The organism is Paenibacillus ginsengarvi, from assembly GCF_003626695.1.
In the GTDB taxonomy this organism is placed as follows: domain Bacteria; phylum Bacillota; class Bacilli; order Paenibacillales; family NBRC-103111; genus Paenibacillus_AB; species Paenibacillus_AB ginsengarvi.
Genome location: NZ_RBAH01000009.1, coordinates 115,343 through 172,512 on the forward strand (window position 1 = coordinate 115,343; position 57,170 = coordinate 172,512).

The following is a 57,170-nucleotide window of genomic DNA, read 5'->3' on the forward strand; positions in this document are numbered from 1 at the left end:
GGAATGCGTATTTTTCGGGGATCATGTACTTGACCGACAAAGAGCTGATGCCGATTCAGGTCGTGCTGCGGAATATGATCGTAACGCCAAGTGTCAGCTCGGAGCTGAACGTCAATGCGAGCGAGATCAACCAATTGCCGCCGGAAACGATCAAGATGGCGACGGTTGTAGTGGCGACGATGCCGATTCTGATCATTTATCCGTTTTTGCAAAAATATTTCGTCAAAGGGATGCTGCTCGGTTCCGTCAAAGGATAATCGGTGCTCCTGGCAGAGAAGAGGGGCGCTATGCCTCTCTTTTTGTTTGGAAAAGACCCGGTATGGGAAGGAACGATTCCCCTCGGGTCTTTTTTCTATTTAGAAAAAGTTTTTCTTGATGTGAAAGTAGGCCTGTGATACGATGATCGCGAAGTCACCATTCGGGGAGTGGACCAATGCCATGGAACAGTGGGATACACCAGCCGTCCTGATCGACCTGGACGTTCTGGATCGGAATTTGCGGGACACCGCGAACGCAGCGGCAAGAGCGGGCGTGAAGCTGAGACCGCATACGAAAACGCATAAAAGCGTCTGGATCGCGAAGGAGCAGCTCCGCTACGGGGCAACCGGGATTACGGTCGCCAAGCTAGGCGAAGCGGAAGTGATGGCCGATGCGGGAGTCAAGGATATTTTGATCGCGTTTCCGGTCATCGGGGAGCGCAAGCTGGAACGGCTAGGCCGTTTGATGGATAAGGCGAAGATTACGCTCAGCACGGACGATCTGGAGGTGGCACGCCAGCTGTCCGCCTTCGGCGTGAAGCAGGGACGCGACATGTTGCTGTACGTTGACGTCAATACCGGGCTGAACCGCTGCGGCAAAGAACCCGGGGAGCAAACGGCGGAGCTGGTGCGGCATATCAGCGACCTGCCGAACATTCGCGTAACCGGTCTTATGACGCATTCGGGACATACGTACGGCTTCAACGATAGCGAAGCGATTCGCGAGGCGGCCAAGCAGGAAGCCGAAAGCTTGCTGCTCACCAAGCGGAAAATCGAGGAGTCCGGCATCACGATCGAGGAAATCAGCGTAGGTTCTACGCCTACGTCGAAGTTTGTGGCAGACATTGCCGGTACCGGCGTCACGGAAATGCGTCCGGGCGCTTACGTATTCGGCGACGGAACCCAGTGGACGATGGGGTTGATCGGACAGCAGCAGCTGGCCATGACGGTAGTCGCTACCGTAGTAGGCAAGCCGCGTCCGGGCACGATCATTATCGATGCCGGATCGAAGACGCTCAGCAGCGACGTCAGCAAATATCATCCCGGCTACGGCATCTTGTTGGGCCATGAGGACGCTGTGATCGAACGGCTGAGCGAGGAACACGGCATCGTTACGGTTCCGGACAACGGCAAGTTCGAGATCGGCGAGCAGGTGCGAATCGTGCCGAATCATTGCTGTGTCGTAACGAATCTGCACGACCGCTTGAACGGGATCCGAGGCGGCTCTTTCGAGAAATGGCTGAATGTAGATACGCGGGGACTTGTTCGTTAACCATAAAACAATATTCGAGAGGATGAACCATCCATGTCCAAAGAAATTTTTGCGCCTAACGCGCCGCAATTTCCGCTTCCATTCTCCCATGCGCTTCGCGCCGGCGACTTCGTATACGTGTCGGGTCAGGTTGGCGTAAACCCGCAAACCCGCGAGGTGGTTGGCTCTACGATCGAGGAGCAGACGGCTCAGTGCATCCGCAACATCGAAACGATCCTGGAAGCGGCGGGCCTTACGCTCGATCACGTGATCAAGGCCAATGCGCATCTATCCAGTTCGGCCGATACGCCCGCTTACAATAAAGTATATGAAACGATGTTCAGCAAGCCGTATCCGACACGTACGACCGTTCAGAGCGGGATCGGCTCCTACTTGATCGAGATCGATGTAATTGCTTACGCGCCGACACGAAGAGGAGAAGGCTAATGAACCGGAGCTCCCTATCCCAGCGAATCGGACAATGGATCGAGGACAATAAGACGGCGTCCGCCGAGCTTGCTTCCCGGCTTGTCCGCATTCCCAGCGTCAATCATCCGCCGCATGGCAATGAATACGCTTACCAGCAATATTTTGCAGAATGCTTGCATAATCTGGGCGCCGAGGTGACCGTATACGAGCTGGACACTGTGCCCGGCCTACGGGAGCACCCCGCTTTCATGAGCAGCAGGCAATATGCGAACCGGCCGAATGTGCACGGATTGTTCCCGGGCAGCGGGGGCGGAAGATCGCTCGTATTCTCCGGTCATGCGGATACGGTGTATGAAGGGACCGAGCCTTGGCAGGACGGACCGTTCGAAGGAGCGATACGCGACGGCAGGCTGTACGGGCGTGGCTCGTACGATATGAAGGGCGGCATGGCCGCCGCGCTGGAAGCGGGAAGATGCTTGAATCAGCTCGGTATTCGGCTGAAAGGCAGTGTGTATATCGAAAGCGTCGTCGACGAAGAGCACGGCGGGGCGAATGGAACTCTCGCCGGCAGGCTGATGGGGGTTAATCCCGATATGGCTGTCATTCCCGAGCCGACGAATTTGGTGCCTTACCCGGCGCATCTTGGCGGGGGCATCTGGAAAGCCGAGTTTTCCGGCAAGAGCGGCATCGGCTTTAACGGCGAGGAGCTTATAAGCGCGCTGGATGCGACCGTCGCGTTCGCGATGCTGCTCCAGAAGTTCGCTGCGAAGCTGAACGAGCAGATTAAGCCGCATCCGCTGTGGAGCGAATCGAATCGCGCGCTGGAAGTCGTCGTGCTGTCCATTTTGTCCGGCGACACGAAGCGCGAGCTTCAGGAGAAGCTGCCGGCCGACGGCAAGCTCAACTTCTGGATCGAGGGTTATCCGGGCATGACGGACCGGCAGATTCTGGATATGCTGTGGGCCTATTACGAGAGCGAGCTGCCGAACTATCCGATTCTGGCCAAATGCCGTCCGCGCATTACGCCGCTGATCCGGTATTTGGATGGAAGCGAGATGAAGGCCGGCGAGCTGACGGATCAGTTTCTCGGGGCGGTCAAACGTTCGGGCACGACTGCGCTGGAGCGCGAACCGGCATCGTTGCAAGGATCGCCGTTTGCTTGCGACGGATTCATGTTTAACCTGCACAGTCCGACACCAGCGCTCATCCTCGGACCTTCCGGCTCGAACGCCCATGCGGCGGACGAATACATGGATCTGGACAGCTACTACAAGCTGATCCGCTGGTTTGCGGAATTGATGCTGGATTGGTGCGAAGCGGAAGGAGAATGATCGGAATGGAACATACGGAAGCGAACAAGCCGAAACGGATCGGCGTAATCGGCGTCATTCACGAGACGAATACGTTCGCGCCCGGGCTTACGGGGATCGATGCTTTTGGGGGAGATTGGGTAGCTGGGAAGGAAGCGTTCCTGAACCGGTATACTGGCACGAAAACATCGATGGGCGGCGTCATCGACGCGGCGGAAGAGCTCGGCATCGAGCTGAAGCCGGGCCTGTACACGCAAGCTACACCTAGCGGCATGGTAACCGATGAGGCGTTCCGTCAAATCGTGGACGGCTTGGCCCAATCGATCGCAGCGGATATCGACGGGCTTGTCGTCATCCTGCACGGCGCCATGGTCGCGGAATCGGTACCGGATGCCGAAGGCGAGATATTGAAGCGGGTTAGAGAGCGCGTTGGAAGCGAATTCCCGGTTGCCGTCACGCTTGACCTCCATGCCAATATTAGCCCCGAGATGGTGGAATTGTCCGACCTGATCGTAGCTTACGACACATATCCGCACGTCGACATTTACGAGCGGGCAGTCGAGGCGGTCCACCTGCTTCACGATGTGATGAACGGCCGGATCAAACCTGTGCAGAAATGGATTCATACGCGGATGCTCGTAGCGCCGCAAGCGATGCTGACCTCCTCGGGCGTCATGAAGGAAATGATGGATTTGGCGTTCGAACTGGAAAAGCAGCCCGGCATTCTCAACATTTCGGTAGCCGGAGGTTTTCCTTACAGCGACGTCGTGGATGCGGGGATGACGTTTGTCGTTACGGCCGACCGGGACATGGCACTGGCCGAACGATGCGGCGAACAGCTTCTTGCAGCCGCTTGGGAACGTAGGGAACGGTTCGTGGTGAAACAAGCGGGAGCTGCGGAAGCGGTAGAGCTGGCTGTGAGCTTCCCGGAAGGACCGGTTATTCTGATCGAAAGCTCCGACAACGTCGGAGGCGGCTCGCCTGCGGATGCGACGCATCTGCTCCCGCATTTGCTGGCGGCTTCGAAGAAAAGCCTGATCGTCATCCGCGATCCGGAAGCGGCGCGTGAGGCGGCTGCGCTTGGCGTCGGCGCGGTACTGAAATGCCGGGTAGGCGGTAAAAGTGACGACCTGCACGGCGAGCCGGTGCCGATCGAGGGCAAAATCCGCACGTTGTTTGACGGCAACTACCGTCACATCGGAGCGTATATGACCGGCCAATACGCCCGCATGGGGCAAACGGCGGTCGTCGAATGCGGGAACGTCACGATTATGATTACGGAAGAGCGAGTAGCGCCTTGGGACCCCGGACATGTCCGGTTTGTCGGGTTGCTTCCCGAGCAATTCCATATGATCGTCGTGAAGGCGGCCATTGCTTGGAGAACGGCGTTCGGCGACGTAGCGAAGCATACGATCGAGGTCGATACGCCGGGATGCTGCACAGCTAACCTGCATCGTTTCCGGTACACGGATCTGCAGCGGCCTATTTATCCGCTCGATTCGTTTTGAATCAGGTATACCTAGAGAGGGGAAGCGAAGGATGAGAACATACGAAAAATCACGGGCCAAACTTGCGGAAGCGAAACAAGTATTGGCCGGAGGAGTAGCCAGCACACTGCGGGGATCGATGAAGCCTACTCCGCTTTATGTGGAATCGGCGTCCGGCGTTATGGTCAAGGACGTGGACGGCAACGAATATATCGACTACCAGCTTGCCTACGGACCGCTTATTCTGGGTCATGCCCATCCCGGCTTTAACGAGAAGGTAAGCCGGGCGATGGCCAAAGGCATTACGTACGGGCTGCAGCACGACGGCGAAATCGAGCTGGCCCGCCGTCTGACCGAAGTGCTGCCCTGCGCCGACAAAGTCGTGCTTAGCGGCTCCGGCACGGAAGCGGTCATGCTGGCCCTACGGCTCGCCCGCGCTTATACGGGCAAACAAAAGGTTGTCCGCTTTCACGGCCATTACCACGGATGGTCCGACTCGATCTTCACTTCCTTCCCGAGTCCGGACATGATGCAGAAGGCTACGTCCGCGGCTGCAGATAGCGTTCCTCCCGGCACGAAGGGGCAAAGCGAACACAGTCTGGAAGATGTCATTCTGCTGCCTTGGAACGAGCCGGAGACGCTGGAGCGGACGCTTCGCGAGCACGCGGGCCATATCGCGGCCGTCATTTCCGAGCCGGTCATGTGCAACTCGGGCTGTATTCTGCCGCTGCCGGGTTATCTGGAGAAAATCCGCGAGCTGACGCGGGAACTGAACATCGTCTTCATTATGGATGAGGTAATCACCGGCTTCCGATTGAGCCCGGGAGGCGCTCATGGCCGCTTCGGCATTATGCCGGATCTCGTTACGGTCGGTAAAGCGCTCGGCGGAGGGATCGCAGTCAGCGCCGTAGGCGGACGCAAGGAGCTGTTCGCGCTGATCGATTCGGAACAGGTGAGCCATCTCGGGACGCTGAACGGGAACGGAGTGGCTACGTCTTCCGCGCTGGCGGTGCTTGAGCTGCTTACCGAGAACAATGCCGCCGTTTATGATAAAATGGAAAGCAATACGATCAAGCTCGTTATCGGGATTCGCGAATTGTTCTCGAAGCATGGCCTCCGCGGCGTCGTGAACCAGATCGGGCCGGTGTTCCACTTCATGTTTATCGACGAGGATGAGGTTACTCATTTCGATACATTCCAGAAGCGCAATTCGGCCCGGTACGCCAAATTCGCCGAGCTGATGCTGGAGGAGGGCGTTCTCGTCCGTCCGAACGGGCTGTGGTACGTTTCGACCGTTCACGAGACGGCTCATATCGAACAGACGCTGCAGGCGATCGACCGCGTGTTCGTCCGGCTCACGGAGGGTGGCTGATATGAGACTTCGGGATAAGGTTGCGCTTATTACCGGCGGCTCGCATGGCATCGGTCTGGCGGTAGCGATCCGGTTCGCGCAGGAAGGGGCCAAGGTCGCCCTGTGCGGACGCGGGAAGGCGGCGCTGGACGAGGCGATTCGGCAGATCGGCGACGCCGGAGGGACGGCGATCTCGTTCGAAACCGACGTCTCCGACAAGGCCCAGGTCGATGCGATGGTGGACGGTATCGTCAACAAATGGGGGCGGCTCGATATTGCGGTCAACAATGCCGGCATCTGCGAAGTGTCGTCGTTTCTGGACATTACCGAGGACCAGTGGGACCGTCATATGAATATTAACCTGAAAGGCGCCTTTCTCGTCAGTCAGCGGGCGGCACGCGAGATGGTGCGCCAAGGGGAAGGCGGCTCGATCATTCAGATGTCGAGCGTTAACGGCATTCAGGCCGAAGCCGATCAGGTTCACTACAATACGACGAAGGGCGGCATGATCAACCTCTCGATGTCGATGGCGCTGGAGCTTGCGCCGCACGGCATACGCGTCAATGCGCTGTGCCCCGGATTTATCGAAACGAGACTGACGAAGCCGCTGATCGAAAACGGGGCCGCAATCGCCGACTATTTGCGGACCGTCCCGATGAAGCGGGTCGGCCAGCCGGAAGAGATTGCCGCCGCCGCGCTGTTCCTCGCCTCGGACGAAGCGTCCTATGTGACGGGAACGTCAATGGTCGTGGACGGAGGGCAATTGATCAAGCTGAGCTGAAGCCGTGACCGGCTCCGTCAAGGGACGGCGCCGCCCGATATTTCGCGTATAAGAGTGCTCGGAGAGGAGTATCAGAATGAAAGAAACAGAAAAACAGGCGGCTACCGTAAAATCCGCCGACCGGGTGCTGGACATATTCGAATTGTTTGCCGAGCGGCAGGAGCCGATTAACTTGACGGAGCTTTCCCGGGAGCTGGACATGCCGGCGAGCAGCGCACACAAGCTGCTGCAAAATTTGCTTGCCCGCGGGTATCTGGAAGCCGATAAGATGGGCAAAACGTTCCGCCTCGGCTACAAGCTGTTCGAGATCGGCAGCAAATACGCGCAGCGGACCGATTTGGCGACGGAATTTCAGCTGTCCGCGCAAAAAATCGTCGACGAGCTGAACGAGTCGGTGTTTCTGACGATCCGCAACAACGACATGGCTTTATATATCGCGGAAAAGCAAAGCAGCCATCCGGTCCGGTTCGTCTCCCACCTCGGGATGCAGCTTCCGCTCCACGCAACGGCGATGGGTAAGGTGCTGCTGAGCGGGATGAGCGAAGCCGACATCACGAAGCTGTACCCGGATCGGCAGCTCGGCAAGCTGACCGACACGACGATTACCAACTACGAGGAACTGATGAGCCAGATCCGTCATATTCGCAGCGAAGGCATCGGCTACAGCATGGGGGAATCGGTGCACGGCATACGCTGTGTGGCGGCCCCCGTTTTCGGCGCGCAGCAGCAGATCGCCGCTTCGCTCGGCGTTTCGATGCCGGAGGCGAGATGGGAGCCGGAGCTGTGGGAGCGGGTCGGCCGGGCGGTCGTTCAAGGCGCCAAGGAAATGAGCATGAAGCTGTTTTACATGCCGTAAGCCCGCTTGTTTCCCGCTCCAATTCACGGAATCGTAACAATTGGCGAAAAATATCGTTTACATGCCGCTTTTTCTTCGCTACCATATAATTAATCCGGATCAAACCGAACAAGCCCTGGAGGCGAGCAGCGATGACGATCGATATGCATACTCACGTATGGGGCGGCCGTTACGAGACGCATACCCGCGAGCTGATCGCGAACTGCGAACGTTACGATATCGCCAAAATCATCGTGTCCGGTATAGCGGCGCAATACCCCGGCGAAGCGGAAATCGAGCAGCATAACCGGGATGTCGTCCGGTTTCGCCAGGAGCGTCCGGATTTGGTCGAAGGCTACGTATACGCGAATCCCCGCAACGCCGACGCTTCCCGCGTCGTGCGCTCCGGCATCGAAGATAACGGCATGATCGGCCTGAAGTTATGGATTGCCACCTATTGCGACGATCCGCTCGTATATCCGCTTGTCGAGTTATGCATCGAATACGACGTGCCGATCTTGTTGCATGCTTTCCATAAGGCCGTTCGTCAGCTTCCCGACGAAACGACGGGCGTACAAGTGGCGAATTTGGCCTCCCGCTACCCCGAAGCGAAGCTGATCATGGCTCATTTGGGCGGAAACGCCTATCACGGCCTAAAGGCGATTCGCGATTTCCCGAACGTCTGGACCGACTTTTCCGGTTCGTTGTTCGGCAGGGAAGATATCGATTATGCGGTTAGCCAGGTCGGCACCGATCGTATTCTGTTCGGCTCCGATATGCCGGGCTGCTCGTTTATTACGAATTTCGCCCAAGTCCAGGAAGCGGATTTGACCCCGCAGCAAAAGGAAGACATTTATCGAAATAACGCAATCCGGCTGTTCCGGCTGAAGCTGTAACCCCCCGACAAGCGGCGGGACAGGCAGCGAAACGGACAGTCTATTGCTATAACCGGGAGGAACAAGCGGTGAAACTCGTTACTATCCAGCAACAAGGCGAGAACTTCTTAGGCGTGAAAACCGATCGCGGCATTTTGAACGTTACGGCCGCCGCCCGTTCGGGCAAAGGAAGCTCGCTTCCGCAAACGATTCATGAAATGATCGAAGGAGGAGCCGCCGCCCGCACAGCGGTAGAGGCTTATGTCCGCGAAGCGGAAGCCGACTCCGCCGCATGGCTCGACGCCGCTTCGGTTACTTATGGCTCTTGCGTAACCGCGCCGCAAAAAATCATTTGCGTAGGGCTCAACTACCGCAAGCACGCGGAAGAAACAAATGCGAAAATTCCGGAATTCCCGATTTTGTTCAACAAATTCAACAATACGCTGAACGGACACGGGCATGACGTAGAGTTGCCGATCTCTTCTTCCGAGGTCGATTACGAGGCCGAGCTGGCTATCGTCATCGGACGCCGCACGAAGCATGTGAGCGAAGAGCAGGCGCTGGACAGCGTTTTCGGCTATTGCAACGCCGACGACTTGTCGGCCCGTGATCTTCAGCTTCGCACGAACCAGTGGATGCTCGGCAAAGTATGCGACGGCTTTACGCCGCTCGGCCCGGAACTCGTAACTGCGGATGAAATTCCGGACCCGAACAACCTGAAAATTTCTTGCACCGTGAACGGCGAAGTCCGCCAAAGCTCGAACACGTCGGATATGATCTTTAACTGCAAACAAATTATCAGCTACATTTCCCGCCACTTTACGCTGATGCCGGGAGACGTTATTTTGACCGGAACGCCGGAAGGCGTCGTGCTCGGCTATCCGCCGGAGAAGCGCGTTTACTTGCAGCCGGGCGATGTCGTCACGGTAGAAATCGAAAAGCTCGGCAGCATTACGAACAAAATGGTTGCCGAGACCGTTTAACAAGCGGTCTGTGGCAACAACGATATAAAAGCATCAACAAAGCGCCTTCTGCGGAAGGTGCTTTCTTTGCGTTACCGATACAGAAAGTTTAAGTTCACTAAAGCGTCATAGCTGCGAAGGATTACTTCGATAAAGTGAAAATGAGGCTTTCTGTACCAAGAAAAATTTCCGCTAAAACGCGGTCGCTCATCCTTGAAGTACGTCGATAGACGTTTTTCTTACATGTTTCAGGGCTCCCCGCAAAGTATTTGGAGTAATCGATTCCCCCGAAAGTGACGTGACGCTTCGCAGCTTAATCCTATTACTTTCGGGGGAGCCCCCCTGCTTCGAAGCCAGGGCTTCACTTTGTGGGGTTATTTTGCGTTACCCGGCATATATATGGTAGCGAACGACGAAACCGGAAGGAGACGATGTACCCGTGGTCTCTTTTTTAATGCTGATGCTGGGTTGTTTCGTATTTTTCGGCACCGTTTTTGTAACCGTTTACCGTTGGACGCAGAACGATACGTTTGCCTATGACATGGAGTTTATTTGGGATCGTTATCCGGTTACGCTCGAGCAGATGGAAGCGAGGCAAGTGAGGAGGTAGCGGGAGACGCCGCCTGCGAACGAACAAAAAAACAGGCTTGTCGGGCGAGTAACGCCGTCGGCCTGTTTCGCTTGTAACGATATGGTTGGCGCTTAACCGCTCACGCCAGGCATAGGCAGCACATAAAACAGGATGGCAATGAAGTGGCAGACGCTGCCGCCGATGACGAACGTATGCCAGATGGCATGGTGGTACGGAATTTTGCGCCATAAAAAAAACACGGTGCCGATCGTGTAGAACAAACCCCCGCCTACGAGCCACAGCAGGCCGTTCCACGGAAGCTGTTCGTACAAAGGCTTGATCGCAAATACGATGAGCCAGCCCATTACGATATAAAACAGGGTGGACAGCATGATGAACTTGCTCGCGAAGTAAGCTTTGAAGACGATACCCGCGATAGCCAGCCCCCACACGATGCCGAAAATGCTCCAGCCGACCGGACCGCGCAGCGTGACGAGCAGGAAAGGGGTATAAGTGCCGGCGATCAGCAAATAAATGGCGGAATAATCGAGAATTTCGAAAATATCCTTCACTTTGCCTTCGCGAAAGCTGTGAAGCAGGGTAGAGCATGTATAAAGCAGAACGAGCGTCGTGCCGAAAATACTGAAGCTGACGATATGCCATACATCGCCGTGCAGGCAGGCGAACACGACCAGGATGGCTAACGCCGCCGCGCTGAGAAGCGCGCCGACGCCGTGGCTGATCGCATTCGCGATCTCCTCGCGCACGGAATATCTCATGACGATCCCCCCATGGACTATGTAACCGGATGTTTCTATTGTAACGTGTCGCCGGGGAAACGGCAAATAAGCTTAAGGCTTCGCGCCTCAAGCTTATTTGTGCCGAACGTGCAAGCTTCAAGCGTCGATCTGCCGGGCAAATTCCTCGTCGGCTCCGCTTAGCAGCGGCGAAGGGATGCCAGCATACAGCACCCATAAATCATGGAGACTGCGTGTGCAGCCCACGTACAGAAGCTTGGCGTCATGCTCGTTCAGGCCGTAGTGGGCGTCATCCGCATCGATCAGCACTACAGCATCGAACTCTAGCCCTTTGGCCAGGTATACCGGAACGACGGACAAGCCGCCCTCGTATTTTTGCTGCCGGGCATCAATAAGCGTTGCGGATATGTCGTGATGGAGCAGGGCTGTGTGCAACTCCTTGCATTCCTTCTCGGTCCGCCCTATGACGGCGATCGTGGATGCGGGACCCGCTTCCAACTTGCGGACGACGCGGACAACGGTATCGACCTTCGCCGACATCTCGTGGCGAAGCAGCTTGACTTTATCGCCGCTGCGGAATACTGGCACAGCTTGCGTCGATTCCGGTACTCCATTGGTCAAAATGACGCCTGCGAAACGAATGATTTCCATCGTCGACCGGTAGCTGCGCTCCATCTTGAAATAAGCGCGCGCTTCTTCGGGAAATAGATGAAGAAACTCCTCCCACGAGCGGATGCCTTTGTATGCATGGATGCCTTGCGACAGGTCGCCCAGTATCGTAAACGAACCGTTTCGCACATGCTCGTTCAGCAGAGCGATCTGAAACGGGGAAAAGTCTTGCGCCTCGTCAATCACGATATGATCGAACGTATGGTCGCCGTGGATGCCGTACATCAGGTCGTGGATGAACAATAGCGGCGCCAAATCTTCGGGATACAGCTTCTTTTTGCCGAACGCCTTCACCGACTCCTCGGCAACCGCCGCCGGGACCGTTACCTCGGTAAGCCGCTTCACCGCTCCGCTATCACCGCCTGCAGACGGCGAAAACAAAGAGCGGTAAAAGTCGAACGGCGTTTCCGCCGGCCACAGCTTCCAGTAGGATTTTAGCTTTTGGGTCGCTTTTTTCTTGCGCTCCTTGCGTACGTTCGGGTCTCGCGTCTCGTTCAGCGCCATCTCGATCCAGCGCTTGATTCTCGCCTCGACCCGCTCCTTGCGCTTCATTACCGGATAATGGCGGTATTCGCCGAAAAACCAGTCGCGAATTTGACGGCCTGGGAGCTTTCCGCCCGGCCAAGGCTCGAAATCGTCGTCGGGAACGAAGCTTTGCTCGTATTGCTGCAGAGCTTCCTCAATCGCCCGCTTGAAGCGGACCGAGCCTTTGAACCGGCCGGGAGCTTCGTCGTGGATGACCGGCTTCTCCGCCCCGAAGGCGAACCAGCGCTCGCGCCGCTCCGTTTCGTCGGCGAGGGTCAGATTCGTATCCAGCAGCTCCAGCGCCCAGTCCTCGAACGTTGTTTGTCCGATATGGCCAACGCCGAGCTCGGGCAGCACGGACGAGATGTAGTCGAGGAACATCCGGTTCGGCGCGAAGATGATCATACGCTCCGCCCGGATCTGGTCGCGGTATTCGTACAGCAGGTACGCCAGACGATGCAGGGCAACGGTTGTTTTCCCGCTTCCGGCGACCCCCTGGATGACGAGCGCTGTATTTTTCACGGAGCGGATAATCTGGTCCTGCTCGGCCTGAATCGTCGAAACGATGTCGCGCAGTTTGTTGTCTTTGTTCTCGCCGAGCCGATACAGCAGGAATTCGTCCGTTACGACCGGGTTATCGCTCGCGCGATCGTACGTATCGACGACCCGCTGCAAAATTTGCTTGCGGATAACCAGATTTCGCTTCATATAAACGAGCCCTTCGATCAAGCCGTCAGGTGCCGTGTAGGAGGCAGGACCGTCGCCGCCTGTAAAAGAATAGAACAAACTGGCGACGGGAGCTCGCCAATCAATGACGAGCGGATCGCCCTTCTCGCTTTCTACGCCGAACTTACCGATGTACAGCTTGCGGGGCGACTCGTCGCGCTCCTCCTTGAAGTCGATCCTGCCGAAGTAGGGCTCATCGAGTGCGCCTGCAAAATGGCGGCGGGAATTTTCCCGTTTGGCTTCGAGCGCTTGCTCGGTGAAATCGTCTCCGGTATATTTCGGAACGGACTGCAGCGCTTTCAGCTTCCGGTCGATCCAAGCCGACGAACGCTCCAGCTTTTCCATTTCCTCTTGATAGGCACTTTGAATATCCAATTCAGTTACCTCCAGGGCTATTGATGAGTGAATGTCGAGAAAAACAGATATTCATACTACCATACCTGGGAACAAAAAGAAAATCCGACTTTGACTATAACGAAACAATCCATTCCTATTGATCCATCGATAATTTGCTATACAATGAATAATGCTTGCGTATATAACCGCGATTGGGAAAATCGCCGGAGCGAACGGGTGGAGGGTTACGAGTTGGGAAGACTTTTGTGGATGGGCTGTTTGTGTTATGTGCTCACCGGTTTTACGCTAGTCATTGTAGGCTCGGTACTGCCCGAGTTGCTTGCCTTTTACGGCAAAAGCTATAACGACGGAGGCCTTTTGGTCTTCATCCAATTTATCGGCTTATTGTGCGGCGTTCTTTGCATGCCCGTATTCACCAAGCTAGCTGGACGCAGGTGGACGGTCGTGCTTGGGCTGCTGTTTTTGTCAGTGGAAACCTGCTTCGTCGCGGCGCCGTCGTGGGGATGGACGACGCCTATTTTATTTGCAGCCGGGTTCGGCGCAGGGCTTGTTGAAGCAAGCATCGGTTCGCTCGTGCTGCTGGCGGCGGGGGACCGTCCGGCGGCGGCGATGAGTCGGCTGGAGATTACGTTTGGGATCGGGGCGCTGACGATGCCGTTTCTGGTCAGCTTTCTGATCAAGCGGGGGGCGTGGATCTATGCATTTCCGACACTCGGACTCGGTTCGCTGCTGCTCGCTGCCGTATGGATGTTTCTGCGGTTCGGACCGCTCAACCGTTCGCTGCGAAAAGGAGTGCTTTTTGAAGTGGAAGGAGGCGTTTCGGACTCCAGTGATGCGGAGAAGACGCAGACGATCCCATCATCCGGCGCCCGTTTATCGCGCACCTCGGTTTTTGTTTTGTGCGCCTTGTTTTTCTCCCTGTACGGAGGCAGCGAAGCTTCGCTGATCCATTTCCTGCCCTCGGTATACATCGAAGACCGGATGGCGACCGCTTCGGCCGCCTCACTGGTGGTCACCGTTTACTGGGTCGGCATGGTGATCGGCAGAGCGGTCACAGGCTTGCTGGCGGACCGGTTCGGTTATTATCCGTTCCTGCTTGTCTCCACGCTCGGCGCCGTTTTGTCTCTCGCGCTTACGGCGATGGGGGGCGGGTTATGGAGCGGCTTCGCGCTCGCCTTCTGCATCGGGCTGTTCATGTCGGGGATGTTTGCGATCGCGCTTATTTTTGCCAATCAGCAAATCCCGGGGCGAACCGATAAAACGACAAGCCTGCTCATGGCGGTAAACGGCCTTGGCGGCGCGCTGCTGCCTTACCTCGCGGGTTGGACGATGGAAACCTTTTCTGCGAACATGACTGTGTGGCTGCTGACTATCAGCATGGGTTGTATGCTGCTGTTTCTAGTCCTCGTGCACCAGCTCGGCTGGATTACGAGGTGGAGCCGGCGGGCAGCCGAAAAACGATGACAGCGAAGCTGGAAATGGAGAAATTCTCCACCGGATTACAGTGAAAATAATGGCAGACAAACTGCCATGCTCCGGTTACAATGGATAAGGAACAGCAAACCACCCGGGAGGGATTGATACCTATGAAAATCGGAGTAAGTACTTATAGCTTGGCTAGAGCGATCAATGCTGGAGAATTCGACGTGCTTGGCGCGATTCAGTGGATTGCGGACAACGGGGGCCAACACGTGGAAATCGTGCCGATCGGCTACTCGCTGGACGAAAATCCGGCACTCATCGACGCGATTGTGGAGAAAGCGGCGGAAGTCGGCATCGAGATTTCCAACTACGCGATCGGCGCCAAATTCATCGATCTGGACGAAGCCGGCTACCGCGCCGAAATCGAGCGCGTAAAAAAACATGTGGACGTGGCAAACCGCCTCGGCGTGAAGCGGATGCGTCATGACGTAGCTTCCCGTCCGATTCCGGAAACGGGAACGGCCCGGTTCGAAGCCGACTTTGATACGATCGTCAAAGCGAGCGTGGAAATCGCCGACTATGCGAATCAGTACGGCATCGTCACGAGCATCGAAAATCACGGCTTCCACGTACAGGCAACCGAGCGGGTACATCGCATTATCGAAGCGGTGAACCGTCCGAATTTCCGTCACACGATCGATATCGGCAACTTCCTGTGCGCGGACGAAAATTCGGTTTCCGCCGTTAAGAAAAGCATGCCGTACGCCTCGATGGTTCATTTGAAAGATTTCTACGTCCGTCCGTCGTACCGCAATCCGGGCGAAGGCTGGTTCCGCTCCACTAGCGGCAACTACTTGCGCGGCGCGGTTGTCGGTCAAGGCGACATCGATATGTATGAAGTGATCCGCATCGTTAAGGCAGCCGGCTATGAAGGTTATGTCTCGATCGAGTTCGAGGGCAAGGAAGAATGCAAGTGGGGGACGAAAGCGGCTCTTGACAACGCGATCCGTATCTGGAACGAAGTATAAGCCGTCCTAAACTCATAACCGATGAAGCAAACGAAAATACCCGACTTGAACAATACGCTGCTTAAAATATCCAGCATCTACACGTCCATGACGAAATCGGAGCAGAAGGTGGCCGACGTCGTCATGAAAGAGCCCGGAGCCGCGGTCTTTTACACGATAACCGATCTGTCGGAGAAGGCGGGCGTCGGTGAGACATCGGTCATCCGTTTTTGCCGCAAGCTCGGATTTAAAGGGTATCAGGAATTTAAGCTGTCCGTCGCGCAAAATTTGTCCACTCCTTCGCAGAGCATTCACGGCGACATTCAGGACGAAGACGAGTTGTCCGTAGTTGTGAAGAAGATAAGCGCGATCAATGCGCAAAATATCGAGAACACGACGACACTGCTGGAGGAGGACAGCCTGCGCAAAGCGATTGCGATGATTCGCGAAGCGGGAAAGCTGTATTTCTTCGGGGTAGGCTCGTCCGGGATTACGGCGCTTGACGCCAAATACCGGTTCATGCGGCTCGGTTTCGACTGCTCCGCCGAAAACGACGCGCATATTATCGCGATGAATGCGGCGCTGCTTGGCCGTCGCGATGTCGTTATCGGCATATCGACGTCGGGCAGCACGAAGGATCTCGTGGATGCGATGGAGATCGCCAAAGGCAGAGGCGCCCGCATCATCTGTCTAACGAGCCATGCCCGTTCGCCGATCACCCAGTTCGCCGATGTCGTGCTGCTCACCGCTTCCAAGGAAAGTCCGCTGCAAGGCGGCTCCTTTTCCTCCAAGCTGTCACAGATCCACGCGCTGGACGTTTTGTCGACCGCCGTGGCGCTCCATTCCAAGGAGCGTACGTATGAAGCTCTGGAGACGACGGCAAAGGCTGTGCTCGGCAAGCTGTATTAAGGTAGAAACAGAGAAAGGCGCATTCGCGGTGAAAACTGCGATGTGCCTTTTTTTGTATAAGAAAACCCCCAGTTCGACTGGCGGTTCAGGGAAGCGGAAGTGAAAGTTCCGCTATAGCTGAAGGAACGCCGCAGACGGAGCGATAACGGAAGCAAAAGTTCCGTTAAAGCCGCCGATAGCCTGAATGGGGCCGGGCAAATGAAGCCATAAAGGAAGTTCCGCTTCCTTTATGCAGGTTTAATAGGGGAGCGAAGCAGCAATAACAGAACTTATAGTTCCGCTGAGTCAGCGGAAACGGAAGCGAAAGTTCCGCTATCGCTGGCGGAACAGCGCTGCCCGGACGAAGAGGAAGTGAAACTGCTGCTAGAAAGGTTTCAGCGAAGCGATTTCAACTTTTTTCCTACGTTGAATGTGCCTTACGCATCGTCCGGCGAAACTCGCTGGCCGTCTGTCCATTCGTCTCGCGGAACGCCCGCGCGAACGTGCGGAACGAGTCGAACCCGGCCGCCGCCGCGATGTCGGTAACGGACATATTCGTATGCAGCAGCATCGTGATGGCGCTCTCCATCCGGAGTTGACGTACATATTCGTGAAAACGCTTGCCCGTGTGCTCCTTGAACGAACGGCTTATATGCGGCACGCTGTAATGAAATTTTTGCGCCAAATCCTCCAAGGTCAGCTTGTCGGAATAATGTAGATGCACGTATTGGAGCAGCGGCGACAACTTGATCGTTTCGTCCGGTCCGCATTCGCGGCTTGTCTTCCCGGTATCGCCTCCAGCGCGTATGAACAGCAGCATCGCCTCGCTCAGCTTGAGCCGGATCATATGGCGTCTTCCGGGGCTGTCGGGCAGCGCGTATTCCTCGTGAAGCTGTTCCAGCGTTTGCCTCATGCGCTCCGCAGCGGCGCCGCCAAATTGGACGAACGAGGGCGAGGTCGTGCCAATCCCGTAGACGAGGCGGGAAAACTCCGGGTCTTCGTGTTCCCCGAACAGCAGCTGCAGATCGAACATGCACCGGTATTTGCTCATCGTCCGCCCGCTATCGCTCTCCAGCATATGCATATGGTGAGGAAGGAGAAATGAAGCCGTGCCGGCCTCCACGCGATGAGTCACGCCGTTAATATGCTCCGTGCCGGTTCCTTCCACGAAAAACGATAGCTCCGCATAGTCGTGATGATGCAGAGGAGAAAGCGTAACCGTTCCGATGTTGATAAAAAACCGGTGCTGCCCGTCCGCCGCCGCCTGCAAACCGCCAATATGCTCCTGGTATTCCGGGAAATTCATTTTACTCATTTGAAAATTCCCCCATATGATAACCCCACAAAGTGGATCTTGTTCCGTTAACGCTTTACCGAACTTTTTATATCGTATAAAAAATGACACATCGTAAGAACGGTTCTGTCACATGCGCTCTTTCTTTATATTATATAGTTACATACGAGAAAGGGAAGCAGCCATAACATAATCCGCGTTCAGGGAGGGTTACGGCCATGAAAATGCTGGTCATGACCGATATGGAGGGCGTAGCGGGAATGATCAATCACGACGATTGGGTTGTTCCCGGCGGCATGTATTACGAGGAAGGCAAAAAGCTGCTGACGCTGGAAACGAATGCGGCGATCGAAGGTTTCGCGGCCGGAGGCGCTACGGAATTTCTTGTCGTGGACGGGCACGGCTACGGCGGCATCAATCATTTGCTGCTCGATTCGCGCGCCCGGTTTATGAGAGGACCGTATCACGGCAACTATTACTCGATGCTGGAGCCTTCCTTCGATGCGATTGCCTGGGTAGGCCAACATGCGAAAGCGGGCACTCCTTTTGCCCAAATGGCGCATACCGGCTGGTTCAACGTCATCGATTATACGATCAATGGCGTATCGGTCGGCGAATTCGGACAGCTGGCGATGTGCGGCGCCTTTCTCGGCATCCGCTCGATCTTCGGCGCGGGCGATGAAGCGTTCTGCGCGGAAGCGGCCGCTCTTGTTCCCGGCATCGAGACGGTAGCGGTCAAACGGGGCGTCATGCCGGGCAAGGGAGACGAGTTCAATACGGAGGGCTATAAAGCGCGCAATAACGGGGCGATCCATCTTCACCCGGATCAGGCAAGGGCGTACATTCGCGAAGGGGCGGAAAGGGCGGTTCGCCGGTTTATCGAGAACCGGGAACAGTTTGCGTTGCTGGAGATGAATTCCCCGTTTCGGCGCGAAGTGAAATACCGCAGCGACGGTGCGAAGGCTGCCTTCACAACTAGGGATGAGCACCCGGATAGCATTATTCGTTTGCTGGGCGGCAAGCCTTTAAATGAAATCTAATAATAGGGATAAAGGGGAGCGAATACGATGATCGGAACGGAAAAGCTCGGATTATTCGGAGGACCGAAAGCGGTAACAGGACCTCACGAGGATATGTTCAAATGGCCGATTATTACCGAAGAGGATGAAGCGGCCGCGGTTCAAGTGCTGCGCGACGGCGCGATGTCGGGAACGGACATTACCAAGAAATTCGAGAAGGAATTCGCCGAATGGCTCGGGATGGATTACGCGCTAGGGTTCAATAACGGCACTAGCTCGCTGCTCGGCGCTTTTTACGGCTGCGGTATCGGCGTAGGCGATGAGGTTATTTGTCCGAGCGTCACCTACTGGGCATCCGCGCTGCCGGCTTATTCGCTCGGAGCGTCCGTTGTGTTCGCCGAGATCGATCCGGTTACGCTGTGTCTCGATCCGAACGACATCGAACATCGGATTACGGAGCGGACGAAAGCGATCGTAGTCGTCCATTATTTGGGCCACCCGGCCGATATGGACCCGATTATGGAAGTTGCGAGAAAGCATAATTTGAAAGTCATCGAAGACGTATCCCATGCGCAAGGCGGCTACTATAAAGGGCACAGAGTCGGAACGATCGGCGATGTCGGCGCGATGTCGCTTATGGCAGGCAAATCGTTCGCCATCGGCGAAGGCGGCATCTTAGTCACGAATGATCAGGAAATTTACGAGCGGGCGATCGCGTTCGGACATTACGAGCGGAACAATCAAGACATCCAAACGCCGAGCCTTCAGCCGTTTATCGGTTTGCCGCTGGGCGGATACAAATTCCGGATGCATCAAGTCAGCTCGGCGGTCGGCCGCGTGCAATTGAAATATTACGACGAGAGAATCGCTGAAATCGATAAAGCGATGAATTATTTCTGGGATTCGCTGGAGGGCGTTCCGGGCCTCCGAGCGCATCGTCCTGCAAAGAATTCGGGCAGCACGATGGGCGGCTGGTATGCGACGCACGGCCACTACGTGCCGGAAGAGCTCGGCGGCTTATCGGTAACTCGTTTTTGCGAAGCCGTTCGCGCGGAAGGCGTCGGCATAGCTCCGGGCTGCAACCTGCCGCTTCATCTGCATCCGCTTCAGCATGACGCCGACGTATACGGTCATGGCAAGCCGACGATCATTGCCAATGCGTCCCGCGACCTGCGCCAGCCGAAAGGAGCCTTGCCGGTATCGGAAGGTATTGCCGCGCGCGTGTACTCGCTGCCGTGGTTCAAGCATTTCCGGCCGGAGCTGATCGATCAGTATGTCGAAGCATTTCGCAAAGTGGCGACGCAATACGAAGCGCTGCTGGCGGACGACAAGGGCAACCCGGAGAAGCTAGGCGGCTGGAACTTTTTCCGGCAAAAAGTGTAAGGTTTTGTGTTAAGCCGTTGTTCCGCTCCTTTCGCCTCAAGCGAAGGGAGCTTTTCTTTTTATGTATGAATTGACAAGTGCAGGTGCGACGTATTCCTATTGGTTAATGGTTATCCTATAAGCGAAGTCTTTCCCGACGGAAGGAGGAAGCAGAGGGGTATGGACGATACGAAAGCGTACTTGAACAAGCTTCACGAGACGCAGGCGAAGGACGAGAAAAACCGGAGAACGCACGGCAAGGGCGATCCGGACCGGAAGCTGCCCGGCAAGCAGAAGGAACGATAAGTTTCGGCTAGTCAAACGGTTGACTTTGTTCATACAGGAGGTGGCAGAAGATGCCCCATCATCGGCGCAAAGCGTTCAAGGAACAGCAAAATATGTCCAGCATGAAGGAAGAAGCGCGCACGCTGCACCCGGACAAGGCGAAAGCTTTTCCGCCCTCGGCGAACAATATCGGCAAGCAAAGCTGAGTTTTTTGGTTTGATATAAAACGAAACCCCGTTCGAAAATGAGCCGAATCGACGTCATTTGAATCGGGGTTTCGTTTTTTAACGAGTGGCTGGGGGCTATCCTTGATCGTGATGATCGGACAATTCCTTGAGCGAAGTAATTTTTCCGTGCGGGTGCGGCGTTTGCTTGCGGATTTTCCACGCGTTTTCTTTACGGCGCTTGGATGTTGTCATAGGATGTAACACCTCCATCTCGTATAGTTGGCTACCGGGCCTGTTTTTATGTACAATGAAGCTGTGTCTTCCAATATGGATGAAAGAGGGAATTTGCGTATATGGACATTACATATTTCGGTCATTCCTGCTTGTATGTGGAGAGCGAAGGCAAAAAGGTCATCATCGATCCGTTCTTGTCCGGCAATCCGGCGTCGGGCGTTTCTCCGAAAGACATCGAGGTCGACGCGGTGCTGCTGACGCACGCCCATGACGATCATTTCGGCGACAGCATCGAGATCGCGATGACGAACAATTGTCCGATCGTAGCCGTGTTTGAGCTGGCGATGCACTGTATCCGGCTCGGAGCCCGCGCTCATGCGATGAATATCGGGGGAGCGCATACGATGGAGGGCTTCCGCATCAAATTTACGAAGGCGTTTCACGGCTCTTCGCTCAGGGAAGGAGATCGCTATTTGTATGCCGGTCAGCCGGCGGGTATTTTGCTGACGTCCGGCGGTACTACGATCTATCATGCCGGAGATACTTCGCTATTCGGCGATATGAAACTGATCGGCGAGATGAACGATATCGCCCTGGCCGCGCTGCCGATCGGAGACAATTACACGATGGGACCGGAAGACGCCGTATACGCGGCCCAGTGGCTGCGAACGAAGCGGGTCATTCCGCTCCACTACGATACGTTTCCGGTAATTCGCCAGGACGCGAACCGTTTTGCCGCCATGCTGGGCGAGCGCGATATCGAATGTTATCCGCTGAAAAGCAAGGAAACGATTACGATTTGATTGCGCCGCATATCGGGAGCCGCCTTTTCACCAAAGGTGGTTTTCATTTTTTTTGATATAACCTGAGCTTTGAAAATCACGCAAATTTTGTGTCATTTTTCGTTTACAGAATGTGGAGAAGTAGTATAATGACATTGTTTGGCAGGCTTGGTTGTACATATCCGATAAAGGGAGTGGAAGTCCTTGAGTTCGAGCAACGTTCGAGTGGGCATTATCGGTCAAGGCCGGAGCGGCAGAGAAATTCACGCCGAAACGCTGAAAAAGATCGGCGACAAATTTACGATTGTAGCCGTCTCCGATGCGATGGAGGAAAGACGGGAGAAAGCGATCCGGGATTATGGCTGCGAAGCATACAGCGATTACCGCGACATGATGAAAAGAACCGATCTGGACCTGATCGTAAATGCGACGCCGAGTCATTTGCACGTTCCTGTTTCGCTGGAGCTGCTGGAAGCTGGCTTCCATGTGCTCTGCGAGAAGCCGCTTGCCCGCACGACGGAGGAAGTGGACCAGCTCGTCGCCGCCGCCAAAAAAGCAGGCAAAGTAATCGCCATTTTCCAGCAGTATCGTTATTTTCCGGTCATTCAGGAAATCAATAAAGTGCTCCAATCGGGCGTGCTCGGCCGAATCGTCCAAATCTCCATCTCAGCCAGTTCGTTCGCCCGGCGCTGGGATTGGCAAACGCTAAAAGCGAAAAATGGCGGCAGCCTGATGAACACGGGCGTTCACTTTGTCGATTTGTCGCTGCAATGGCTCGCCGCCGAGACGACTCCAAACGTCATGTGCCGCATGGATAGCGCAAACAGCTTCGGCGACGCGGAAGACTTTTGCAAGCTGCTCCTGAACAGTCCCGGCAAACCGCTCGTCGATATCGAGATTTCGAGCTGCAACGCTTATCCCGGGCCGACCTACCAGATTCAAGGGAAAAATGGCGGGCTGAAAGCAACGAATGCCGGAATCGAATGGAGATATTTCAAGCCGGAGGAAGCGCCGCACCGCGAGCTGATTACAGAACCGCTCAGCAACGCCGACGGCAAGCCGGTATACTGCAGGGAAGAGCTGACCTGGCATACGGGAAGCTGGAAATCGGGAGAAGGAGAAGCATACCCGGCTCCGGCAATCGCCTTTTACCATATGCTGCACGATACGCTGACCGAAGGGAAACCGCTTACGGTTACGCCGGATCATGTTCGTCAGCAGATCGAGATTTTGGAGGAAGCGTTCCGGCAAAATCCGCTGTTTGCTCCGGAGGAGCAGTCCGCTTCTAACTGATACGGTTCAAGAAAGCGCCTACACTTGGATGTGTGGGCGTTTTTTGCGCTTTACGCTTTAGACAGGTGCGTCCGTTAGCTTGACTTTACAACAACGACTCGATCACCGGCTCTAGTTCAATCGGTTCTGTTGTTGTTTCATATCTGCCGAACACTTGACCGCTCCGATCAATTAAAAATTTGGTGAAATTCCATTTGATCCCGTCGTCAGCGTACAGATCGGGGTCGTTTTGCAGCAGAAAGCTTTGCATGTTTTGACCTTCGGCAGTATCGGTATTCAATCCACGAAACGAAGCTTGCCCGGTCAAAAATAAAAATAACGGATGAGCGTTCGGGCCCTTAACCTCGATCTTCTCGAATAATGGGAACGTGAGTCCGAATTGGCTTAAACAGTACTCCCGCGCTTCCGACCCGCTCCCGGGCTCCTTTCCGTTAAACTGGTTGCATGGAAACGCAAGAACAGCAAATCCTCGTTCGGCATAACGTTCATAAAGCCGCTGAAGTCCGGCAAATTGCCGGGAATAACTGCATTTGCTGGCGCTGTTCACAATCAGGAGAACCTTTCCCCGGTACGCGGACCATTCGGCGGCTTCTCCGGTAATCGTATTCACTTGATAGTCATAAACAGACATAACTGATTCCCTCCCGATTTCACTTGTATAAACACGACAATAACAGATTTCGTCTTATTGGTATAATATATAATAACAATAAAATTTATAGGTAATCATGATAAAGAAGCGAGAGAAGAGACGCGGCGCGCTCCCCGGAATACCCGTTCATTCTTCCCCGTCCGGCAAATCGTGATATAATGGACCTGAAACGACTCATCCGCGAAACGGTCGCCTAACATCTGTTACCTCATTCGTCGCGGCAGAAGGAGCCAGGATACGGGAATGATTATCGTACGAAACTTGACGAAAACATGGGTCGACGGGCAAACGGTATTGTCCAAAGTAAGTTTCCAAGTCGACAAGGGCGAATTCGTCGTCCTGATTGGAGCGAGCGGGAGCGGCAAATCGACTTTGCTCGACTGTATGGCGCTTCAGCAGCCATGGACCGAAGGTCAGCTCATCATAGACGGATCCGAGCTCAGCTACAAAAAGTGGGGAGACCGGTTCAAGCTGCGCAGGGAATGGGCGTTTCTCGAGGAGAAGCCGGCGCTGCATCCGAAAAAAAATGCGCTCAAAAACGTGTTCAGCGGCCGTTTTTTTCAGCTCCCGCTATGGCGGAAGCTGACGGGAACGATCTCGACAAGCGAGCATATTTTGGCGATGGATTACCTGGAGCGGGTCGGGCTGCTGGACAAAGCGAAAATGCTGCCGGCGGAAAAGCTCAGCGGAGGCGAGCAGCAGCGTGTCGCCATCGCGAAAGCGCTCGCTTCCGGGGCCAAAGTCATCCTCGCCGACGAGCCTACGAAGGGGCTGGACCCCGAGTCGGCGGCGAAGGTGCTGCAAGATTTGCGGACGCTATGCAAGGAGCATGACATGATCGTCATCGCCGCCACGCAAAGTCTGGAAATCGCCGAACGCCATGCGTCGCGTATATGGGGGCTTGCCGAGGGCAAGCTGCTGCTGGATATTCCCGCGCGCAGACTGACCCAGAGCGAGAAAAATAAACTTTTTTAAGGAGCGACCTTCCACATGGATTTGCATTTGGCAGACAAAACGGTAATCGTGACGGCGGGAAGCAAAGGGCTGGGCAAGGCGAGCGCCGTGCAGTTCGCCCGGGAAGGCGCAAACGTCGTCATTGCGAGCCGCAATCAAGAGCACTTGGATGAAGCGAAGGCCGATATCCTGCGGCAGACGGGCCGCGAAGTGCGCGCGGTTGTGGCGGATGTGAACCGGAAGGACCATATAACCGAAATCGTTCGTACGGCTATCGACTGGACGGGGCGTCTCGATGTGCTCGTAACGAATGCGGGAGGCCCTCCGGGAGGCGGCTTCGATCAGTTCGACGATGCGGCTTGGGAAGCCGCTTTTCAGCAAAATTTGATGAGCGTCGTCCGCCTTATCCGCGAAGCGCTGCCGTTTATGCGGCAACAGGGCGGCGGCCGCATCGTGAATTTGACGTCGGTATCGGTGAAGCAGCCGATTCCGGACCTGATTTTATCGAACGTATTCCGCGCGGGGGTTTATGCCCTGACGAAAAGCTTGTCCGCCGAGCTGGGCAAAGACTCCATCCTTGTTAACACGGTAGGTCCGGGGCGCATCGAGACCGACCGGATCGTCGAACTGGACCGGATCGCGGCGGAGCGCAGAGGAGCGACGGAGGAGCAAATCCGCTCTCAGCATTTGAACCAAATTCCGCTGGGGCGTTACGGCACGCCCGAGGAGTTCGCCAAAACGATCGTATACCTCGGCTCGTTCGCCAATACATATGTAACCGGGCAGGCGGTTCTCGTCGACGGAGGCATGGTTCGCGCTTTATAATCGCATGATGCATCTTGCGAACGGCACCTATGGTAAGGAGGTGCCGTTATTCGGCATTACGAATGGCATAAGGAAAACAGAGGGGGGATTGCAGGAATGAATAATCTGATACAGACGCTTGCCGCCCGCAAGCCGCTTCCGTCGCTGAAGCCTGAGGCGGTATGGGACAAGGACCTCGACGCGGCGATAGCCAGCCGGTCCGGGGCGTGGACGGCTTCGCTGCAAGCGGGTAGCCGTGCGGATGGCCTGTCCTTTGTGGCCGGCCTATATTTATGCAATGAAAGCTTGGACGCTTCTCACACCTTATCGCAAAATATCGAAACACCGGCAGGCAGCTATTGGCACGGGATTATGCACCGGATGGAGGGCGACTACTGGAATTCGAAATATTGGATGCGGCGCGTGGGGCGGCATCCGATCTATCCGGCGCTGCGGCAAAAGGCTGTTCGGCTGTTGAACGAGCCGTCCGGTTTAGCTGCGATCCGGGACGGCCGGGTGCAATCGGCATTGGCGGATCTGGCCGCTTCCGCCGAGTGGGACCCGTCGCGGTTCGTCGACGCTGTGGAGATGATAGCAGACGGACAGGGGCAGGATGCGGCGGCTGAGGAGCTGCTGCAAAAGATTCAGTGGCATGAGATGTGTCTGCTGCTTGCTTACTGTTACCGCAGCGCTACCGGAGACGAGCTGCCTGCCGCTGACGCAGGAGCGGGCGCTTCTATTGAGGATTCGGAGGGAGGACAAGCATGATGCTGAATTGCGCCATTTTGGACGATTATCAGCAAGTGGCGATGCGTATGGCCGACTGGGCTCCGCTTCGGGACCGACTGGACATACGATCGTTTCAATGTCATTTTGAATCCGAGGACGAACTGGCAGCCGCCATCGGGGACTGCGAGATCGTCGTCATCATGCGCGAGCGGACGCCGTTTCGCGCTTCCCTGTTCGCCAAGCTGCCGAAGCTGAGGCTGCTCGTAACAACGGGAATGCGCAACCAGTCCGTCGATTTGGCCGCGGCCGGCGAGTACGGCGTTACCGTTTGCGGCACGAGCGGGGGAGGACGCGGTCCGGCGGAGCTGACCTGGGCGCTCATCCTGGGTTTGGCGCGGCATATCGTGCCGGAGAACGAGGCGCTGCGCCATAACGGTCCGTGGCAGAGCAGCATCGGCGGGGATCTGTACGGCAAACGGCTCGGTCTGCTCGGGCTGGGCCGGATCGGCAGCCAGGTCGCCAAGGTCGGGGAAGCTTTCGGTATGGAGGTGACCGCCTGGAGCCCGAACTTGACCGAACAAATGGCCGCCGAGTCGGGAGTTAAGCTTGCCGCCTCGAAGGAAGAGCTGCTGCGAACAAGCGATATCGTCTCCATCCACCTCGTGCTCGGCGAACGTTCGAGGGGGTTGCTCGGCGAACGGGAGCTGTGTCTGATGAAGCCTACCGCTTATTTGATCAATACGTCCCGGGCGCCGATCGTCGATCAGGCGGCACTGCTCGAGGCTCTGCGGGACGGCCGAATTGCGGGAGCCGGGCTCGATGTGTTCGAGACGGAGCCGCTGCCGGAGAACGATCCTTTCCGCACCTTGCCGAACGTGCTGGCGACGCCTCATATCGGCTACGTGACGCAAGCGAGCTACGAGGCGTTCTACCGCGATATCGTGGACGATATACGCGCCTACTTGGACGGAGAGCCCGTACGCGTATTGAATCTATAACGCTTAGGAACGGCATGTCCGCCCGAACCGTACAAGGAATCGTCACATATACAAGAGTAAGGCATACGACGGCCTGGATCTTAGGGAGGGTGTCTTACTCATGCTTTTCTTGGAACGGTTAACGGAAGCGCTGCTGAAGCTGCGGCAGCCGAGCCTACATGGCCTGCAGGAAGCGCTCGGTACACTGCAAGGTACGAAGGAGCTGATTGCTCCGTACGTTACGGAGCCGGAACATTTGCCGTACGGACGCAACGTCCTGTTTCGCTCCGCTTACGTGGAGGCGATCGTTGTGCATATTCCGGCTTACCGGAAAACGTTTATTCACGATCACGGCAGTTCGATCGGCTGCGCTCAAGTAATGGAAGGCTCTATCCTGAACTCAATTTACACGCTTAACGATCTAGGCGAGACGACATTCGCCTCGCAAGCGCTCGTCAAGGAGGGCCAGATTGTGCTCGCGCCAAACGGGCAAGTGCATCAAATGATCAACCCGGGGAACCGGAGGGCCGTTTCCCTTCACCTGTATACACCGCCTCTCGCGGGTACGAAATCGTTCCGCCGGGACGAGGAATACGTGCTCGATTATGTTATTTAAATGGGGCTCTGCGGACCGAAGATCGTCGCCTCAAGACCGGCGATCTTGGTTCGTTTCTGTCTATTTATGAAAAACATTTCGTAGAAATTTTCATAACGCCGGAACCCCAAGCGGGGAAAGTCATCGCCAAAAGTCAACCCCCTAAGATAGAAAAATAGGGACGTTCGTACATTGACACGCACAATATATTGATATAAATTATTAAATACAAACTACATATTGGTGTAACGGGTGCTTTTTCGTCTAGCGGACGTATAAGCTTAATAGGGAAGTCCGGTGCGAAACCGGCGCGGTCCCGCCACTGTAAGGGAGTAGATTTCGGTTCACAGGCCACTGGCTTCAGGCTGGGAAGGAAGGACCGTAGTCGCCGGATTCCCGAGCCAGGAGACCTGCCCGCTACTGACACGAACCCTACGGTCGATAGGTACGGTGTCCGTTACGTCGTCATGCTGCACACCTGTCTTTTACATGCATGCGTTCGGCGCATACGGCTCTGTCGCCGATGCGTTTTTTTCATGCGCGATTCGGCAGGGTGCGGACGGGATTATCGGAATTACAGGATCAACGGTTCATGACGGACGGCTCCGCAAGTGATAAACACTGGGTGCGCCCCGGGTTCGTAGAGAGGGGATGAATGACAAGATGATGATCGTTTACGATTCAAGGACCGGGAATGTGAAGAGGTTTGTAAGCAAGCTGAACATGCCGGCCGTTTCGGTCGATAACGAGATGATTATAGAGGAGCCTTTCGTGCTCGTTACTTATACGACGGGATTCGGCCAGGCTCCGGAGAATACGCTGTCGTTTCTGGAGCGGAACCATACGAGGCTTGTCGGAGTTTCCGCCAGCGGCAACCGCAATTGGGGACAAGGCTTCGCTCGCAGCGCGGACCGGATTGCTGAGATGTATCGTGTACCAATTATCAGCAAGTTCGAGCTGGCCGGAACGATGAAAGATGTTGAAAGCTTCGTACGAGGGGTGAATGCAGTTGCGGCATATTGAGCTGAACAACATGCTTATGCAGCGCGATGAGGAAGGATTTTTCCAACTGGACAAGGACCGGGAGGCGGTTGACGCCTTCATGGAGGAAGTGGAGCGGAAGTGTGCCAAATTCGCCAATACGGCCGAAAAAATCCGCTATATGATTGACAACGATTTCTACGAAAATGTACTGGAGTCGTATACGCTGGAGCAAGTGGAGTACATATACGGAATCGCTCACGGGTACGGTTTCGAGTTCCCGTCGTACATGGCCGCATCGAAATTTTATACGGATTACGCGGTCAAGAGCAACGACCGTTCTTTATACTTGGAGCATTTTCCGGATCGGGTCGCCATCGTGGCGCTCCATCTTGCGCAAGGCCATATGGACGCGGCTAAGGCGCTTACGGAATCGATGATGGAGCGCCGTCTGCAGCCTGCGACGCCGACCTTCCTGAATGCCGGGAAAAGCCGCAGAGGCGAGATGGTATCCTGCTTCCTACTCGAGCTTGACGATTCGCTGAACGCGATCAATTACGGCATCGGTACATGTATGCAGCTGTCCAAGATCGGCGGCGGCGTGGCGGTTAACTTGTCCAAGCTGCGCGGACGCGGCGAGGCGATCAAAGGCGTGGAAGGCGCGGCGAAGGGGATTATGCCAGTGCTGAAGCTGATGGAGGATGCCTTCTCGTACGCCGACCAGATGGGGCAGCGCAAAGGCTCGGGAGCGGGGTATTACAACATTTTCGGCTGGGATGTCATGGAGTTTCTCGACAGCAAAAAGATTAACGCCGACGAGAAAACACGGCTCAAGACGTTATCGATCGGCCTGATCGTGCCGAACCATTTCTATACGCTGGCTGAGCGAGGCGAGCCGCTGCACGTATTCGCTCCTTACTCCGTTTATCGCGCCTACGGCGTTCATCTGGACGATATGGACATGGACGACATGTACGACAAGCTGCTGGCCGACGACCGGGTGAAGAAGAAAATCGTGATGAGCGCTCGCGACATGCTCGTCAAAATCGCTACGATCCAGCTAGAGTCCGGCTATCCGTACATCATGAATCGGAGCAATGCCAACCACGGCCATGCGCTGAAAGATATCGGAACGATCAAAATGTCCAATCTGTGCACGGAAATATTCCAGTTGCAGGAAACGTCGGAAATCGGCGATTACGGCATGGCGGATACGATCCGGCGCGACATTAGCTGCAACCTCGCTTCGCTCAACATTGCGAATGTCATGGAGCGGCGCAAAATCCGCGAATCGGTGCACGAAGGAATGATCGCCTTGACGGCGGTCAGCGACATGACCCAGATTACGAACGCCCCGGGTGTTGCCAAAGCGAACCGCGAGCTGCACTCGGTCGGTCTCGGCGCGATGAATCTGCACGGTTATTTAGCCAAGAACTGCATCGCTTATGACAGCGATGAAGCGAAGGAATTTGCCCGCGCGTTTTTCATGGCAATGAACTATTATTCGCTGGAGAAAAGCATGGATATCGCCCGTTCCCGTGGCGCCAAGTTTAACGGTTTCGAGAAGAGCGAATATGCGAAGGGCACCTACTTCGAGCGGTATGAGCGGGAAGATTTCCGTCCCGTTTCTACTGTGGTCAAGGCGTTGTTCGAAGGCATTCCGCTTCCTTCGCCGGAAGAATGGAGCGCGCTGAAGGCGCTCGTTCGCGAGCACGGGCTGTATCACGCCTACCGGCTGGCCATCGCGCCGACGCAAAGCATCTCGTACATCCAGAACGCGACCTCAAGCGTCATGCCGATCGTCGAGCAGATCGAAACCCGCACGTATGCAAACTCGACGACGTATTACCCGATGCCGTACATGAACAAAACGAACTTCTTCTATTACAAGTCCGCATATAACATGGACCAGTTCAAGGTGCTGGACTTGATCGCGGAAATACAGGCTCACGTCGACCAGGGCATATCGACGGTGCTGCACGTCAACAGCGACGTCACGACGAGGCAGTTGGCCCGCTATTACGTTTATGCGGCAAAAAAAGGACTAAAATCGCTGTACTACACCCGAACAAACCGGTTGTCCGTCGAAGAATGCATCAGCTGTTCGGTGTAAAGGCACGATCCGCACCAGCTTGGCGAGAGGAGAAGAGGGGATGAACGCTAGCGGTAAAGGTCCGATCAAAGCCGTAAACTGGAACCGGCCGGACGACGACTTCTCCAGCACGTTCTGGAGTCAAAATATTATGCAGTTTTGGACCGACGAGGAAATCCCGTTATCCGACGACAAAATGTCGTGGATGACGTTAGACGATAACGAGCGCGAGCTATACATGAAGGTACTTGGAGGACTGACGCTGCTCGACACGGTTCAGGGCGGCGTCGGTATGCCGAAGATCATGGAGCATGTGGAAGGGCTGCAGCGCAAAGCGGTACTCGGCTTTATGGGCATGATGGAGCAGATTCATGCGAAGTCGTACAGCAGTATCTTCACGACACTGGCTACGACCGAGGAGATCGACGGCGTGTTCCGCTGGGTCGAACAGAATCGGTGCCTGCAAACGAAGGCGGAGACGATCTCGCAATATTACCAATCGATCGAGACGCGCAAAGACTTGTATCTTGCGATGGGCGCTTCCGTCCTGCTCGAAAGCTACTTGTTCTACAGCGGCTTCTTCTACCCGCTCTATTTGGCCGGACAGGGGAGAATGACGAGCAGCGGCGAGATTATCGACCTGATCCTGCGCGATGAGAGCATTCACGGGTTGTATGTGGGCGTGCTGGCGCAGGAGCTGTATAACGAGCTGGATGAGGACGATCGGCAGGATGCGCTGGAGACGTTCCACGGCTTGCTGCACTATTTGCACCGCAATGAGGAGTTGTATACGGAGGAGCTTTATTCGGCTGTCGGACTTGTGGACGAGGTGAAGAAGTTTGTCCGCTACAACGCCAATAAAGCGCTGATGAACATGGGACTCGAGCCCGCGTTCCCGGAAGAGGACGTTAATCCGATCGTGTTTAACGGCATCAGCACACGAACGAAGCAGCACGACTTTTTCTCCAAAAAAGGAAACGGCTACGTGCGGGCGACGAACGTGGAGCAACTGACCGACGACGATTTCATATTTTGATTCCTATACGATTAAAAGTCGCGATTGCCGATAATCGCGACTTTTTGGCTTTTATTAGGAAAATCGTATATGACTTAGTCGAACAAATCTCCGAATATATCCATTACATTTTTTTTCTTTTTATACTTCGGATAGTGGGAATCATGCTTCTTCTCTTCGTGAGAATACGTAGGCCGATCCTCATACACCGGTTTTCTCGACCGCTCCTGGTCGTGATCGCCGTACCATTTGTTGAACGGCTCGCGCACCTCACGGACGCCCTCCATCAGCTTGTCGAGCTCTCCGCGGTCAAGCCAGACACCTTTACAAGCGGGGCAGATGTCGATCAAGATGTCGTCTTTTTGCACTTCACGCATTTTTACATTATCGCATACCGGGCAGTACATACAGAACATTCCTCCTTATTCGCATGGAATCCGCTGCTTACGTCTACGATAACATGAGGAAGGCCCGACTGCAAAATCGGCGGATGCAAATGATTAGGAAAAAGAGAAGGGGAGAAGTCAGTGAAGAGCGCTTTACAAACCGAACGGCTCGTTCTGCGTGTGCTTGAGGAAGCGGATGCTGATCTTGCGCTGGATTATGTAACAAGAAACCGGGCGTTTCTAGCCCCGTGGGAGCCTGCACGTGAGCCTGAATACTTTACGATCGAGTCGCAGACGCGCGTGTTACGAAATGAAGCGGAGCTCATAAAAACCGGATCGATGATAAAATTGTGGATCTTCAAAACGGAACAACCAGAGCGGGCGATCGGAACGGTGACGCTCTCCAACATCGTCAGGGGGGCGTTCTTGTCTTGCCATCTTGGGTATAAGCTGGATCAGTCGGAACTGCGGATCGGCTACATGACGGAGGCTGTAAGGGAGGTGGTCCGCTATGCGTTCGAGGAGCTTGGCCTGCACAGGATCGAGGCGAATATTATGCCGCGGAATGAAGCGTCGATGAATGTGGTATGCAAGCTCGGTTTTTACGAGGAAGGACTGGCTTATCGGTATTTGAAAATAAACGGGGTATGGGAGGACCATATTCATATGGTGCTGAGGAACGAGTAGCTCGAGTAGAGCCACAGTCAAAGCAAAAAGGAGACGTCTTGGGTTGACATCTCCTTTGGGGTGAAGACGAAGCTGTTACCTGGATTGGGTTGAAGCTGCGGACGCGTTGAACAGCTGTCTTGAGCAATATTCGATGATGGCGCTTCTCGGTACGATGCCGATAAACTGATCGCGATCGTCGATGACCGGCACGAAGTTTTGCACGGTTGCTTTCGAGATCAGGTCGGTCATGTTGGCATCGATGTAAACCGGCTTGTTCTGCATCCGCATCGGTACGGCGGATAGATGATGGCGATGGGCGTTCTCGAACGTAACGTCCGTGCTGTTTTTGAAAAACCAGAGCAGATCGCCTTCCGTAATCGTGCCGATGTAATGTCCTTCCTCAGACAGCACTGGAACGGCCGTGTAGCGGTGAAACTCCATACGCTCCAGCGCCTGGCGAAGCGTAGACTGCGAAGTCAGGCATACGACTTCGTGTTTAGGTATAAGAAAGAATGCAATATTCATCAGGGTTCCCCTTACTTCTGTTATGATCTCCTTATCTATTATACAGGGAAAAAGGCGTTATGCCGAGCAGAAGCAATTGGATGAGCGCATATTTTCATCTATCTTCGTATATGCCGAACGCGATCTGGACACCTTACTGATGAGGTGATTCGATATGGCTAGAAGACGAAGCCGCCATTCGCCCGTCGTTCCCGGAGCCGGCCGAAGTCTCGATTCGTTCAAGGCTAAGGTGATGGAGCAGGAAGGTTATGCCGTCAGTCCGGCGGAGCCGAATCAGGTGAAGTTCGAAGTCGCGCGATCGCTCGGCATTCCTCTATCGCCGGGGAATAACGGCCAGCTCACGACCGAGAACGCCGGCAAAATCGGCGGACAAATCGGCGGGGCGATGGTGCGCGAAATGATCCGTATGGCTCAGCAGCAGCTGGTGGATAAACAAAACCGAATCTGAAATGTAAAGTCCGATACGCCCGAGGTTGCTTCAGAAGCTGCCGCAGGGCGATTTTTGTATGCGGACATGCCTCTATTCCTCTCGCAAATGTCCAATCCGGTGTCGGAATTGGCATACGGGCCGCCTTCGATTGCTCTACACTGTATGTAAAAGCCGCATCCGGTTCAGGAAACGGCGATTACGACAGGAGTGAACCAACATGGAAAAACTGGCGATTGACGGAGGAAGCAAGGGGCTTAGATCTCCTTTGGCACAGTGGCCGATCTACGGCGAGCTTGAAATGGAGCTATTGAAGGAAGTGCTCGAATCGGGCAAATGGGGAGGCGCCGGAGGCGGAGGGAAGCCCGGATACGAACCGAAGCTCCCGCTAATGGAGCGCAAATTCGCCGAGCTGCATGGCGCCGCGCACGCCGTCAGCGTTGTCAACGGTACGGTAGGGATCACAGTAGCCTTACAGGCAGCAGGATTAAAGCCGGGCGATGAGGTCATCGTGCCGCCGTATACGTTCATAGCAACCGCCTCTGCGGCGCTCGCTTACGGAATTATTCCGGTATTCGCCGATATTGAGGAAGATACGCTTCTGATCGATCCGGAAAAGGTCGTTCAGCGCATCACGCCGAAAACGAAAGCGATCATTGCCGTTCATTTGGCGGGCGCGCCGGCCAATATGACACGGTTGAAACAAATAGCGGCCGAGCACGGGCTGAAGCTGATCGAGGATGCCGCCCAGGCGGTCGGAGCTTCCTGGGAAGGACAAGGCGTAGGGTCGATCGGAGACCTCGGCACATTCAGCCTGCAATCGAGCAAAAACTTGAACGCCGGCGAGGGCGGCATCATTACGACGAATAACCGGGACTATTGGGAGAACGCGTGGTCCATCTGCAACGTCGGCCGTATTCCTTCGGGCGGCTGGTATCAGCACGAGCGGTTCGGCCAAAACTACCGGATGACCGAGTTTCAGGCAGCCATCGTCCTGGCTCAAATGACCCGGCTCGAGGAGCAGATGACGCGGCGGGAGCGCGGCGCAAAATTGCTGGATGAGCTGCTGGCCGAAGTTTCCGGTGTCAAGCTTCTGCATAACGATGCGAGAATTACGCGTCACGCTTACCATTTGTACATGTTCAAGCTGGATAAGAAATTAGCCGGCAAGGCGACCAAAGCCGATTTTATCCGCAAAGTTAACGCCGAGGGCGTTCCGCTCTCCGCCGGTTATGTCCCGCTGAACCGCAACGTCTCCATTCTAGAGACGACCAAGATGTGGACCGGGGAGGACCGTACGTACGAATGCCCTGTTTGCGAGACGATGTGCGAGAACGAAGCGGTGTGGCTGACCCAGAACGTGCTGCTCTCGGACGAGCAGGCGATCCGCGAGGTTGCCGAGGCGATTCGCAAAGTTGCGGCTTCTTATTAAGCCTGCCATCGCCCAAACCAGTCCTTTTCTCTAATCCGGAGGGGGGACTGGTTTTTGCTATGCGAAATTAGTACAATGGAACATAGCTTCTATTTTATTAATGGAAACGGAAGCTTTTGCCGAATGAACAGGTTCGGCGAATTCCAATTGATGAGGAGAGATTCGATTGACATTGTCGAACAAAATCGGTGTAATCGTAGACAGCTTCGGGATCGGCGTTCGCGAAGGGCTGAAAAAAGCGAAGGAAGTCGGTGCGGAAGGCGTTCAAATCTATGCGGTCAGCGGAGAAATGGACCCGGCGAACTTGTCTCCGGCGGCGCGCCGCGAATTGAAATCGTATATCGAGTCGCTCGGCCTGGAAATTTCCGCGCTTTGCGGCGATCTGGGCGGTCACGGCTTCCAGGATAAATCCGCGAATGCGGCCAAGGTGGAGAAATCGAAGCGTATCCTTGATCTCGCCAAAGACTTGGGCACGAACATCGTAACGACCCATATCGGCATCGTTCCGCAGGACCATAACGGCGAACTGTTCGAAACGATGCAGAAGGCGTGCGAGGAGCTCAGCCAATATGCGAGCAGCATGGACGGATTTTTCGCGATCGAAACCGGTCCGGAAACGTCGGCTCATCTGAAAAGCTTCCTCGACACGTTGTCCAGCAAAGGCGTGTCCGTTAACTTCGACCCGGCCAACATGGTCATGGTTACCGGAGACGATCCGGTGCAAGGCGTATATACGCTGAAGGACTATATCGTGCATACACACGTGAAGGACGGCATCCGCTTCAAAGAAGTCGATCCGCGCGAAATTTACGGCGCGCTCGGGTACGAGCCGATGGATCACGGCAAAATCGCCGAGATGGTGCGCTCCGGCGAAATTTTCAAGGAAGTTCCGCTCGGCGAAGGCAAAGTGGACTTCGACGCCTACTTCAAGGCGCTTGTCGATATCGGCTACAAAGGCTATTTGACGATCGAGCGCGAAGTCGGCGATCAGCCTGAGGTCGATATCCGCAAAGCGGTCGAGTTTATTAAACGTTATAAATAATCGCTTCCTACAAGTGAGGGTTGCTTCCGGATATCCGGCTGGCAGCCCTTCCCTTTCGTCATGCCGGTTTTTAGCATCCGGACTAGCCGCGGCAGGAGTATGGCGGGGGCGCGTCGAACAGTTGTAAGCAGAAGCAGAAAGGATGACAAAGAGCCGATGGGAAATGTATATCACACCTTTGACCACCGTTATGAGCTGTATGTAGAAGAAGCGTCGAACCGGCGGTATCATGTCGTTATTAACCTCTATTCGGAGCGCCAGCCCGTCGTCCTGCACGCCTATTCCGGCAAGGAGGAGGCGATAGCCGCAGCCCAGACGTTTCCGAAGCTATACCGGATCGCCGAGCAGAAAGGCTTTATCCTGGACGGTCAATCTTTCGAGCATCCGGACGGGAGGTCGGTGCACGTCTCGTTCGCGATGGAACCGGGGACGACGCCCGATCAATTCATGAAGGTGCTCCTCTAAAGTCAAAATCGTCCTGACTTGAAGATAGCGTGAATAAGCCAGACAAACAAAAAAATCGCGATGAAAAAGCCGATTTCCAGCGCCGGGATGTGCCACACTAAGCTGGCCTGCCGGTTCAGCGACGAGCCGATGATGAGCCCGCTCATGATGATGCTGAACGAAAGCAGGACGATGCTGAACGAGATGCGGTTGATGATCCGGTCGAGCTTCTGAAACAGCTTGTCGAGATCCGGGATTGCGAACTCGATCCGGCTTTTTTTAAGCGTGTTGATGACATCCTTCACATGCTTCGGGGCGTGCAGCAGCAGCTCGGCGAATTCGGCCAGCTCCTCCTTGAAGCTCTCCGCAATTTTTCCCGGCCGGTACTGCTCCAGCAGCAGTTTACTGCCGAACGGCTCGGCAATCCGCATCATGTTGATCTGCGGGTCTAATTGCTTAACGAGCCCTTCCACGGTCATGAGCGATTTGCCTACCAGGATGAAATCGGTCGGAATCCGGATGCGGTGCCGGTAAGCGACGCCCAGCAGATCCGTAACCGCCTCCCCGAGACTGATCGCGCTAAGCGGAACCTGCACGTATTTGTCGCGCAGCCTGTCGATATCGCGCCTCAGCTGAGCGAGGTCGACTTCTTCGGTTGCGAGCCGCATCCGGAGGACCGCATCCACGATTCCGTTCGTACTCTGCCGCATAAGCGCAATAATAAGCTTGGCGAAATGCCGCTTCATCTCCGGGTCCAGCCGGCCCACCATGCCGAAATCGAGAAAAGCGAGCGTATGATCGGGCAGCACGAGCAGATTGCCGGGATGCGGATCGGCGTGGAAAAAGCCGTCGATAAAAATTTGCTTCAGCATAGCCTGCACCAGCGTTTCTGCGATCCGTTTCGGATCGTACCCCATTGCGGCGAGCTGGTCGGGCCGGTTCAGCTTGATGCCGTCCATATATTCCGTTGTGAGCAGTATTTTGGAGCAGTAGTCGGTATACACCCGGGGAATCCGCACCGAGCCATCACGCGCGGACTGTCTGTACAGCGTTTCCGTATTCCGCGCTTCGATAGAGTAGTCAAGCTCCTCCGTTAGCGATTGACCGACATTATCCATAATCGCGCGAATTTGAAACCGTTTCGCCCACTCGAAGCGAGCTTCGGCGAGGACGGACAAATTTTGCAGGATCGAGAGATCGGTCCGGATCGTATCGGATATGGCGGGACGCTGCACTTTGACCGCCACACGTTCCCCGGTCTGCAGCACAGCTAGATGAACTTGCCCGATCGAGGCGGCGGCTACGGGAACAGGGTCGAACGATTCGAACTCTTGCTCCAGCCCGAGCCCCAGCTCCGACTCGACAATCTGCCTGACTTCCTCGAAGGAAAAAGGCGATACGTCGTCCTGAAGCTTCTCCAGCTCCCGCATGATCGGCTGGGGAATTAGGTCGGACCGCGTACTGGCGAGTTGTCCCAGCTTAATGAAGGTTGGCCCCAATTCTTCGATGACGCCGCGTATTCGTTCGCCGAGCGTCTTTTTGTCGGTTCTGGGAGCGGTCAAGCCGAGCCGGGCCGGGATGGACAGCAGATGAAAAATGTCCAGTTCCTCGACGACGAAGCCGAACCCGTGGCGCGTCAGGGCGACGGCAATGTCTCTGTACCGATTGATATGGCGTATCCGCCGTCCGATCATGCGGGTGACACTCCCTTCCAGACATAAGCACGGACTACGATGATGGCGTCTCCAGCTTGGCCAGACGCTGCTCGAGCCGTTCGATATCCTGCCGCGTCGCGACGTTCATCTCGGCAAGCAGCTTGTTCATAGAGTCGCGCATCATCCGCTTCATCTCGGACTCACCCTCCTCGCCTTTTTCGATCAGCTTCGCGACAAGCTCCTTCGATTCCGACGGAGCGACCTCTCCTTTTTTAACCAGCTCTTCGACGAGACTCTCGATTTTTTCTTTACTGGCAACGGTGATGCCGACGCCTAAGTAGAGCGCTTTTTTGATCAACTCGTTCACGGTCATTCTCCTTACTTCTCAGAATTGATGCTATTCTAGTTCCAGTTTGCCCAACATGTTTCTTCATTATGTTGGAAGCAGGCCGGTTGATGGAGAAGATGCCGTTCGGTATACTGGATTCGATTGCGTATATGAACTGGATTGCGATGCAGATGTGGGGGAACAGGCGTTGACTGTCATGCCGATCGATTCCGTATTGCCGGAATTGAAACAAAATCTTAATGAGCGCGGGTGCGCCGTACTCGTAGCCAAGCCGGGCGCCGGGAAAACGACGCGCGTGCCGCTTTCTTTGCTGGATTTGCCCGGACTTGCCGGGAAAAAAATTGTGATGCTTGAGCCGAGAAGACTTGCCGCGCGTTCGGCGGCCGCCTACATGGCCGCTTCGCTCGGAGAAACGGTAGGTCAAACAGTAGGATATCGCGTCAGAATGGATACGCGCGTAGGACCTGGGACACGGATCGAAGTCGTGACCGAAGGAATTTTAACCCGAATGCTTCAATCGGATCCGGCGCTGGAGGAGATCGGGCTTGTTATTTTCGACGAGTTCCACGAGCGGAGCCTTCATGCCGATGTCGGATTGGCGTTATGCCTGCAATCGCGAGAGCTGCTGCGCGAAGATCTGCATGTGCTCGTCATGTCCGCGACCTTGGATGCGGCGCCGGTAGCGGCGCTGCTTGGCGATGCTCCTATGATCGAGTGCGAAGGCCGCATGTATCCGGTGGAAACCCGTTACTTGCCGCGTAAGCCGGAAGGAAGACTAGAGGAGCTGGTGGCGAGGGCGATCGTACGGGCCACCGCAGAGGAAGAAGGGGACGCGCTCGTTTTTTTGCCAGGCACGGGAGAAATACGGCGGACCCAAGCGGCATTGTCCACGATGAAGCTGCCGGAGCACGTACAGGTGCTGCCTCTTCACGGCAGTTTGCCCCAGGATGCCCAGGATCGGGCTATTGCCCCGGCGAGACCCGGCACACGCAAAGTTGTACTGTCCACTTCGATTGCGGAGACAAGCCTGACGATCGAAGGCACACGAATCGTCATCGACAGCGGCTGGATGCGGATACCCCGCTTTTCGCCGCAAACCGGCATGAGCCGCCTTGAGACGGTGAGAGTGTCGGTCGCATCGGCCGATCAGCGTCGAGGCAGGGCCGGAAGGCTTGGACCCGGCGTCTGTTACCGCTTGTGGACGGAGCAGGAGCAGGCGTATTTCGTCAAACACGGAGTGCCGGAAATCCGCGAGGCCGATCTTGCGCCGCTGGCGCTGGAGCTGGCCGCCTGGGGGACCCCTGAGCCGGAGCAGCTGCGGTGGCTCGACGTTCCGCCGGCGGGAGCCTATACACAGGCTAGGGAGCTGCTTGCGATGTTCGGCGCGATCGATGGCAAAGAGGCCATCACCGCCCACGGCCGCGATATGGCGGCTAGCGGCCTGACACCGCGTCTTGCCCATATGGTGCTTAACGCCAAACGTCTCGGAATGGGAGAAACGGCCATCTTCTTGGCCGCTTTGTTAAACGAGAGGGATGTGTTCCGCGGCGACGGACCCGGGCCGGCCTCGGCCGATCTGCGCCCGAGAATGGAGCTGCTCCTTGCACACCGCGGCGGCGATAGCGGCGGAATGAACGGCGCGGCCGGGCTGCGTGCGGATGCGTCCGCGCTCCGGCGTATCGTTGCGGAGGCCGCCTCCTGGCGGCGAATGTTCCGCATCGAGGGCGGAAGCGGCGAGGTCGATAGCGCTTCGTGCGGCCTGCTGCTCGCCCTGGCGTTCCCGGACCGGATCGCCCAGAGCAGGGGAGACGGTCGTTATTTGCTCAGCGGGGGACGGGGCGCCGCGCTTGCTTCCGTGCAGACGATCTCGGCATCGCCTTATTTGGTTGCGGCTGAACTGGACGATGCCGGGACGGATAGCCGCATTCTGCTCGCAGCTCCAGTCGGCATCAAGGAGCTGGAAGCGGCCGTGCCGGGGCTTTTCACGCAGCAATCGGCCGTGGCATGGGACAGCTCGGTTCAGGCGGTCCGTGCGCGTTTCAGGAAAAAGCTGGGGGCTATTACCGTAAGCGACATTCCCGATCCGAAGCCGGACGAGGAGCTGACGGCGCAGGCGCTGCTTGAAGGCATCCGGACGGAGGGAATTCGGATACTGCCTTGGACCGGAGCGGCCGGCAAGCTCCGCGAACGCATCCTGTTCATGCGGAGGCATGAGCCGAATGCCGAGCCGAAGTGGCCGGATTTGTCCGAAGACGCGTTCGCTTCCGATCTGGAAAGCTGGCTTGCCCCGTATATCCGCGGCATGAGAAGCCGCAGCGATCTGGAGAAGTTGAATTTGGCGAATGTGCTTGAAGCCTCGCTTAGCTACGCGCAGCGCAGGCGCCTGGAGGAAGAGGCGCCGACGCATGTTGTCGTGCCTAGCGGCTCGCGTATTCCGGTCGAGTATGACGATCCGTCGGCGCCGATCCTTTCCGTAAGACTTCAGGAGCTTTTCGGCATGACGAGCACGCCGGTTATAGGCGGAGGCCGGGTTCCTTTAACGATGCATTTGCTGTCGCCTGCCAGACGGCCGGTACAAGTGACGCGCGATTTGGCGAGCTTTTGGCGGAACGCGTATTTCGAAGTGAAGAAGGATTTGAAAGGCCGTTATCCCAAGCACTACTGGCCGGACGATCCGATGACGGCGATTCCGACCAATCGCGTCAAGCCTAGAACTTAAGTTTCGGTCCTAACCGCTGTGGTCAGACAGAAACGGCTTGCTTTCTGCTACGCTCGGCGGCAAATCGTTTCCGCAGCGGAGCGTAATGACGCAAGCTGCCCGTGTAAACGAGCTTTACGTGGGGAGATCGGCTCAGATCGCCGGGCGTAGTAAGCTCCGGGCATTTGCCGCTGAGGGAAACGCCGCCCTTCAGAAACATCGCGGAAACGAACTGTGAGCAAAAATAAGCGTTGCTGCGGCTGATTTTCGTTCCGAAGGCGACACCGAGCAGTCCGATGCCGTTATATTTGTATTCGTTCTCGCTAAGCTCGAATTCCTTGACCGCCTGTACGATGCGCTCGTAAGCCGCGTGCCCGATTTCGCATTCGTAGACGGCGCAGGTCGTGTTGCGCTCCTCGCCCATAAAAAGCGGGCTGTGCATGTCTTCCTTGACGAAGCCTCCGCGCAGCGGGCTGGACGCTTCCTTTCTGCCGAAGCTGTATACGTCGCGCAGCGTCTCGTCAAACGCCAGAGAGGCGTGATTGTGCGGATCTTTCGTATACGTCTTGATCAATTTGGTGAGCCAGGTGCCCGTATCGGTCAGAACAATATATAGCTTCTTGTTCCGTTTCATCGTTTTCCACACCTCTGTAAGCTTTGTTGTTTCTATTGTAAAGGAGCTGCGAATGATCCAAAACGGACCAGTGGCGGAATAGGTATCTGGACTCTAGTAGGGGAAAAATACCGGACCGGCGGGAAAATACGCGGGTCATAACGCAGTGATTCGTGCTATGATAGACAAAGCAGCTCGGCGAGGCCGGCAATAATAAGAAAAAGCTTGGCGGTGATCGAGATGAACGAGCAGATCAAACGCGTGGCGGCAGAGCGCGCCGCTGCACAGGAGTTTGCGGTTCGGCGCGACTGGTCGGAAGATATCGAGCGGCTGGAGACTCGTCTCCGCGAGCTGCGCAAAGCGGCGATGACGGGACCGAGTCCCGGCGGCTCCGGCAAGCGGAGCGACGAGCCGGCTGCCACGCCGAGCACCGGCAGATCGATGCTGGAGAGCTTGGCCTATGCGCAGACGGTGCAGATTCGGCAGGAGCGTCCCAAGCGGGCAGGCCGGAAGTCGTGGAGGCCGGAAGTGTTCGAGCCGACGCTCGGGGACGACCCGCTGCCGGACAGCGGCCTGATGCCAAAACCATACCGCGGGAAGGCGTAGCCGAACCTCATCCAAGATTAAAGCGAGGAGCCCCATATGAGAATCGTTTTTTTCGATTCGGGCGTCGGGGGGCTTACGGTGCTGCGGGAAGCCGTCCGCAAGCTCCCTTCCGAATCTTACGCTTATTATGCGGATACGCTGAATGTGCCTTACGGTGTACATAGCAGGGAAGAAGTATATGAATTTGTCGTCGCTTGCATAGACGACATTATGCGCAGCTGCGAGGTGAAGGCGATTGTAATCGCCTGCAATACGGCAACCAGCGCTGCGATCGAGGAGCTTCGGGACCGGTATGCGTTCCCGATTATCGGCATGGAGCCGGCCGTCAAGCCGGCGCTGCAATACGTCCAGCAATCGGGCGGACGCGTCCTTGTGACGGCTACCCCGCTGACGCTTAAGGAACGCAAGTTCCAGACGCTCGTGCGGAAGCTGCAATCGCCTGAACAGGTTGATACGCTCGGACTGCCCGGGCTTGTCGAGTTCGCCGAGCGCGGCGTATTCGGCGGACCGGAGGTGGTCGCTTACTTGCGCGAGCAGTTCGCGCCGTTCGAGCTTCAGCGTTATGGCGCGATTGTGCTCGGCTGTACGCATTTCGTATTTTTCCGCGATTCGATCCGCGAGGTTGTACCGCCTCATGTCGTATTGATGGACGGCAACGACGGCACGGTCAATCAACTGATACGCGTTCTCGGAACGAATGTCAGGGAACGGGCCGAATCGGCCGAAGGCATTTTGTTTATGTCCTCGAAAGGGACGGAAGAAGATAAACGCAAGCTATCGGATTTTACAGACATGACCAAGTACCGTTATCGAGCTTCCGCCCGCGCTTCACAAAAGCGAAAGGGATAAGCCTCTGATGTTTTATTCAAAGTTGGATCAGACGAGCTCGAAGCGGCTGCTGCTTCCGGCTCAGTCGTTTAAGCCGTTTCCGCAATATACGGATCGTGCCTCTTGGAACGCGATTTCACAAGCGGTCGCCGGCATGTGGACCCAGTGGGCCGAGGAAAGGCTGGATTTCACATGGCCGGCGCTGCCCGCGGTCCGGTATATGGATTATGTCCGCGACGGCAACCGTTCCCGGTACGAGCAGCTTTATTTCACGCGCCGCCGGGCGCTTTGCGAGCTTGTGATCGGGGAGTGCGTCGAAGGGCGGGGCCGTTTTATCGAGCAGATCGTTAACGGCATCTGGTGTTTGTGCGAAGAATCGTATTGGGTCATACCCGCCCATCTGTCGATATCGAAGCAAAGCGCCGGCTCCGCCCTGCCTGACGTAACGGACCCCGTGATCGACCTGTTTGCCTCCGAAACGGGAGGCTTGCTCGCCTGGACGGCATATTTGCTTGCAGACCGGCTGAACGAGGAGAGCCCTATGCTGGTACAGCGAATCCGTTATGAACTGAATCGGCGTCTGATGGTGCCGTTTTTGGAACGCGACGATTTCAGTTGGATGGGCTTTACAGGCCGGAAGGTGAACAACTGGAATCCGTGGATCATTTCCAATTGCCTCGCCGTATTTCTTTTGCAGGAACAGGAGGCCGAACCGCGCAGCCGCGCCATAGAAAAAGCGGCGAAATGTCTCGATTTCTTCGTTGGCGTTTATCATGCCGACGGCGGCTGCGACGAGGGGCCGGGTTATTGGGGCCGTGCGGGTGCTTCCTTGTTCGACTGCATGGAGCTGATCCATTTGGCCTCGGACGGGCAAATCAGCTTTTATGAGGAAGAGCTCGTCAGACAGATCGGCCGCTATATTTACCGGGCGCATATCGACGGCAATTATTACGTCAATTTCGCCGACGGCAATGCCAGAATCAAAATAGCGGCGGATATCGTATACCGTTACGGCAAGCGGATCGGCGATAGCCGGATGGCCGGGTTAGGGGCGAGCGCCTTTCACGGCAACGGCGTAAACCGCGACTCGTTCGGGTCGCCGATGCGCATTCTCGGCAAGCTGTTCGACGCCGGCGAGCTGCTTGCCGCAGACGGGGCCGCTCCCTACGAGAGAGACGTATGGCTTGCGGATACGCAAATATTCGCAGTCCGGGAGAAAGGCGGCAGTTCGGAGGGGCTGTACGTAGCCGCCAAGGGCGGGCACAACAGCGAGAGTCATAATCATAACGACATCGGCCATTATATCGTTTATTACAACGGCCGCCCGTTTCTGATCGATGCGGGTGTGGAGAATTATACGAGCAAGACGTTCAGCTCGCGCCGCTATGAAATATGGACGATGCAGTCCGATTATCACAGCGTCCCGACTGTTGGCGGCGTGCAGCAGCAGGCGGGGGCCGCCTTTCGTGCGACAGACGTCTCGTACGAGGCGAGCGACGAGGGCGCTTCCGTATCGATGAATATTGCTGCCGCTTATCCGAAGGAGGCCGGCATCGTAGCCTGGCGGCGTCATGTCGGGTTGAAGCGCGCGAGCGATGGCGTTTCGCTCGAGATCGGCGATACGTTCGAGCTTGCGGCCGCGACGGACGATGTAATACTGAACATCTTGTCACTGCCGGAGCCGCGTATCCTTGCGGACGGACGTATCGAGCTGTCGAACCCGCTTGGCGAAACGATCGCGCTGCACTATGACGGCAGCCGGCTTTCGGCCGAGGTGGAGCCGATCGTCGTCACGGATTCCAAGCTGCTGGCGGTGTGGGGAGAGAAGCTGCATCGGATCAAACTGAGCATGATGGAACCGGCGGCGGAAGGCTCGTTCGTGATGCGTATCGAAGCGGTGCGGAGTTAGCGGAGGCGGACTTCTGGCGGCGGGGAGCTGTACAAGCTGCTCGTCCATCATTCATAAAGGACAGTGCGGAGCCGCGAAACGGCGCTCAGGCACTGTCTTTTTTTTGCTGCGTCTTCATTCCGGTATAGACAAATTCGATGTTTAAATGTAACATTATAAATGTTATAAACGAACATTATTCATTGTAGAACGAAAATACGATACCGGAGGTCACTTATGTCTATCGGACCGAGAATGAACCGCCTGTTCGGCGAAGACGGCAAATGTTTCGACGTGGCGATCGATCACGGATTTTTTAACGAGGTTTCGTTTCTGAGCGGCATTGAAAATATGAAGCAGGCGATTCGTACGATTGTGGATGCGGACCCCGATGCGATCCAGCTCAGCCCGGGTCAGGCCGGACTGCTGCAGAGCATTCCGGGGAAGAAAAAGCCATCGCTCGTTTTGCGTACGGATATCGCGAATGTGTACGGCAAATCGCTGCCGTCGCATCTGTTCAGCGAGCTGATCCAGAACCCGGTGGAGCAGGCTGTCCGACTTGACGCTGCTTGCGTCGTCGTCAATTTGCTGCTGCTGCCGAATCAGCCGGAGCTGTACCGCCAGTGCGTGCAAAATGTGTGCCGGCTGAAGCCGGAATGCGAGCGGTACGGCATGCCGCTGATGGTCGAGCCTCTGGTCATGCTGCCGAACGAGACGCACGGCGGCTATATGGTGGATGGCGATCTGAATAAAATCGTACCGCTCGTCCGTCAGGCGGTCGAGCTGGGTGCGGATATTATTAAGGCCGATCCTTGCGACCGCCTGGAGGAATATCATCTGGTAGTCGAGGCTGCTTCCGGCAAGCCGGTTCTCCCGCGCGGAGGCGGCCGGGCGCCGGACGAAACGATATTGTCCCGCACGTACGAGCTGATGCAGCAAGGCGCCTCCGGCATCGTCTACGGCCGCAATGTCATTCAGCACGCCAATCCGGATCGAATGACCAGAGCGTTTATGGCGATTGTGCATGAAGGTGCAGCGCCCGGACAAGCGATGGCGATCCTTCGCGGGGAGTGATAGAATATGGAAAAAACGATTATCCGCTTCGGCGTCATCGGCTGCGGCCTGATGGGCAAGGAGTTTGCCAGCGCCGCCGCCCGCTGGTGCCATCTGAGCGACGTCAACTTCGAACCGCGCATCACGGCGGTGTGCGACGCCAGCCCCGCTGCGTCGGAATGGTTCCGGCTGCAGGTGCCGAGTGTAGCCAAGTCGTATACGGATTACCGCGACCTGCTCGCCGACCCTGATGTCGACGCGGTCTACTGCGCTGTGCCGCACCATTTGCACGCCGATATGTATATCGATATTGTTCGCGCCGGCAAGCATCTGCTCGGAGAGAAGCCGTTCGGGATCGATCAGGCGGCGAATGATCGCATTCTGGAGGAGATGGCGAAGCATCCGGACGTTCTCGTCCGCTGCTCGTCGGAGTTTCCGTTTTATCCGGGGGCTTACCGGATCGGACAGTGGGTGCGCGAAGGGCGCTTCGGCAAGCTGATCGAAGTCGAAGCCGGCTTCTGGCACAGCAGCGACCTCGATCCGCATAAGCCGATCAATTGGAAGCGGCGTGTCGCCACGAACGGCGAATACGGCTGCATGGGCGATCTGGGCATGCATGTGCTGCATTTGCCGCTCCGGTTTGGCTGGGAGCCCAATAGCGTGCGGGCGCTGCTGCAAAAAACGGTGGAGGAGCGGCCGGACGGCAAAGGCGGCACCGTACCTTGCGAGACGTGGGACAATGCGATACTCGCCTGCGACGTCATGCAGGCCGATCAGAAGTTTCCGATGGTGCTGTCAATGAAGCGGATCGCACCCGGCCATGCCAATACGTGGTTTATCCGGATTAACGGAACCGAGCTTTCGGCCGAATATTCCACGAAAAACCCGAAGCAGCTGCTGTCGATGCCTTATACGCCCGGCGGCGAGCAAGCCTGGCATACGCTTGACGTTCCGTATCAGTCGGCTTATTCTACGATCACGGGAGGCATTTTCGAGTTCGGATTTTCCGATTCGATTTTGCAAATGTGGGCGGCTTTCTGCGACGAGCTGACGAACCGGTCCGACATGCGGCAGCCGCTGCACTGCGCCACGCCGGAGGAAGCTGCGCTCAGCCACCGGCTGTTCACGGCGGCCATACACTCGGAACGCACCGGGCAGACGGTGTCGTTAGGCAGGGGGGATACGCTTGAAGTTTCCTCGCGAGGGGCAGGAGCTTGACCGTATGACGCTGCCGGCTTATCCGGCGGCCGATGTCATTGTAGCGGGCCATATATGTCTGGACGTCATCCCCGATATGGGGACGGCCAGTCTGGCCGCGCTTGGCGTGCCGGGGGCGCTCGTGAATGTCGGAGGCGCGCTGCTGTCCACCGGCGGAACGGTCGCCAACTCGGGACTCGCCTTGCACCGGCTTGGCGCGAACGTGCGGCTGATGGGCAAAATCGGCGACGATCCGTTTGGCCGTCTCATCGCCGAGCATTTGGAGCGGCAAGGCGACGGCTTATCGAGCGGCCTGATTGTCGGCAGCGGAGAAAGCGAGCGCAGCTCGTACAGCATCGTCATCAGTCCGCGCGGCTCGGACCGGATTTTCCTGCATTGTCCCGGCACCAACGATACGTTCGCGGCAGACGACGTTACGGAGCAGTCGCTAGCGGGCGCGAAGCTGTTTCATTTCGGCTATCCGCCGCTCATGAAGGCGATGTACGAAGACGGCGGGCGCGAGCTGGAAAAGCTGCTGGCCAAGGTCAAGGCACAGGGGCTCACCGTGTCGCTGGATATGTCGCGGCCCGATCCGGATTCTCCGGCGGGACGCGTCGATTGGCGCAGCGTGCTGAAGCGGGTGCTGCCGTACGTAGACTTGTATTTGCCCAGCTGGGAAGAAACGCATTATATGCTTGGCGGAAGAGAAGGCTTCGACCCGGAGAAAGCCCCGGAAGGCAAGCTGCTGGCCGACTATTCCGCGGAACTGCTCGATATGGGAGCGGCTCTCGTCGGTCTGAAGCTGGGAGAGGAAGGGCTGTATATCCGGACGACGGCGAGCCGCGACCGTTTGGAAGCGATGGGCGCCTGCGCGCCGCGGGCGGGAGCCTGGCTGCACCGTGAACTGCTTGCGCCATGTTTTGAGACGGAGGTTGTCGGCACTACGGGGGCGGGCGATTGCACGATAGCCGGGTTTCTGTGCGGCTTGCTTCACGGCTTGACGATCGAACAGACGCTGACCGCCGCGGTAGGCGTAGGCGCGTGCAGTGTGGAGTCGCTTGATGCCACAGGAGGGATCGTGCCGTGGCCGGATACGCTCCGGCGCATAGAGGCGGGCTGGAGCCGACGGACCCTTACGCTCCGGCTGAACGGATGGAGCCGTTTGGATGGCGGCGACGGGACCTGGATGGGACCGTATGACAAACCGGAGTCCGTTTCGCTATAATAGAGATGTTCTATATTTTGCGATCTGTTAGGATCGGCGATACGGAGTGAAGAGACGGGAATGCGGCTTCAATTGAACGAGAGGCAGAACGACATATTAACCGAGATTCAGCGCGACGGCGAAGTGAAGATCAGCGATCTGAAGGAACGATACGAGGTGACGGACATGACGATCCGGCGCGACCTCGAAAAGCTGGAATCGTTAGGTCTTGTACGCCGGACGTTCGGCGGGGCGATCCCTGTCACGCTGGACGTTTCGCTGAAGGAGCGCGACGCGGTGCATACGGACGAGAAAGTCCGGATCGGCAAAGCTGCCGCAGGTCTCGTTCAGCCGCACGAGGCGATCTTCATCGACGGCGGAACGACGACGCTCCAGGTGGCGCACCATCTCGATCCCGACAGCTCGATTACTGTTGTTACGAACGCGCTGAACGTCGCAACCGTGCTGCTGGACAAAGGCATTCATACGATCGTCGCCGGCGGAACGCTGCTCGAGAAAACCGGCTCGATGATCGGTCCGATCGCCATCGGAACGCTCGCCTCCATGGCATTCGACCAGGTGTTCCTCGGCACAACCGGCATGACGGCCGAGCACGGTTTCAGCAACTCCAACTCGTTCGAGGCGGAGCTGAAACGGCAGGCGATGAAACGGGCGGCGAAGGTTACTGTCGTCGCCGACGGAAGCAAGTTCGGCGAGCGGTATTTGCACTCGTTCGCCAGCATGAAGGACGTGCACCGCGTCGTCACCGACCGGGAGCCTCAACAGGCGATAGCACGGGCTGCCGCGGATGCAGGTCTGACTATTATTGTCGCTTCCTTCTGAAGGGAGACGACAGGAACATAAAAACCAAGAGCCGACGGACTCGTTCGGGCTCTTGTTTTCTTTTAAGATTCAAAGCTTCGCCTGAATCCCTTTTAAGAACGTATCGGCAGTGGCCGAAAAGACCTGGTGCTTTTTCCAAACCATATTTAAACCGGATTCAAGTCTCGGCTCTAATGATCTAAAACAAAGATTGCTATCGCTGGATGTGATTTGTACTTCAACTTTATAAATATAATTATTTAAAAACTATTCTAAATATGCTACTGTAGGAAATGAGGAAAGCCAATCAAATTGGGAATTGGAGGCGGTTTCATGAACGGTTGGATTCAGGCAGGTACGATAGATGAGCTTCGGGAGCAAGGTCCGAAGCTGATTAAGGGAGGCATTGTAGTTTTCTATCACGAGGATGAAGTGCATGCGCTGGATAACCGTTGTCCGCATCTCGGTTTCCCTCTTCACATGGGAAGCTTGTGCGACGGCATATTGACATGCCACTGGCATCATGCGCGGTTTGACGTATGCAGCGGCGGAACGCTCGATCCTTGGGCAGACGATGTTCCCGTACACGACCTAACCGTTCGTGACGGGTTGATCTGGGTTAATCCGAATCCCGGAAACGGCAATCCAGATCAGCTTTATAGAAACCGGCTTCAGAATGGCCTTGAACAAAATATCGGTCTGGTCATAGCCAAAGCTATAGTCGGTTTAATCGAGGCGGGTGTTCCCGAAACGGAAATCGCAGCGATCGGGATCGAATTCGGGGTCAAACAACGGAGACAAGGCTGGGGCTCGGGATTAACGATTCTAACGGCGATGGCTAACGTTCTGCCCAAGCTTGATAAACAAGGACGCATTCTTGCCTTGTTTCAAGGGATGCTGCATACGGCGCGCGACGCGGCCGGAAGCGGAACGCGCTTCTTGCTCGACCCGCTCCCGGGTACCGGCGTCTCTGAAGAACGATTGACCAAATGGTATCGCGATTGCATCGAGGTTCGGGATACGCGCGGCGCCGAACGCGTGCTGCTCACTGCCATACGGGAGGGAGCTGACGAGAAGCGGTTATTTTCTATGATGAGCATGGCGGCGACGGACCATTTTTATGTGAACGGAGGCCATACGCTCGATTTCCATAATAAAGCATTCGAGAGTTTGAAGTATGTTGGGCACGCACAGCGCAAGTATGTGATGGCTTCTCTTGTTCCGATGCTGGGAGACACCACGCGCAGCGAAGAGCTTCACAGCTGGCAGTCCCCGGTAAATCTGGTCCAACCGTTGAAGGAAGCTTTTGAGGAGCTGGAGAAGAAGGGAGTTTCAACTGGAAATGAAGTCTGCGGCATCGACGAAGAGGAACTGCTCCAAGCGCTGCTCGGAGACGATCCGCTGCGGACAGTCCGCATGCTGAAGGATGCTCTGCTCGGTGGTGCTTCGCCGGTGCATCTCTCGCAAATTGCTGCATTGGCGGCGGCGGAGCGAGTAGTCCGTTTCCATACGCAGAACGATTTCGGGGACTGGCTGTCGGTGCTGCATACCTTTACGCATGCTCACGCCGTTCACGAAGGCTTGATCCGTTCCGCCGATCCGTCATGGCTGGTTCGCGGCATATTCCATACGGCGGCCACGATTTATCTCGACCGGTTTTTGAACATTCCGGCTGCCCCAAGACCGGCTGCTAGAGCCCCCGCTGAGGAAGCTCCTAAGCCTGCGGAGCTATTGGAGCTTCTCGACAAGCAGCAGCAGGTGGCGCCGGCGGCGGCGTGGGTGATGCACTATCTGTGCAGCGGCGGAAAGCCGGAGGCTTTATTCAACGTACTGGGTCATGCGCTGCTTCGAGAGGATGCGGAGTTCCATTCCTTCCAGATGTACGAAGCGGCCGTTTCAGAGTATGACCGCTGGGCTTCCGTGCCGGGGCCGTTCGCCGAGAAAGCCCGTGAAACGCTGCTTCTTGCGGTTACCCGTTATTTGGCGGCGCATGCTCCGACTTCCCGAGAGACGCCTCATACGGCGAAAATTGCCTGGCGGCTCCATCGCGGCGAAAAATTGTTCGAAGATGAGTAGGGCGTTGCCCGCCTGAAGAGCTCTTTTGATAACATCAGAATTTATACGTTTTGAGCGAAGCTTGGTGATTCTGATGTTGCAAGAAAAGCTACCGCTAAACACGAATGCTCATCATCGAAAGGCTTCGATCAAAAGCTTTTCTTAAGGTAGGGAGAAATCTTCCTGAGATTGTTCTTGCGGGCAGCAGCATCAAAGCCTTCCGTACGAACAGCAGCGGAATCCGAAAGTTGGACTGGAACAAAACCGGGTTTCGGTGTAGACTGTTCAAGTTGAAAGTACGAGAAGGAGGATGTTGCTCCCTTGAGCAGGTATCCATTTGTTTACGATCCGGCCGAGCCTTTCATGAAGCAGGCAGGCGCGTGGATCGCCGATGTATTTTATGAGGTGCTGCCGGAACACGGCTTCGAGATTCGCGACGAGCAGATTTATATGGCGTTTCAACTGGAGAAGGCGTTTCAGGAAAAGATGACTTTATTCGCCGAAGCCGGAGTGGGTACGGGCAAAACGCTCGTTTATTTGCTGTATTCGATCTGTTACGCGAGGTATACGCGCAAACCGGTCGTGATCGCGTGCGCGAACGAGTCGCTGATCGAGCAGCTTGTCAAGCCGGAGGGCGACATTGCCAAGCTGTCCCGCTGCCTCGGCCTCGATATCGACGCCAGGCTCGGCAAGTCGCCCGACCAGTACGTCTGTCTCCGAAGGCTGGACGAAGCGAGATTTCAGGATGAAGAAGCAGAGCTGTTCGAGGATTTGTACCGCGGCTTGCCAGGTTTCGTCCGTTCCCGAGAGGCTCTTCAGTCGTTTCACGCCTACGGCGACCGCAAATATTACCCGCAATTCAGCGACGGACAGTGGAGTAAAGTCAACTGGAACGCGTTCCAGGATTGCTTCGTATGCGAGAAGCGGCACCGATGCGGCATGACGCTTTCGCGGGACGCGTACCGCAAGTCGGCGGACTTGATCATCTGCTCCCACGATTTTTATATGGAGCACGTATGGACGTATGAGGCGAGAAAGCGCGAAGGCCAGCTACCGCTTCTCCCGGCACACAGCGCGGTCGTGTTCGACGAAGGGCATCTGCTCGAATATGCCGCCCAGAAAGCTTTGGCTTACAAGATCAAGCATTCGATGTTCGAGGAGCTGATTACCCGTCTGCTGGACGGGCAGGTGCGGGAATCGCTCGCAAATGCCATCGAAGAGGCGATCGCGCAGAGCGAAGCGCTGTTCCGGGCGCTGGAGCGCAATAGCACGCCGATTCCCGGCTCGGCCCGGATGAGTGTGCAGCTAGACGGCGAGCTGCTTGCGGAAGTGCAGCGGTTTCGCGCCTTGCTCAGCGCGATTGAGGAAGAGCTTGTATTCGAAAGCGGACTGTATACGCTTAGCGAGTACCATCTGCGCATTGTCGAGGAGCATATCGAGATGATGCATCGGGCGCTGCAATGGTTTCATGAGACAGGGAAGCTCATTTGCTGGACTGAGAGGAGCGAAACCGAGCTGATGCTGTCGGTCATGCCGCGAACGGTCAAGGAAGTGATGCGCGAACGTGTCTTTGCCGAGAAGATGCCGATTATTTTTTCCTCGGCGACGTTAGCGGTTGGCGGCTCGTTCCGTTATGTGGCGGATAGTCTCGGGATGGAGAAGTTTTTGTCTTTTAACGTACCTTCCCCATACGATTACGTGAACAGAATGAAAGTGGTAGTCGCGGAGCCCGAGTCCGATTCCATTTTCGCCGCCAAAATGAAGGTTGCCGCGAAGTGGCTGCAGCAGTCTGGCGGCAGGGCGCTTCTGCTGTTTCCGGCAGCGGATCAGCTCGAGCAGTTCAAACGGGCGATCGCCCGGTTTCCGGAATGCTCAGACATCCGGTTCCTGTTTGAAGGCGACGGTGAGATCAGCCATCTGATCGAATCGTTCCAGCGCGACGAATGCAGCGTGCTCGGTGCCGTCAGCCTGTGGGAAGGGCTGGACGTTCCGGGGCCGTCGCTGTCCCATGTGCTGATCTGGTCGCTGCCGTTTCCTCCGCACGATCCGGTGATGCTCGCGAGACGTCAGGATGCGGCATCCCCTTACGAAGAGGTCGAGCTGCCGTACATGCTGCTGCGATTACGGCAAGGCATAGGCCGGCTGATCCGCAGCAGCGACGATTCCGGCACGATCGTTATTTTGGACGAGAAGGTGACGGAGCAGCAGCCGCTTCGTTCGTGTATTGCCGCCCTCCTTCCGCAAGGCGTCGAATTGCAGCAATTACGGCAGGAATAATGCCGCGGCTGTGCGTCAATCGTCACAAAGCTTTCGGTTGCTCGGACTGGAACGTTTTGACATAATGGATGTGTAGCAGCTATAAGGAGATGGAGGCGTGACCCACGTGAAAGCGGTCCTGTTCGATCTGTTTGAAACGCTCATATCCGAGTTTGCGGACGGCGCCCGGAAGGTGGATCGGGCGAACCGGAACGATGCCGCGCGTCTGGGCCTGACGCACGAGGTGTACCGCAAGGAGTGGGGGGCACGCTCCGTCAAACGGAGCACGGGGGCGTTCGCCGACTACTTTGCCGCGATGCGGGACCTGCTCGGCGGACAGAACGCCGCAGTTCCGGAGCAGGTGCTGCGGGAGCTGTACGAGGAACGGGTGCTTGAGAAAAAGGCGGCGTTCGCGGACATCAGGCCGGATGTATTCGAGCTGCTGGAGAGGCTGAAGCGGGGCGGTGTCAAGCTGGCGCTGGTCAGCAATTGCACGGAGGAAGAGGTAGTAAGCTGGCCCGATTGCGGCTTGGCAGCTTACTTTGACGAAGTGCTTTTCTCCTACGAGGTCAGGCTGGCCAAGCCAGACCCGTCTATTTATAAGCTGGCGTGCGAGCGCTTGGGCGTAGCTCCTGGCGAGTGCGTCTTTATCGGTGACGGAGGTTCGGATGAACTGAACGGAGCCAAAGCCGCCGGTATTAGAGCGTATCAGGCGGTTTGGCAGCTGCCGCCGTCGATGCGCGAGCGCGATAGCGGTTACCCGCAGCTTGTAACGCCGCTCGCGGCGCTGGATGTGGTGTAGGAAACGGGCCCGTTATCTCCGGATAACGGGTATTTTGTGTAGGAGTGGAAAAATCAGGTGACAGCCGCTCGCGGAACGTGTAGACTAATTACACCTAATAGCGATACATAGCGGAGCGACTTTTTTGCTTTTCTCGCTTGGAACAAGGCTTTATCAGTAGTCAGGCTTCAAGTAAACATGGGGGTGCTTATGGATTCGTTGATCGGATTATGGTCTGTCGGCGCCTTGGAAAGCCGCGAGGCCGGGGATAATACGGCCATCGTTTTTTTGGCTGACGGCGCAGGGTGGATCGAATATTGGAAGACGAGACTGCTCGAGCTGGAAACGTTCCGCTGGAAGGCGGATGCGGCGGGCAAGCTGCAGCTTCACGGAGTCGTCTCGTATACGTGGCAAGGCGAGGAGAAGCCTTCGGAGCTGAGACTGCGGGATGTGCAAGTAGCAATCGGCAGGAGTACCGTGCAGAGCGGAGGGGAAATCGACATGATCACTTTTGACCGTCCGGTGTGGGGAAAAGAGATGCGTTTCGGGCTTGTGCGCAAGGATGCGGCTCGAGAACAGTTTCCATCGTTCGAGGAGCGGGAGGCGGAAAAGGAGCGGAGCGGATGGAGCCGTTAGGAGCGCAATTGCTCGTTCTCGGCATCCCTGTGCCTGACAGCGAGTTTGACTCGGCTGTACAATGGTATGTTGAGGTGCTGGGCTGTGAGCTCGTATGGAAAAAAGGGATCGCGCAGCTTCGTTTGCCGAGCGGACAGCTGCTGCTGCTTTTCTCGCCCGAGGACGATTCGGACAGCATCTGGTACGCTGGAAATGATATAGAGCATCCGCATTATTCGGTGCAGTTTGTTGTGAATAACGCCGCCAAGCTTCGCGAGAGGCTGATCGGGTACGGAGCGCCGGTCGGCGAGATCAGGCGGGGCGGTGGCGGCGGCTGGGATCTGATGTTTCACGATCCGTACGGCAACCGGTTTTGGGCGATCGAGGATGCAAAACCGGAAGCGCTTTCGGGGACGAGCTTCGAGCCCGGGCATCCGAAGGCAGCATTTGCCGGGGAATGTGCCGTTTCGGAACGGATCGTATTTCGTTTAACCGAGGAATCGGACTTGCCGTTCGTGCAACGCGCCGAAGCAAGCGAACACAATGTGCTTTATGTCGGCCAGTGGACCGAGCGGCAGCATAGGGACGCCATCCGCAGCCGCGATTATGCGCATCTTCTGCTCGCCGACCGATCAACTGGGGAAGCGATCGGCTATGCGATATTACACGGGCTCGAGCCCCAGCCGAGCTCGGTCCTGCTGCTGCGGCTCGTTGTAGAGCCGAAAGGCAAGGGTTACGGACGGGAGGCGCTCCGGACCCTGAAGCATATCGTGTTTAACCAGTGGAAGGCGCACCGGCTGTGGCTGGACGTCAGAACGAACAATCCTCGGGCGGAACGGCTGTATCAATCCGAAGGGTTTCGCGCGGAAGGGCTTCTGCGCGACATCGATCGGGTACAGGACTGCTACGTCTCGCTCACGGTCATGTCGATTCTGGAGGATGAGTATCGGAGGGGCTCCGGGGCATCGGAGACTTAGATCAGAGTCCCCTGGTTACGGCCGCTCAGGGCCGGGTCAGCACCCGCATCGCTTCCTCGCTGATGGTTACCGGCTCCTTAGGCACTTTCGCCAGGTCGAAGCCGCCGATCAGCTCGGCTGAGGCAATCGGTTCGGGCTTATCCGCAAGCCCGCTCCAATAAGCGAGCCACCCAACAACCTTCTCCGGCCTCACGCCGGCTTCGCGCATCGTACCGAGCATCATCGCATCGTCTCTTTTGGCTAGCCGCTTGCCGTCAGGCCCGTTCAGCAGCGGGACATGGCCGAAACGGGGCGGCTGCAAGCCGAGCGCTTCGTACAGCGCGATTTGTCTTGGCGTTGAATCGAGCAGGTCGAAACCGCGAATGACGTCCGTTACCTGCATGGCCGCATCGTCGGCCACGACGGCAAGCTGGTAGCCGTATATGCCGTCCGCGCGTTTCACGACGAAATCGCCTCCGGCATGGGCGGGAAAACGGCAATGTCCCGCAGCCATATCGTCAAAGCCAATCGGCTCCTCCGGCATCGCAAACCGAATGGAGGGCGATTTTTTCATCTCGCGGGCGCGGCGTTCCTCCTGTGTTAAATGCTTGCACGTCCCGGGATAGGCCGGCCCTTCCGAATCCAGCCCGTGCGGAGCGCTGGCGATGGCCATCAGCTCGGCGCGGCTGCAATAGCAAGGGTAGAGGCGGCGGGCGCTGCTCAGCCGCTCCATCGCTTGCTCGTACGAATGCTCGCGAAGGCTCTGAACGTAAGGAGCGTACGGACCGCCGACATCCGGGCCTTCGTCCCAGTCGAGCCCGAGCCAGCGCAGGTCGGCGGCCATTTGCTCCGCGTATGCGGGTCTGGAGCGGGGCTTGTCGATGTCTTCAATCCGCAGGATGAACCGGCCGCCGGCCGCACGCATATGCAGCCAGGCCAATAGTGCCGTTCGAGCGTTTCCGATATGGAGCC

At 56.3% G+C, this 57,170-nt stretch carries 57 protein-coding genes, 1 pseudogene and 1 riboswitch (2 of these 59 running past the window's edge); of the genes and pseudogenes, 46 read left to right on the forward strand and 12 right to left on the reverse strand.

The features are described from left to right. From D7M11_RS14330 to D7M11_RS36400, 11 genes are all read left to right on the forward strand, one after another. Nucleotides 1-257, forward strand: the final stretch of a protein-coding gene (locus D7M11_RS14330; RefSeq protein WP_120747919.1) for a carbohydrate ABC transporter permease. The gene continues 631 nt to the left of window position 1, outside the view; 257 of the gene's 888 nt are visible here — the last part of the coding sequence; the start codon falls outside the window, past its left edge; the stop codon is at nt 255-257. A gap of 142 nt (nt 258-399) precedes the next feature. Further along, nucleotides 400-1,530, forward strand: a complete 1,131-nt coding sequence (locus D7M11_RS14335; protein ID WP_120747920.1) for an alanine racemase — start codon at nt 400-402, stop codon at nt 1,528-1,530. A gap of 33 nt (nt 1,531-1,563) precedes the next feature. Further along, the gene (locus D7M11_RS14340; RefSeq protein ID WP_120747921.1) at nt 1,564-1,956 is read left to right on the forward strand and encodes a RidA family protein; all 393 of its coding nucleotides are present in this window, start codon (nt 1,564-1,566) and stop codon (nt 1,954-1,956) included. After that, the gene (locus D7M11_RS14345; protein ID WP_120747922.1) at nt 1,956-3,269 is read left to right on the forward strand and encodes a M20 family metallopeptidase; all 1,314 of its coding nucleotides are present in this window, start codon (nt 1,956-1,958) and stop codon (nt 3,267-3,269) included. The genes D7M11_RS14340 and D7M11_RS14345 overlap by 1 nt, the downstream gene beginning before the upstream one ends. 5 nt (nt 3,270-3,274) lie before the next feature. Continuing rightward, the gene (locus tag D7M11_RS14350) at nt 3,275-4,756 is read left to right on the forward strand and encodes a M81 family metallopeptidase (protein WP_120747923.1); all 1,482 of its coding nucleotides are present in this window, start codon (nt 3,275-3,277) and stop codon (nt 4,754-4,756) included. Nucleotides 4,757-4,787: 31 nt separating this feature from the next. Then, nucleotides 4,788-6,107 carry an aspartate aminotransferase family protein gene (locus D7M11_RS14355; protein WP_120747924.1) on the forward strand — a complete coding sequence of 440 codons (1,320 nt, stop codon included), beginning with the start codon at nt 4,788-4,790 and terminating at the stop codon, nt 6,105-6,107. A 1-nt stretch (nt 6,108) separates the two neighbouring features. Then, on the forward strand, nt 6,109-6,867 hold the full coding sequence (locus D7M11_RS14360; RefSeq protein ID WP_120747925.1) for an SDR family NAD(P)-dependent oxidoreductase: 759 nt from the start codon (nt 6,109-6,111) through the stop codon (nt 6,865-6,867). Between the two features lie 76 nt (nt 6,868-6,943). Further along, a complete protein-coding gene (locus D7M11_RS14365) occupies nt 6,944-7,723 on the forward strand; it encodes an IclR family transcriptional regulator (protein ID WP_120747926.1) in 780 nt (259 codons plus the stop codon). A 131-nt stretch (nt 7,724-7,854) separates the two neighbouring features. Next, a complete protein-coding gene (locus tag D7M11_RS14370; protein WP_120747927.1) occupies nt 7,855-8,598 on the forward strand; it encodes an amidohydrolase family protein in 744 nt (247 codons plus the stop codon). Nucleotides 8,599-8,666: 68 nt separating this feature from the next. Then, nucleotides 8,667-9,560 (forward strand): fumarylacetoacetate hydrolase family protein, encoded by an 894-nt coding sequence (locus D7M11_RS14375; protein ID WP_193556195.1) that lies wholly within the window; start codon nt 8,667-8,669, stop codon nt 9,558-9,560. Between the two features lie 418 nt (nt 9,561-9,978). Beyond that, nucleotides 9,979-10,149: a hypothetical protein gene (locus D7M11_RS36400; RefSeq protein ID WP_158606603.1), complete on the forward strand. Its 171-nt coding sequence runs from the start codon at nt 9,979-9,981 to the stop codon at nt 10,147-10,149. 92 nt (nt 10,150-10,241) lie between these two features. Here D7M11_RS36400 and trhA read toward each other — a convergent pair whose 3' ends face one another. Then, nucleotides 10,242-10,889 carry a PAQR family membrane homeostasis protein TrhA gene (gene trhA, locus D7M11_RS14380; RefSeq protein ID WP_120747928.1) on the reverse strand — a complete coding sequence of 216 codons (648 nt, stop codon included), beginning with the start codon at nt 10,887-10,889 and terminating at the stop codon, nt 10,242-10,244. A 117-nt stretch (nt 10,890-11,006) separates the two neighbouring features. Beyond that, the gene (locus D7M11_RS14385; RefSeq protein WP_338042490.1) at nt 11,007-13,163 is read right to left on the reverse strand and encodes a HelD family protein; all 2,157 of its coding nucleotides are present in this window, start codon (nt 13,161-13,163) and stop codon (nt 11,007-11,009) included. Nucleotides 13,164-13,376: 213 nt separating this feature from the next. Between D7M11_RS14385 and D7M11_RS14390 the strand changes: the two genes are divergently transcribed. The 3 genes from D7M11_RS14390 to D7M11_RS14400 all read left to right on the forward strand — a co-directional run bounded on the left by D7M11_RS14390 (nt 13,377) and on the right by D7M11_RS14400 (nt 16,483). After that, a complete protein-coding gene (locus D7M11_RS14390; RefSeq protein ID WP_158606604.1) occupies nt 13,377-14,609 on the forward strand; it encodes an MFS transporter in 1,233 nt (410 codons plus the stop codon). Nucleotides 14,610-14,731: 122 nt separating this feature from the next. Then, nucleotides 14,732-15,595: a sugar phosphate isomerase/epimerase family protein gene (locus tag D7M11_RS14395; RefSeq protein ID WP_120747930.1), complete on the forward strand. Its 864-nt coding sequence runs from the start codon at nt 14,732-14,734 to the stop codon at nt 15,593-15,595. A gap of 21 nt (nt 15,596-15,616) precedes the next feature. Then, complete coding sequence (locus D7M11_RS14400; protein WP_120747931.1) at nt 15,617-16,483, forward strand: MurR/RpiR family transcriptional regulator; 867 nt, start codon at nt 15,617-15,619, stop codon at nt 16,481-16,483. Nucleotides 16,484-16,883: 400 nt separating this feature from the next. Here the strand turns inward: D7M11_RS14400 and D7M11_RS14405 are convergent, their stop codons facing one another. Then, nucleotides 16,884-17,777, reverse strand: a complete 894-nt coding sequence (locus D7M11_RS14405; protein ID WP_120747932.1) for a helix-turn-helix transcriptional regulator — start codon at nt 17,775-17,777, stop codon at nt 16,884-16,886. A gap of 197 nt (nt 17,778-17,974) precedes the next feature. Between D7M11_RS14405 and D7M11_RS14410 the strand changes: the two genes are divergently transcribed. The 4 genes from D7M11_RS14410 (at nt 17,975) to D7M11_RS37745 (ending at nt 20,628) form a co-directional block, all read left to right on the forward strand. Continuing rightward, nucleotides 17,975-18,796: a M55 family metallopeptidase gene (locus D7M11_RS14410; protein WP_120747933.1), complete on the forward strand. Its 822-nt coding sequence runs from the start codon at nt 17,975-17,977 to the stop codon at nt 18,794-18,796. A gap of 27 nt (nt 18,797-18,823) precedes the next feature. Next, nucleotides 18,824-20,158, forward strand: a complete 1,335-nt coding sequence (locus tag D7M11_RS14415; RefSeq protein ID WP_120747934.1) for a DegT/DnrJ/EryC1/StrS family aminotransferase — start codon at nt 18,824-18,826, stop codon at nt 20,156-20,158. Nucleotides 20,159-20,317: 159 nt separating this feature from the next. Then, nucleotides 20,318-20,443, forward strand: a complete 126-nt coding sequence (locus tag D7M11_RS14420; RefSeq protein WP_120747935.1) for a DUF4023 domain-containing protein — start codon at nt 20,318-20,320, stop codon at nt 20,441-20,443. Between the two features lie 50 nt (nt 20,444-20,493). After that, nucleotides 20,494-20,628, forward strand: coding sequence for a hypothetical protein (locus D7M11_RS37745; protein ID WP_275671696.1), 135 nt, complete (start codon nt 20,494-20,496; stop codon nt 20,626-20,628). A 96-nt stretch (nt 20,629-20,724) separates the two neighbouring features. Here D7M11_RS37745 and D7M11_RS37345 read toward each other — a convergent pair whose 3' ends face one another. After that, complete coding sequence (locus D7M11_RS37345) at nt 20,725-20,841, reverse strand: DUF6254 family protein (protein WP_240041110.1); 117 nt, start codon at nt 20,839-20,841, stop codon at nt 20,725-20,727. A gap of 101 nt (nt 20,842-20,942) precedes the next feature. Here D7M11_RS37345 and D7M11_RS14425 point away from each other — a divergent pair, with 101 nt between their 5' ends. Continuing rightward, a complete protein-coding gene (locus D7M11_RS14425; protein WP_120747936.1) occupies nt 20,943-21,626 on the forward strand; it encodes a metal-dependent hydrolase in 684 nt (227 codons plus the stop codon). A gap of 183 nt (nt 21,627-21,809) precedes the next feature. Then, a complete protein-coding gene (locus tag D7M11_RS14430; RefSeq protein ID WP_120747937.1) occupies nt 21,810-22,898 on the forward strand; it encodes a Gfo/Idh/MocA family protein in 1,089 nt (362 codons plus the stop codon). Between the two features lie 85 nt (nt 22,899-22,983). On the opposite strand, the gene D7M11_RS14435 is transcribed toward D7M11_RS14430, so the two are convergent. After that, the gene (locus D7M11_RS14435; RefSeq protein ID WP_120747938.1) at nt 22,984-23,529 is read right to left on the reverse strand and encodes a glutathione peroxidase; all 546 of its coding nucleotides are present in this window, start codon (nt 23,527-23,529) and stop codon (nt 22,984-22,986) included. A 264-nt stretch (nt 23,530-23,793) separates the two neighbouring features. Here D7M11_RS14435 and D7M11_RS14440 point away from each other — a divergent pair, with 264 nt between their 5' ends. The 8 genes from D7M11_RS14440 to nrdF all read left to right on the forward strand — a co-directional run bounded on the left by D7M11_RS14440 (nt 23,794) and on the right by nrdF (nt 31,718). Beyond that, nucleotides 23,794-24,525: a phosphonate ABC transporter ATP-binding protein gene (locus tag D7M11_RS14440; protein ID WP_120747939.1), complete on the forward strand. Its 732-nt coding sequence runs from the start codon at nt 23,794-23,796 to the stop codon at nt 24,523-24,525. Between the two features lie 15 nt (nt 24,526-24,540). Next, on the forward strand, nt 24,541-25,329 hold the full coding sequence (locus D7M11_RS14445) for an SDR family oxidoreductase (protein WP_120747940.1): 789 nt from the start codon (nt 24,541-24,543) through the stop codon (nt 25,327-25,329). A gap of 96 nt (nt 25,330-25,425) precedes the next feature. Further along, entirely contained in the window at nt 25,426-26,076 is a 651-nt protein-coding gene (locus D7M11_RS14450; RefSeq protein WP_120747941.1) for a hypothetical protein, read from the forward strand. Then, nucleotides 26,073-27,035: a D-2-hydroxyacid dehydrogenase family protein gene (locus tag D7M11_RS14455; protein WP_120747942.1), complete on the forward strand. Its 963-nt coding sequence runs from the start codon at nt 26,073-26,075 to the stop codon at nt 27,033-27,035. The genes D7M11_RS14450 and D7M11_RS14455 overlap by 4 nt, the downstream gene beginning before the upstream one ends. Nucleotides 27,036-27,135: 100 nt before the next feature. Further along, nucleotides 27,136-27,630, forward strand: a complete 495-nt coding sequence (locus D7M11_RS14460) for a cysteine dioxygenase (protein ID WP_120747943.1) — start codon at nt 27,136-27,138, stop codon at nt 27,628-27,630. A 212-nt stretch (nt 27,631-27,842) separates the two neighbouring features. Further along, a riboswitch (cobalamin riboswitch) is annotated at nt 27,843-28,041 on the forward strand. 231 nt (nt 28,042-28,272) lie between these two features. Further along, nucleotides 28,273-28,632, forward strand: a complete 360-nt coding sequence (gene nrdI, locus D7M11_RS14465) for a class Ib ribonucleoside-diphosphate reductase assembly flavoprotein NrdI (RefSeq protein WP_120747944.1) — start codon at nt 28,273-28,275, stop codon at nt 28,630-28,632. Next, complete coding sequence (gene nrdE, locus D7M11_RS14470; RefSeq protein WP_120748058.1) at nt 28,619-30,703, forward strand: class 1b ribonucleoside-diphosphate reductase subunit alpha; 2,085 nt, start codon at nt 28,619-28,621, stop codon at nt 30,701-30,703. Before nrdI ends, nrdE begins: the two co-directional genes overlap by 14 nt. 40 nt (nt 30,704-30,743) lie before the next feature. Further along, nucleotides 30,744-31,718, forward strand: a complete 975-nt coding sequence (gene nrdF / locus D7M11_RS14475) for a class 1b ribonucleoside-diphosphate reductase subunit beta (RefSeq protein ID WP_120747945.1) — start codon at nt 30,744-30,746, stop codon at nt 31,716-31,718. A 74-nt stretch (nt 31,719-31,792) separates the two neighbouring features. Here the strand turns inward: nrdF and D7M11_RS14480 are convergent, their stop codons facing one another. After that, on the reverse strand, nt 31,793-32,104 hold the full coding sequence (locus D7M11_RS14480; RefSeq protein ID WP_120747946.1) for a TFIIB-type zinc ribbon-containing protein: 312 nt from the start codon (nt 32,102-32,104) through the stop codon (nt 31,793-31,795). A gap of 120 nt (nt 32,105-32,224) precedes the next feature. On the opposite strand from D7M11_RS14480, the gene D7M11_RS14485 reads away from it, so the two are divergent. Next, a complete protein-coding gene (locus D7M11_RS14485) occupies nt 32,225-32,770 on the forward strand; it encodes a GNAT family N-acetyltransferase (protein ID WP_120747947.1) in 546 nt (181 codons plus the stop codon). 75 nt (nt 32,771-32,845) lie between these two features. On the opposite strand, the gene D7M11_RS14490 is transcribed toward D7M11_RS14485, so the two are convergent. Next, nucleotides 32,846-33,277, reverse strand: a complete 432-nt coding sequence (locus D7M11_RS14490; protein WP_120747948.1) for a CBS domain-containing protein — start codon at nt 33,275-33,277, stop codon at nt 32,846-32,848. Nucleotides 33,278-33,431: 154 nt separating this feature from the next. Between D7M11_RS14490 and D7M11_RS14495 the strand changes: the two genes are divergently transcribed. The 4 genes from D7M11_RS14495 to D7M11_RS14510 all read left to right on the forward strand — a co-directional run bounded on the left by D7M11_RS14495 (nt 33,432) and on the right by D7M11_RS14510 (nt 36,643). Beyond that, on the forward strand, nt 33,432-33,725 hold the full coding sequence (locus tag D7M11_RS14495; protein WP_120747949.1) for an alpha/beta-type small acid-soluble spore protein: 294 nt from the start codon (nt 33,432-33,434) through the stop codon (nt 33,723-33,725). 199 nt (nt 33,726-33,924) lie between these two features. Then, the gene (locus tag D7M11_RS14500; RefSeq protein ID WP_120747950.1) at nt 33,925-35,136 is read left to right on the forward strand and encodes a DegT/DnrJ/EryC1/StrS family aminotransferase; all 1,212 of its coding nucleotides are present in this window, start codon (nt 33,925-33,927) and stop codon (nt 35,134-35,136) included. Nucleotides 35,137-35,302: 166 nt separating this feature from the next. Further along, nucleotides 35,303-36,178 (forward strand): sugar phosphate isomerase/epimerase family protein, encoded by an 876-nt coding sequence (locus D7M11_RS14505; RefSeq protein ID WP_193556196.1) that lies wholly within the window; start codon nt 35,303-35,305, stop codon nt 36,176-36,178. 156 nt (nt 36,179-36,334) lie between these two features. Continuing rightward, nucleotides 36,335-36,643 carry a hypothetical protein gene (locus D7M11_RS14510; RefSeq protein ID WP_120747952.1) on the forward strand — a complete coding sequence of 103 codons (309 nt, stop codon included), beginning with the start codon at nt 36,335-36,337 and terminating at the stop codon, nt 36,641-36,643. Between the two features lie 2 nt (nt 36,644-36,645). Here D7M11_RS14510 and D7M11_RS14515 read toward each other — a convergent pair whose 3' ends face one another. Beyond that, nucleotides 36,646-38,316, reverse strand: a complete 1,671-nt coding sequence (locus D7M11_RS14515; protein WP_120747953.1) for an ABC1 kinase family protein — start codon at nt 38,314-38,316, stop codon at nt 36,646-36,648. 34 nt (nt 38,317-38,350) lie between these two features. Continuing rightward, complete coding sequence (locus D7M11_RS14520; protein WP_240041111.1) at nt 38,351-38,650, reverse strand: phasin family protein; 300 nt, start codon at nt 38,648-38,650, stop codon at nt 38,351-38,353. Between the two features lie 163 nt (nt 38,651-38,813). Here D7M11_RS14520 and hrpB point away from each other — a divergent pair, with 163 nt between their 5' ends. Beyond that, a complete protein-coding gene (gene hrpB / locus D7M11_RS14525; RefSeq protein ID WP_120747955.1) occupies nt 38,814-41,345 on the forward strand; it encodes an ATP-dependent helicase HrpB in 2,532 nt (843 codons plus the stop codon). A 22-nt stretch (nt 41,346-41,367) separates the two neighbouring features. On the opposite strand, the gene D7M11_RS14530 is transcribed toward hrpB, so the two are convergent. Then, entirely contained in the window at nt 41,368-41,958 is a 591-nt protein-coding gene (locus tag D7M11_RS14530; RefSeq protein WP_193556197.1) for a C40 family peptidase, read from the reverse strand. 204 nt (nt 41,959-42,162) lie between these two features. On the opposite strand from D7M11_RS14530, the gene D7M11_RS14535 reads away from it, so the two are divergent. From D7M11_RS14535 to D7M11_RS14565, 7 genes are all read left to right on the forward strand, one after another. After that, nucleotides 42,163-42,543: a hypothetical protein gene (locus D7M11_RS14535; RefSeq protein ID WP_193556198.1), complete on the forward strand. Its 381-nt coding sequence runs from the start codon at nt 42,163-42,165 to the stop codon at nt 42,541-42,543. A 36-nt stretch (nt 42,544-42,579) separates the two neighbouring features. After that, a complete protein-coding gene (gene murI / locus D7M11_RS14540; RefSeq protein WP_120747957.1) occupies nt 42,580-43,392 on the forward strand; it encodes a glutamate racemase in 813 nt (270 codons plus the stop codon). A gap of 22 nt (nt 43,393-43,414) precedes the next feature. Next, nucleotides 43,415-45,280, forward strand: coding sequence for a heparinase II/III domain-containing protein (locus D7M11_RS14545; protein ID WP_193556199.1), 1,866 nt, complete (start codon nt 43,415-43,417; stop codon nt 45,278-45,280). Nucleotides 45,281-45,496: 216 nt separating this feature from the next. Next, complete coding sequence (locus tag D7M11_RS14550; RefSeq protein ID WP_120747959.1) at nt 45,497-46,333, forward strand: class I fructose-bisphosphate aldolase; 837 nt, start codon at nt 45,497-45,499, stop codon at nt 46,331-46,333. A gap of 6 nt (nt 46,334-46,339) precedes the next feature. Beyond that, complete coding sequence (locus D7M11_RS14555) at nt 46,340-47,530, forward strand: Gfo/Idh/MocA family protein (RefSeq protein ID WP_120747960.1); 1,191 nt, start codon at nt 46,340-46,342, stop codon at nt 47,528-47,530. Beyond that, complete coding sequence (locus D7M11_RS14560) at nt 47,499-48,734, forward strand: carbohydrate kinase family protein (RefSeq protein ID WP_240041112.1); 1,236 nt, start codon at nt 47,499-47,501, stop codon at nt 48,732-48,734. Before D7M11_RS14555 ends, D7M11_RS14560 begins: the two co-directional genes overlap by 32 nt. A 60-nt stretch (nt 48,735-48,794) precedes the next feature. After that, the gene (locus D7M11_RS14565; protein ID WP_120747962.1) at nt 48,795-49,556 is read left to right on the forward strand and encodes a DeoR/GlpR family DNA-binding transcription regulator; all 762 of its coding nucleotides are present in this window, start codon (nt 48,795-48,797) and stop codon (nt 49,554-49,556) included. 69 nt (nt 49,557-49,625) lie between these two features. Here D7M11_RS14565 and D7M11_RS37350 read toward each other — a convergent pair. After that, nucleotides 49,626-49,763 (reverse strand): annotated as a pseudogene (locus D7M11_RS37350) (LysR family transcriptional regulator); the annotation flags it as partial. Nucleotides 49,764-49,868: 105 nt separating this feature from the next. Here D7M11_RS37350 and D7M11_RS14575 point away from each other — a divergent pair. The 5 genes from D7M11_RS14575 to D7M11_RS14595 all read left to right on the forward strand — a co-directional run bounded on the left by D7M11_RS14575 (nt 49,869) and on the right by D7M11_RS14595 (nt 56,219). Beyond that, a complete protein-coding gene (locus tag D7M11_RS14575; protein WP_120747963.1) occupies nt 49,869-51,611 on the forward strand; it encodes a Rieske (2Fe-2S) protein in 1,743 nt (580 codons plus the stop codon). 300 nt (nt 51,612-51,911) lie between these two features. Next, nucleotides 51,912-53,867, forward strand: a complete 1,956-nt coding sequence (locus D7M11_RS14580) for an ATP-dependent DNA helicase (protein ID WP_120747964.1) — start codon at nt 51,912-51,914, stop codon at nt 53,865-53,867. A 97-nt stretch (nt 53,868-53,964) separates the two neighbouring features. Then, on the forward strand, nt 53,965-54,648 hold the full coding sequence (locus D7M11_RS14585; protein ID WP_120747965.1) for an HAD family hydrolase: 684 nt from the start codon (nt 53,965-53,967) through the stop codon (nt 54,646-54,648). A 189-nt stretch (nt 54,649-54,837) separates the two neighbouring features. Continuing rightward, nucleotides 54,838-55,263, forward strand: a complete 426-nt coding sequence (locus D7M11_RS14590) for a hypothetical protein (RefSeq protein WP_120747966.1) — start codon at nt 54,838-54,840, stop codon at nt 55,261-55,263. Beyond that, nucleotides 55,251-56,219 (forward strand): GNAT family N-acetyltransferase, encoded by a 969-nt coding sequence (locus D7M11_RS14595; RefSeq protein ID WP_120747967.1) that lies wholly within the window; start codon nt 55,251-55,253, stop codon nt 56,217-56,219. Before D7M11_RS14590 ends, D7M11_RS14595 begins: the two co-directional genes overlap by 13 nt. A 25-nt stretch (nt 56,220-56,244) precedes the next feature. On the opposite strand, the gene gluQRS is transcribed toward D7M11_RS14595, so the two are convergent. After that, nucleotides 56,245-57,170: the 3' portion of a tRNA glutamyl-Q(34) synthetase GluQRS gene (gene gluQRS, locus D7M11_RS14600; RefSeq protein WP_193556200.1), read on the reverse strand. 40 nt of this gene lie beyond the right edge of the window; 926 of the gene's 966 nt are visible here — the last part of the coding sequence; the start codon falls outside the window, past its right edge — the gene reads right to left on this strand; it ends in the stop codon at nt 56,245-56,247.

Bases quoted from the DNA above. Each gene is read 5' to 3' on its own strand.
- D7M11_RS14400 (WP_120747931.1), top strand. From the start codon at position 15,617: ATGAAGCAAACGAAAATACCCGACTTGAACAATACGCTGCTTAAAATA.
- D7M11_RS14490 (WP_120747948.1), bottom strand. From the start codon at position 33,277: ATGAATATTGCATTCTTTCTTATACCTAAACACGAAGTCGTATGCCTG.
- D7M11_RS14370 (WP_120747927.1), top strand. From the start codon at position 7,855: ATGACGATCGATATGCATACTCACGTATGGGGCGGCCGTTACGAGACG.
- D7M11_RS14515 (WP_120747953.1), bottom strand. From the start codon at position 38,316: ATGATCGGACGGCGGATACGCCATATCAATCGGTACAGAGACATTGCC.
- murI (WP_120747957.1), top strand. From the start codon at position 42,580: ATGAGAATCGTTTTTTTCGATTCGGGCGTCGGGGGGCTTACGGTGCTG.
- D7M11_RS14335 (WP_120747920.1), top strand. From the start codon at position 400: ATGATCGCGAAGTCACCATTCGGGGAGTGGACCAATGCCATGGAACAG.
- D7M11_RS14495 (WP_120747949.1), top strand. From the start codon at position 33,432: ATGGCTAGAAGACGAAGCCGCCATTCGCCCGTCGTTCCCGGAGCCGGC.
- D7M11_RS14395 (WP_120747930.1), top strand. From the start codon at position 14,732: ATGAAAATCGGAGTAAGTACTTATAGCTTGGCTAGAGCGATCAATGCT.
- D7M11_RS14355 (WP_120747924.1), top strand. From the start codon at position 4,788: ATGAGAACATACGAAAAATCACGGGCCAAACTTGCGGAAGCGAAACAA.
- D7M11_RS14450 (WP_120747941.1), top strand. From the start codon at position 25,426: ATGAATAATCTGATACAGACGCTTGCCGCCCGCAAGCCGCTTCCGTCG.
- D7M11_RS37345 (WP_240041110.1), bottom strand. From the start codon at position 20,841: ATGACAACATCCAAGCGCCGTAAAGAAAACGCGTGGAAAATCCGCAAG.
- D7M11_RS14555 (WP_120747960.1), top strand. From the start codon at position 46,340: ATGGAAAAAACGATTATCCGCTTCGGCGTCATCGGCTGCGGCCTGATG.
- D7M11_RS14530 (WP_193556197.1), bottom strand. From the start codon at position 41,958: ATGAAACGGAACAAGAAGCTATATATTGTTCTGACCGATACGGGCACC.
- D7M11_RS14420 (WP_120747935.1), top strand. From the start codon at position 20,318: ATGGACGATACGAAAGCGTACTTGAACAAGCTTCACGAGACGCAGGCG.
- D7M11_RS14365 (WP_120747926.1), top strand. From the start codon at position 6,944: ATGAAAGAAACAGAAAAACAGGCGGCTACCGTAAAATCCGCCGACCGG.
- D7M11_RS14350 (WP_120747923.1), top strand. From the start codon at position 3,275: ATGGAACATACGGAAGCGAACAAGCCGAAACGGATCGGCGTAATCGGC.
- D7M11_RS14340 (WP_120747921.1), top strand. From the start codon at position 1,564: ATGTCCAAAGAAATTTTTGCGCCTAACGCGCCGCAATTTCCGCTTCCA.
- D7M11_RS14425 (WP_120747936.1), top strand. From the start codon at position 20,943: ATGGACATTACATATTTCGGTCATTCCTGCTTGTATGTGGAGAGCGAA.
- D7M11_RS14415 (WP_120747934.1), top strand. From the start codon at position 18,824: ATGATCGGAACGGAAAAGCTCGGATTATTCGGAGGACCGAAAGCGGTA.
- D7M11_RS14550 (WP_120747959.1), top strand. From the start codon at position 45,497: ATGTCTATCGGACCGAGAATGAACCGCCTGTTCGGCGAAGACGGCAAA.
- D7M11_RS14435 (WP_120747938.1), bottom strand. From the start codon at position 23,529: ATGTCTGTTTATGACTATCAAGTGAATACGATTACCGGAGAAGCCGCC.
- D7M11_RS14565 (WP_120747962.1), top strand. From the start codon at position 48,795: ATGCGGCTTCAATTGAACGAGAGGCAGAACGACATATTAACCGAGATT.
- D7M11_RS14575 (WP_120747963.1), top strand. From the start codon at position 49,869: ATGAACGGTTGGATTCAGGCAGGTACGATAGATGAGCTTCGGGAGCAA.
- D7M11_RS14590 (WP_120747966.1), top strand. From the start codon at position 54,838: ATGGATTCGTTGATCGGATTATGGTCTGTCGGCGCCTTGGAAAGCCGC.
- D7M11_RS14455 (WP_120747942.1), top strand. From the start codon at position 26,073: ATGATGCTGAATTGCGCCATTTTGGACGATTATCAGCAAGTGGCGATG.
- D7M11_RS14360 (WP_120747925.1), top strand. From the start codon at position 6,109: ATGAGACTTCGGGATAAGGTTGCGCTTATTACCGGCGGCTCGCATGGC.
- D7M11_RS14345 (WP_120747922.1), top strand. From the start codon at position 1,956: ATGAACCGGAGCTCCCTATCCCAGCGAATCGGACAATGGATCGAGGAC.
- D7M11_RS14510 (WP_120747952.1), top strand. From the start codon at position 36,335: ATGGGAAATGTATATCACACCTTTGACCACCGTTATGAGCTGTATGTA.
- D7M11_RS14405 (WP_120747932.1), bottom strand. From the start codon at position 17,777: ATGAGTAAAATGAATTTCCCGGAATACCAGGAGCATATTGGCGGTTTG.
- D7M11_RS37745 (WP_275671696.1), top strand. From the start codon at position 20,494: ATGCCCCATCATCGGCGCAAAGCGTTCAAGGAACAGCAAAATATGTCC.
- D7M11_RS14480 (WP_120747946.1), bottom strand. From the start codon at position 32,104: ATGTACTGCCCGGTATGCGATAATGTAAAAATGCGTGAAGTGCAAAAA.
- D7M11_RS14595 (WP_120747967.1), top strand. From the start codon at position 55,251: ATGGAGCCGTTAGGAGCGCAATTGCTCGTTCTCGGCATCCCTGTGCCT.
- D7M11_RS14520 (WP_240041111.1), bottom strand. From the start codon at position 38,650: ATGACCGTGAACGAGTTGATCAAAAAAGCGCTCTACTTAGGCGTCGGC.
- trhA (WP_120747928.1), bottom strand. From the start codon at position 10,889: ATGAGATATTCCGTGCGCGAGGAGATCGCGAATGCGATCAGCCACGGC.
- D7M11_RS14410 (WP_120747933.1), top strand. From the start codon at position 17,975: ATGAAAATGCTGGTCATGACCGATATGGAGGGCGTAGCGGGAATGATC.
- D7M11_RS14440 (WP_120747939.1), top strand. From the start codon at position 23,794: ATGATTATCGTACGAAACTTGACGAAAACATGGGTCGACGGGCAAACG.
- nrdF (WP_120747945.1), top strand. From the start codon at position 30,744: ATGAACGCTAGCGGTAAAGGTCCGATCAAAGCCGTAAACTGGAACCGG.
- D7M11_RS14445 (WP_120747940.1), top strand. From the start codon at position 24,541: ATGGATTTGCATTTGGCAGACAAAACGGTAATCGTGACGGCGGGAAGC.
- nrdI (WP_120747944.1), top strand. From the start codon at position 28,273: ATGATGATCGTTTACGATTCAAGGACCGGGAATGTGAAGAGGTTTGTA.
- D7M11_RS14500 (WP_120747950.1), top strand. From the start codon at position 33,925: ATGGAAAAACTGGCGATTGACGGAGGAAGCAAGGGGCTTAGATCTCCT.
- D7M11_RS14460 (WP_120747943.1), top strand. From the start codon at position 27,136: ATGCTTTTCTTGGAACGGTTAACGGAAGCGCTGCTGAAGCTGCGGCAG.